Genomic DNA, 57671 nt, shown 5'->3' on the forward strand with positions numbered 1-57671 from the left:
ATAGTACTCAATAATTAAAGTCGAAATTTGACATAAAAAATAAGCCATATCAAGGCTTAAGAGTGCTTTTAAAGAAATGAAGTGTCAAACTCCCGAGGCTAGGCAAAAGACAACTGTTTTCTTGATTGAAAATGGTTGTCTTTTTTTGTACAATGATGATAGCTTTGTCATTAAATTTGCTGTTTTCTGAAAAATTGTCTAGACTAGAGAGGAGAACGCTAGATGTCTGATTATGAACAACCAGTTACATACGATACGAAAGCGATGCAAACACGTGTCGATCGTTTTATTAGTCAATTTGAAGAAGGTTATTTTAGTCCTGAAGTTATGATGTTGCGTTTTACAGAAGAACTCGGAGAGTTAGCTAGAGAGGTTAATCACCTCTATGGACCGAAAAAGAAAAAAGCATCAGAAGAGGCTAATACAGTGGAAGATGAACTGGGTGATGTGTTGTTTGTCTTATTATCCTTTGCTAATAGTCTTGATATTGATGCGGCAAAAGCATTTGATCGAGCCATGACTAAAATTGAAACACGTGATAAAGATCGATTTACAAAAAAGAAGGAGTGAGAGATGTGGAGAAAATTAATGTTGTTGTCGCCGGTGCGAGTGGGAAAATGGGTAGTGAAGCTTTACGCATGATCGAGAAACATCAAGACCTTGCCCTTGTTGGGTGTGTTGATTTACATCATACAGGTATGAAAGTAAAAGAAGTTGAAGGGTTACCAGCATTTGATGCGGTCTTTTATGATGATATTAATCAATGTTTAGAGGCCGTTGATGCGGATGTCTTAATTGATTTAACCTCACCTAAGGTTGGCTTTAAACATACAAAAGCGGCCTTGCTACATGATGTCCGCCCTGTTGTTGGGACGACAGGCTTTACTGTTGATGAACTAGAGGAACTCACACAACTAAGCAAAGAAAGACACATTGGAGCCGTTATTGCCCCTAACTTTGCGATGGGTGCGGTACTGATGATGCAGTTTGCAAAACAAGCGGCCAAATACTTTCCGGATGTTGAGATTATTGAAAAGCATCACGATCAAAAACTTGATGCGCCGTCTGGTACAGCAGTAAAAACGGCAGAACTCATTCAAGAAACACGGAAACAAAAATCACAAGGTCATCCCGATGAGCATGAGACGATTGACGGCGCGCGTGGTGCTGACTTTGATGGCATGCGCATTCATAGCGTGCGGTTGCCTGGACTTGTTGCTCACCAAGAAGTCGTCTTCGGTGGGCCGGGTGAAAACTTTACTTTGAAACATGACTCTTTCCACCGAGAATCATTTATGTCAGGCATTAAATTTGCGATTGATCATGTTGTTAAGCTCGATAAGTTAGTGTACGGTCTTGAACATTTAATGATGGATTAAGCTAAGGGGGCGAAGACAAATGAAAATTGCTTTAATTGCACATGATGAGAAAAAAGATGAGATGATTAATTTTTCTGCCTCTTATAAACATATTCTTGAAAGTCATGAATTATTTGCGACAGGTACGACGGGAAAACGCATTGCTGAGGCAACAGGATTAGATGTTTACCGGTTCAACTCAGGTCCGCTTGGTGGCGATCAACAAATTGGGGCGAAAATTTCCGAGAATGAAATGGATTTAGTGATTTTCTTTAAAGACCCATTAACAGCTCAACCACACGAACCAGACATTAGTGCGCTGATGCGCTTATGCGATGTGTATCAAATTCCACTCGTCACTAATCTTGCGGGTGCGGAAGTAATGATACGTGCGCTTGAAGCGGGTTTTTTCCATTGGCGTGATATCATTGACGCTTAAAAGTGACAAGTGATCAGGGAGATAAAATACGAGACATCTGAAACACTCACCGAACGCGGTGAGTGTTTTTATCGTTAACAGGAGAATTATCTTTGTTAACATTCAAAAACCTTAAGGAATATGTTAAAATTATTGTAATGATCAAAAGAGAAGAGGTAAACAAATGGATGTGTTTAAACCGGCTGAACCGATTCTAAGGTGTTTAATTGAAGCAGGTTATCAGGCTTATATTGTCGGCGGTTCTGTTAGAGATTACTTACTGAACACTCCGATTAATGATATAGATATTGCGACAAGTGCAAAACCAGAACAAGTCATGGCCTTATTTCCACAAGTAATTCCGGTGGGCCTTGAACATGGTACTGTGATTGTTCGTGATCACCATACATCATTTGAAGTAACAACGCTTCGCGAAGAAACAACCTACAGTGACCGTCGTCATCCTGATGCGGTACATTTTGTCACGGATGTTGTAAAAGACCTAGCGCGGCGTGACTTTACGATGAATGCGATGACCTTAACCGAATCAAAAGAGCTGATTGACCCATTTGATGGCCAATCTGACATTATCAATAAACAAATTCAAGCGGTTGGAAAGGCAAACAAACGTTTTAACGAAGACCCACTAAGAATGCTAAGAGCCATTCGATTCTGCAGCCAGCTCGGCTTTATGATTGAAGATCAGACCAAGTGCGCGCTTCTTGCGAATCTGCCGTTAATTAGTGAAGTTTCAATTGAACGCATTCAAGTTGAGTTGGAAAAATTTTTTAAAGGGAGCTATTTACCAGAGGCACTCATATTACCCGAAACAAAAAAATTGCTCTCACACTTACCTTTCTTTAACAAAAAGACAGCTATCATAGCTGACTTAATAAATGTGACACTACCTTTTCATCGATTAATCGATGTCTTTGTCTACCTTAGTTTTACTCATGACGACATCATACTTACAGGTTTTTATAAAAGCTACCGGTTATCGAATGTTCAAAAGCGAGAAGGGTTGATGTTATTAGCTGCACTTGAACGGTATCAACAAAAGGAATCTTTGTCATTGATTGTCTATCATTTACCCTCGCATTTGTATGAACGATTTAGTGATTTAGTTGCACGCTCAAGTTTAGATTCACTTGACTTAGTGATGCTAAAACAAGCAAATCAAGCGTTACCAATCCATTCAAAACAAGACATGGCCCTTACTGGTAACGATCTGATTCAGCTTTTCCCAGAACGAAAGCGTGGGGAGTGGATTGGCGAGATGCTTGACCGACTGGAAACAAATGTTATTTCTGGTAAATTACCAAATCAACGAGAATATTTAAAGGAGTGGGTCACATGGTCCTATCCAATCGAGAAAAAATCATTCAACTATTAGCACAAAACATGCACACGTATGTGTCAGGTCAATGGCTCTCTGACCAACTTGGTATATCAAGAACGGCTGTTTGGAAACAGATGAAACATTTAAAGGAAGATGGTTATCATTTTAAAGCCGTCCCGAATAAAGGGTATCGTCTGATTGATATGCCAGATAAAGTGAGTGAAAACACATTATTTTGGGGCCTTGATACAGATGTCCTTGGACAGATGTTAGAGTACCATGATCAATTAACATCAACGCAGGACTTAGCTCATACGCGGGCAAGAGAAAATAAACCGGATGGCTATTTAATTGTCGCTAATTCACAAACAAATGGGCGAGGCAGATTACACCGGGCTTTTCGTTCTGAAAACAAAAACGGGGCCTGGTTTAGTTTTATTTTACGTCCAGAACTTTCTCCTGTTGAAGCACAGAAAATCACTTTGCTTACAGCGGTAAGCTTAGTGCGAACGATTAAACAGAAAACAACGCTTGAACCGAAAATTAAGTGGCCCAATGATATATTAATTGGTGACAAAAAACTTGCTGGTATTCTAACCGAAATGCAAGCAGAACAAGACCAAATTCATTATATGGTCATTGGTGTTGGCGTGAATATTAATCAGCGTCTTGAGGAGTTCCCAGAAGAGTTACGCCAGACGGTCACATCGTTACTGGTTGAAACGGATGAACGGTTTAAGCGGCGGTATTTTATTCAAGACTTTTTAAAGCATTTTGAAGCGTTATATCGGACATTACTCACCGATGGCTTTAAGTCGATCAAACAAGAATGGGAAAAACATGCATTCAAGCTTGGTGAGACATTAGATTATCGCTTAGGTAAGGAAGAAAAAACAGGGGTGTTTGTCGATATTCATGATTCTGGTGCGCTACTTATTGAACATGAAGGTAAAACTGAGCGGTTGTACTCGGCTGATATTCACTGGTTCAAAGGGGATAAAAGCGGTTGTTGACTTGTTGATAGAGAACTTGAACTTTCCTACGGTCTTAAGACCGATTCCAACCGTAAGAGAACCGGAGGATTTAGCGAAAAGCAGTCGTAATGTTAACCTTAGTGAACAGGAGCGACAAGAAGCGCCACTGATTTACCGTGCGCTAACAGAAGCAAAAGCCATGATGGAACAGGGCAAACGTGACCAGCAAGCAATACTCGCTCACGTACAATCTGTTATTCATCAAAGTCAACATGCCGAGATTGATTATATCGAGCTGTTGAGTTATCCTCAACTAGAGGCCTTACCAACGCTTAAAGGACAAGTGATTCTCGCGTGTGCAGTGAAATTTGAGCGCGTCAGATTGATTGATAACGTGTTAGTAGACCTTTAAATTGAACCATTAATAAGTGAAGCTCAACAAAACCAATGAAAAAATATAAAAGTATAAGTGGGCGATAGCTACGTTTCGAACACTAATGAAAGGAAAGTTGCACCGGGTCCGGGTAACGGAAGCGATTGATGTGTTGCCACATGAAAAAGTACAAATTGTTAATAACAATAATGGCGTCCGGCTTGAAACGTATGTTATCCCCGGAGAAAGAGGGAGAGGGGTTATCTGTTTGAACGGAGCTGTGAGCCGGTTAGTCCAACCGGGTGATATCGTGATTATTGTCAGTTACGCACTTGTCTCAGAAGAAAGATTGCCAACATTCACACCGAAGGTTGCACTATTGAACGAAGACAATTCAATTAAAGAAATGATTGACCAAGAACCCCCGCTAACAGCACAAGAGTAGACAAGTAATACGCAGTGAAAAATATGATTGAAGGTGAGCGAGATGACGACATTTGCGGTTGTCGATTTAGAAACAACAGGAAATCAAAAACAAGATCGAATCATTGAAATCGGGATTGTCATCTATCGCGATCAACAGATTGTTACGACCTATCAAACTTTAATTAATCCACATAAACATATCTCGCGATTTATTGAACATCTTACGGGAATTAATAATGCGATGGTGATGGACCAACCCACATTTGAAGATGTCGCAACAACGATTCATCGGTTATTAGATGATGCTTATTTTGTTGCGCATAACGTACCGTTTGATTTAGGGTTTTTAAACCAAGAATTTGAGCGGGTGGGGCTTAAAAAACTTCAAACAAAGACATTAGATACTGTCGAACTTAGTCGAATGTTGTTACCGGGGGCACCAGGCTTTAAGTTAAATCAGTTGGCTCAGTTTTTATCGATCACCCACGATGATCCTCACCGTGCCCTGTCAGATGCGTATGTGACGACCGATTTGTTGAATGTCTTATTAGAAGAGCTTACACGCTTACCAAAAACGACTTTAAAAAAATTAGTGCCACTCGCAGAAAAACTAAAAAGTGATCTTGTACCTATTATTCACGCCTTATTAGATCAACCCCAAACACGTGATATTGCTAAAAAAGACGCGTCATATGATTATCATTATGGCTTAGCGATTAAGCGAGTACCTGAAATCGAGCCGATCATGTCTTCAGAGGAAATGCCAGCCTTTGGCGACTGGCTTGATGCGTTTGAAGTAAGCTTTAATAAGCCGCTTCGCTTAGGACAACGTGAGATGAGTGAAGCGATTTATCATACCTTTGTGACAGAATCATCCGCATTGATAGAAGCGGGTACGGGTATTGGCAAAACACTCAGTTACCTTTTGGCGGCCGTTTATATGGCGAAGACAACGCGAGAAAAAGTGGTCATCAGTACGTATTTAAAACAGCTTCAAAAACAACTGCTTCATGAAGAAGTACCAAAAATTTTAACTCACCTTAACGAAGCTTGTCGGATTGAAGTATTAAAAGGTAAAAATCAGTATATCAGTGTTAAACGGTTTAGTGAGTGGATTGTGAAACATGACAATGATCACTATGATTTTACGTTAACGAAAGCGATTATCTTGATTTGGCTGACAAAAACAGAAACAGGGGATGTAGATGAGATTCAATTGCCACGAAGTGGCTATCAACTGTTCCATCAATTCTCTCACCGATTTGATACAGATGAAAAGCAAGCCTTTAGTTATTATGAACATAAGCTCGCTCGAATTGAGATGGCGGATGTTGTGATTGTGAACCATGCGCTGATGCATCAGCTCGTATTACAAGAACAGTTGCCGTTAAAACGGATCATTATTGATGAAGCCCATCACTTACCAGAAGTGATTGAACAAGAACAGGGACTTATGTTTCAGTCTGAAGCGATTCATGCCTTTTTAAATCAAGTCGTTCACCGTTTAAAAACGTTTGATGTATTAGATGCAGACATTAAAGCAACCGTTGAAGATATTAAGTATGATTATCAGTGTTTGATCGATTATACGCGGCAGTTTATCTCGCGCCAGCATTCGGCAAAAGGGTCTAAAAAAATTGTGACGATTGAACCACAAGAAGCCGTTTTTTCAACGATGCAAGTCATGTACGAGCGATTTAAGGTATTACTTGATACGTTACTTAAAAGCGTCCACCTAACACCACATCCACTGATTCATGATGAACTGATCTCGATTGTTTCAGCCTTTTTGGAACCGTATAATCGTTTCTTTTTTGATGACGCGACGGATGCGGTGTACTGGTTAGAAATGGATTTGACCCATCAACAACAACCGATCAGTTTTTATAAAAAGCCAGTAGATATTCGCGAGACGGTGATGCGTTATTATTTCAGTCCTCATCGCTCCGTCATATTAACGAGTGCAACGTTAACAGTGAATCAACGCTTTGATTATATCCAGCATCAATTGGGGATGACCAAACAAGTGGAAACGTATCGATTTCCTGCACTCTACCCAACAGAAAGTCACGTCCAGTTACTCGTACCAAATGACTTTCCGCGTCTCGACCAACGAGAAACGACCGCTTATGTTGAAGCCTTGAGTGAACTCGTCTTTTCGTTAGCTGACCTTACAAAGGGGCGCATGTTGATTTTGTTTAATTCTTATCAAATGTTAAAAGATACCCATACATTATTAGATGAATTGTTCCAAGCTGATTATGTTCTCATTGCCCAAGGCATCTCAAGTGGAAGTCATGAGAAACTAAAGAAGCATTTCCAACAGACCGATCAGGCTATTTTACTTGGGACCCATGCTTTTTGGGAAGGATTAGACATTCCAGGAGATGATCTGAAGTGTGTTGTGATTGCACGTTTGCCGTTTCAATCCCCGAGTCAACCCGTTGTTGAAGCAAAGCTAAAGCGCATGGAAAGTAGGGGACAATCAGGATTTTATGGTTATTCTTTACCCGATGCGGTGATTCGATTCAAACAAGGTTTCGGTAGACTGATTCGTAATGAGACGGATTCAGGCATTGTTGTTGTGACCGATGACCGAATTGTTACCAAAAATTATGGTCGGACATTTATTGAGTCACTGCCGTCAGTCCCTGTTTATCATCGCCGGACGACAGAACTGTTAGATTTAGCTGAAACATTTTTAACAGACAAGTAAGACAAAAAGTTATAAAACAGGCAGAAATCTTAAAAAAGCCAGGTTAGGCATTATTTTTCTTTTAAAAACCTGCTATAATATAACAAGGTTTATCAATCCGTGTCATAAACTTAAAAAATTAAAGGTTGGGATACAATGCGTAATGAAAAAATAGAAACATTATCAACGGTTAGGCTTCAGAATAACCCGGAACTCTACAAAATTGTTGATAGCTTAAATCGGACGTTAAAAGATGATGACGTAATGTTTGGTTTAGCTTTAGATGAGGATGACGATGAAACAGCAATCTTCACAATTTATCGAACTTAATTATCCTAAAATTATTGTTGGTATTCTCCTCTTGATTGGCATAGTTGGTGCGGGATATAGCGTGCATTTGTATAGTGTGATACGCGAGGCTGAGGATGATGACTTTGACTCATCTATTGCGCGTGTCAAAGCAGCTTATGACATAGGTGAAATTGATGAGGTGACTCGGTTTCACGGCGATGTTTTTTATCACGTGATTCATACCAGCGATGAAGATAGTGTCACGTATTATTATGTCGACCAAAGCGATCAATCAGCTGATATTACTGTGTACACAGCCCAGTCAAGCGATCCAATTCAGCCGATTTTAGCCACCTTTCTTTCAGAACGACCGAATAACGATATCAGTCGTGTGAATGTTGGTCTAAGACAACAAGTACCAATCGTTGAAATTATTTCAACGACAACCACTGAATCAGTCCGTTATGATTATTACAGATTAACCGATGGTACATATGAAAGTGGCATAACCTTAAATAATGTGAACTAAGGAAAGGTGATTCTATGCAGTTAGCAAAACGTGTACAAACACTGACGCCTTCAACAACTTTAGCCATTACAGCTAAAGCAAAGGCACTTAAAGATAGTGGACATGATGTGATTGGTTTGGGCGCAGGTGAACCTGACTTTAATACACCTGAATTTATTATTGAAGCAGCAGAAGCGGCGATGCGGACAGGTTTAACGCGTTATACCCCATCAGGTGGTATCTTGCCACTTCGCGAAGCAATTGCACGTAAGCTGTTAAAAGATCAAGGTATTGATTATAGTGCTGATCAAATCGTTGTCACAACAGGAGCAAAGCATGCCTTATATACGTTATTTCAAGTCCTGTTAAATCCAGGTGACGAGGTGATTGTGCCAACCCCTTACTGGGTTAGCTATCCAGAACAAATTAAGCTTGCTGAAGGTGAGCCTGTGTTTGTGGCAGGAAAAGAAGACAATCAATTTAAATTATCCCCGGATCAACTTGAACAAGCCATCACCGAGAAGACGCGGGCGGTTATTATTAATTCACCAAGCAACCCGACGGGCATGATGTACACCAAAGCAGAACTTGCAGCGCTTGGCGAGGTCTGTGTTAAACATAACATCATCATCGTCTCAGATGAAATTTATGAAAAGCTCATTTATACCGATCAACCGCATGTATCCATTGCATCATTGTCGGAACAATTAAAAAAACAAACGGTGATCATCAATGGTGTGTCAAAATCACACGCAATGACGGGTTGGCGAATTGGTTATGCTGTCGGTCGCAAGACGATCATTAAAGCAATGACCAACCTTTGTAGTCACTCAACGTCGAACCCAACCACGATTAGTCAGTATGCTGCACTTGCCGCTTATACACATGATGAAACAGAGATTAAGCAGATGGTTCAATCTTTTAATGAACGTTTGACTTACACGTATGATTTATTAAGTCAAGTACCAGGTGTTACTTGTGTGAAGCCGCAAGGTGCATTTTATTTATTCCCAAATGTTGAGCAAGCAATGGACCTTTGTGGATTTGGCGATGTTGAAGAATTTTCAACGGCGTTACTTGAAGAAGAACAGGTAGCAGTTATCCCAGGTTCAGGGTTTGGAGCACCGAAAAATATACGGTTATCGTACGTGATTGAAATACAGCAATTAGAAGAAGCGATTACACGGCTGACGCGCTTTATTGAACGTCATGCAAAAATATAAGAGAGAATTTTTGGAGGGAAGTTTGTTGAAAACAACAATTAGTAAAGTACACGAACATTTAAATGAAGAAGTAACGATTGGGGCTTGGCTCAGTAATAAGCGTTCAAGCGGTAAGATTGCTTTCTTACAGCTACGTGACGGAACTGGTTTTATCCAAGGGGTTGTGGTTAAGGCAGCTGTATCTGAAGAGACATTTGACTTAGCTAAATCTCTTACACAAGAATCATCTGTTTATGTAACGGGAACAATCGTCGAAGATACGCGTTCACCTTTTGGTTATGAAATGCAAGTCACTGATTTAGAACTGATTCATGAATCGGTCGATTTTCCAATTACACCAAAAGAGCACGGAACTGAATTTTTAATGGATCATCGTCACCTTTGGTTACGGTCGAAACGTCAACACGCCGTTATGAAGATTCGTAATGAAATTATTCGGGCGACGTATGAATTTTACAATAAAGAAGGGTTCATTAAGATTGATCCACCTATTTTAACGGGTTCTGCCGCAGAGGGCACAACAGAATTATTCCATACACAGTACTTTGATGAGGAAGCTTATCTCTCTCAAAGTGGTCAACTTTATATGGAAGCAGGCGCAATGGCCTTTGGCAAAGTCTTTTCATTTGGCCCTACATTCCGTGCCGAAAAATCAAAAACACGTCGTCACTTAATTGAGTTTTGGATGATTGAACCGGAAATGGCCTTTATGGAGCATGAGGAAAGCTTACAAGTCCAAGAACAATACGTCAGTTACTTAGCACAATCAGTCGTAGAAAACTGTCAATTAGAACTTGATGTATTAGAGCGCGATGTAGAAAAGCTTAAACAAATACAAGCGCCGTTCCCACGGATTACGTATGATGAAGCTCTCGCGTTACTCAAAGAAAAAGGCTTTGACGATATTGAGTGGGGCGAGGACTTTGGTTCGCCGCATGAAACAGCAATTGCGGAGAGTTTTGATAAACCTGTCTTCATTACCCATTATCCAAAAGACATTAAAGCTTTCTACATGAAGCCAGATCCTGAGAACGAGAATGTTGTTCTCTGTGCTGATTTAATCGCACCTGAAGGTTATGGTGAAATCATTGGTGGCTCCCAGCGAATTGATGATTTAGACTTGATGAAAGAGCGCTATGAGGAACATAACTTATCAGGGGATGCATACCAGTGGTATTTAGAGTTACGTCAATACGGCTCTGTTCCTCACTCTGGCTTTGGTTTAGGGTTAGAGCGAACGGTCGCTTGGTTTAGTGGTGTTGAGCACGTACGTGAGACCATTCCATTCCCACGTTTACTAAACCGTTTGTATCCATAAGAGTATAGCTAATTATAAATAAAAACCCTCGGATCTTGTCCGGGGGTTTTCACCATCACATGAATGGGGGGATAATGTTGAAACAAGACTATGAAGGTTTTATGCACGATCAACTCACGTTCTCAAAAAAACTTTTAGCTGATTACCTTCAGATTGGTATGGATGAAACAGAATTAATTGTCGTCTTACAGCTGATTCGTTATCAGAAAGAGAGTAATCTATTTCCAACACCATCTGATATCGCTGCCTTTACGAATTATGATGATCAAGTTGTTAGTCGCAGTTTGCGTCAGCTGATGCAGAAGCATTTGATGTCGATTGAAGAGAGTGAAAATGGTGATGGCATTGTCGATGAATTTTATTCATTAGAACCACTTTGGCAAGCTTTATACACAAAGCGTGAGGCCGATAAAACGAAGCCGACTGACCAAAGTGTAGAAATATTTAAACAGTTTGAACGTGAATTTGGCAGGGTGTTATCACCAATTGAAATTGAAACAATCAATATATGGCTTGATGAAGATCAGTACGATGTGTCACTGATTCAACAAGCGCTAAGAGAGGCTGTCTTACTGAGTAAACTCAACTTTAAATACGTAGACCGTATTTTACAAGAGTGGCAGAAAAAAGGAATTAAAACAGTGGATGCGGCAAAACAAGCAGGAAAGAAATTTCACCAACAATCGAGCCAGCGTTCAGAACCGGTAAGAAAACGTACCGATCCTTCGGTCTATTATAACTGGCTAGATGAACCAGATGATTAAATGGGGGTGAACAATCGTGTTAACCAATAAACAAATTAGGTTTGTACTTGATACGATGGCGGAGATGTATCCTGATGCTTGGTGCGAACTAAAACATGAGAATCCATTTGAACTTGTTATTGCGGTTGCCCTGTCGGCTCAGTGTACCGACCAACTTGTCAATAAAGTGACCGATTCACTGTTTAAAAAATATAAAACACCAGCTGATTATTTAGCAGTGCCATTAGAAGAATTAGAACAAGATGTAAAATCGATTGGATTATATCGCAACAAAGCAAAAAACATTCAAAAATTATCTCAAAGAATTATTGAGGAATTTAACGGTCAAGTTCCAGAGACACACGAGGAACTTGAATCATTGGCAGGGGTCGGCCGAAAAACAGCAAATGTTGTGATGTCTGTGGCTTTTGATGAACCGGCGATTGCGGTAGATACGCATGTTGAACGTGTGTCTAAGCGGTTAGGGATTGCCCGCTGGAAAGACTCTACTTTAGAAGTTGAGAAGACATTAATGAAAAAAGTACCGAAAGATGAGTGGAGTGATACACATCACCGGATGATTTTTTTTGGGCGCTACCATTGTAAAGCTAAAAATCCACAATGTGATACGTGTCCGTTACTTGAAATTTGCCGAGAAGGACAGAAACGAAAACGTAAAAAGGAGCGAGCACATGCCAACAAGTCGTCATGAATTATTGACTAGGTTTGATCAACAAAAACCTGAGATCCAACAATTATTTGATACGCGTAAATTTAAAGAAGCGATTGAACCGATGACAGAAGCGGTTCAGTCATTTAAAGTGTTGTTGTATGAGTTGAATCAAACAAATGATCTCACAACAGATATGGATGGCTTGCTAATTAAGCCGATCAACATTAAAGAACGGTTTGACTACGTTGAAGATAATTTAAAGCAATACCATGCGTATTTACAACTTATCACTCTCTATGAAGAGGTAGAAAAGTTATATGCCAAAGAAGCCATTAAACAAGCAATGAAAAACCCATCGCCGTAAGATAAAAACATCCCCAGATATAAAATATCTGGGGATGTTTTTGATTAACTGAAACATTAAGCGGCATCATCTTGTTGACTAGTATCCGTTTCTTCATCAGTTTGATCGGTGTCTTCATTCGATGACTCATCATCCACCGTCTCATCAGATGAATCACTTTCATCTGAGTCATTGTTGTCATTATCATCGCCGTTGTTCGTGTTTTCGTCTTGATTTTCATCACCAGGCAACTCAGCATCTGGAAGGTCCGGTTCTTCTTGTGCTTTTGGTGTCATGATTTCAACAGTTTTTGTTTCACTTGTTAAGGTGACTTTTTCTGGGTTAAAGGCTGTCACATTAATGGTATACATGGTGTCGGGTTCGACGTCACTAACAGTGAAGCTTGTCTCTTCGGTATTAATGGGTTGACCGGATTGAGTGCTAACTTCAAAGGCAATATTGACATCGGTCTCCATTGTATGCTCCCACGTGACAGTAATACTGTTTGTTTCTTCATCATAAGCAGCTGTTAAGTTTTCAACTGGATTCAATTGTTCATAGGCATCAGACACTGCTGATGGTTCAGTACCAGATTTAAATAACTCGGTAATAATTTGATCATTTGGTGTAAATTCACTTGGCAGTTGCGCTGGATTTGTACCTGCTTCAACTTTGACGGGAACAACACTATCAGGACGCGTGAAATCTGTTACTTCAACGCTTTTAGATAGTTCCTCCATCGTATACTTAAATAGAAGCTGTGAATTGTATACGTCTGGGACGGCTTTTGTTGTACTATCAGGATAACCTGTCCATGCGCCAATTGCGTAGTGCGTACTTAAGCCAACAAACCATTTATCGACGTTATTATCGGTTGTCCCGGTTTTACCGGCGACAGGAACACCAGATACATTTGCTCTTGTACCTGTACCTGAACGGACAACATTTTTCATCATATCTGTGACCATGTAAGCTGTTGCTTCTGACATCGCCACCGTTGTTTCGGGTTCTGCTTCAATGCGACGACCATCGGGGTATTCAATCGCTACGACACTATAAGGCTCGGTATATAATCCACCATTACCGAAGGCCGCGTATGCAGCTGCCATCTCAAGCGTCGAAGCTTCAAAGGTAGACCCACCAATCGCATCACGCACGTTTAACCCACCCTCTGGTATCGTTAAACCAAGTTTTTGTCCGAAGTCACTTACTTGACTTCTACCAACTTCATCAAATAAATGAGCAGCGACAACGTTAGAGGAATGTTCTAACGCTGTGCGTAAGGTCACTTCTCCTCGGTAACGTCCAACATTATTAATTGGCTTTGAACCCGTTACTTCATAAGGGCCGTTATCTGGCATTTGTTCATAGGTTGAATAATTTAAATACTCAATGGCTGCACCGTATGAAAAAATCGGTTTAATCGATGAGCCAGGCTGACGTTTTGCTTGAATCGCCATATTAAAGCCACCAGCGGCACGATTTCTACCACCACCGAGCGCACGAATGGCACCCGTCGATGTTTCAACAACGGAGAGTCCAGATTGTAGTTCACTATCTGAATAACTCACAGGACTCTCATCAGACAGTAAGTACTCCACATAACTTTGAGCATCTTGGTCCATTGTCGTATAGACTTTCACGCCATCATTGTATAAATCAATCTCATATTTCTCTTCTAATTCACGCTGGACTTGATCTAAAAAGTCGGTATGACTCGTGCGTGAACCGCTTGAGACGTCTAACATGTCGTCAATCGCCACTTGTTTTGCTTCCTCTGCTTCCGCTTCAGAAATTTTTTCGTGTCGGACCATTAAGTTTAGTACCGTTTCCATCCGCTCTTTGGCGAGGTCTGGATTGACGGTCGGGTCATACGCTGACGGCCGTTGTGGTAACCCGGCTAAAAGAGCGGCCTCGGCTAAACTTAGTTCATTAAGGTCAGTTATACCAAAATAGTTTTCAGCGGCCGTTGCGACCCCGTAGCCCGCTGAACCGTAGTAAATCCTGTTCAAGTACATTTCTAAAATGGCTTCTTTAGAATAGGACAAATCCAGTTGAATTGCCAGCCACTGTTCTTGGACTTTCCGTTCTAACGTCTTATCTGGGTATAAAAATGCCCCCTTAATGACTTGTTGGGTGATGGTTGACCCACCTTCAGCGCCGAATCCATCGGTTAAGTTGGCAATGATAGCCCCGCCAATTCGGCGAAGGTCAATCCCAAAGTGATCGAAGAACCGCACGTCCTCGGTTGCCAGGACAGCATCGACTAATACAGGTGGAAGATCATCATAGTTAACCTTTACGCGTTGTTCTTCACCAATATCGGCAAACAGTTCGCCGTCCTTGTCATAGACTTTACTTGATGAGGGAATACTTAATTTTTCTGGATCAAGTTCGGGTGACTTCGAAATGTAATAAGCGAATAAGCCACCTACACCAACCGCAACTATTAACCCGAGTACAAGAATCGTCAAGAATATTTTCTTAAAAGAAAACTTTTTTTTCGGCTGTTTTTTATTTTTTTTCTGTTTCGTTTGTTTCATCTGTTCTTGTCGACGCTTTTCACTACGTGACTTGTATTGATCAGACATGGTTTGTTCCTCCATTCGTTCTTAAAAAAAGATCTCATCCACGATAGTTAAATAATCTACGAGGGCAGGATAACCTGCTGGAATGAGTGTCCCTTCATCTTTAACGGCAGAATAAGGTATCGACTTTCTACCGTCTTTAAATTGACGGTGCCAATACGGAAAAAGTTTCACTGCCGGAAAGATATATGATTCATTATAAACTTGAAAACGTATAATAACAAAACATATCCCTTCGTGCCGGACGATATCTTCCATATGTTCAATCTGGTGTTGATGGAAGTTACTGAGTGGAAATGACGTTTTATTTTTCGTTTCTTTTGCTTCAAAATCAATGTAGCGTCCTTTATAGAGGCCGTTATAATCCGTTGTTGAAGCCTGTTTAAAGTAGGCTTCTTTTATTACCGCAGCACTTCGCTTTGGGTAATCCACTTTTACGATTTGGACCGGGGTGGGTTTTTTATGAATCACACATAACCCCCGGCTAAGGTAATACTTATTGGTTTCATTAATATCTTTTTCTAAAGTCATCCCACGATTGCTAAAGCGATCTTGTGGTGAGTTTTTATTTGTTGCATGTTGAGTTTTTACTTTTTTTCCATTAGGGTAGTTCAAGCAACATCCCTCCTGTTTCAAATATCATATCAAATTTTTTAAAAAAGGCGAGTGAAAATGACAATTTTAAGGCTTTGGACGGATATAAAACGAATGATGATTGGCTTATCATAGTCTCGTTATATGGGTGATTCTTCCTTACATAGTATAGCATATAAAACGTATGTTTGTATAATGAGAATATGATGAAAAAAAGGTGAGAAAATGATAGAGGTCGCCATTTAATCATGTTTGTCAATGGTCTGTATCCGTGCTAAAGTATGTATGAAGAGGTGAAAAGTTATGACAATTCTATCACAAACAGAAACCATTGATCGGATTAAACAAACCTGTTTTATCCGCTATCAGAAGAAAACGCCACCGGCTCAATTAAATGACCGGGAAGCTTTTAACGTTATTAAACAAGAAGTCACCCCGCAGTTTCAGTTGCTGGAACAATGGGAGGATACTTTATTAACAGATATTCAAACACACACCTTATCGATCCATCCGACACTCGTTCAGTCGACGCGAGAAAATATGGAATTAATTATTATGCATAGTTTTTATCATGACGCCGATATAAAACGGTTCAATGAATTGGTGAAATCGGTTGATGTTGTGCTTGATATGGTGAGAAAGGTGTATCCGAAATGACGAAAGTTTTAGCGGTCACCGGATATAAATCATTTGAATTAGGGATTCAATCTGAGAAAGACTCACGGGTTGTGATTATCAAAAAAGCATTAGAAAAAAGACTAATCGGGTTAATTGAGGAAGGTTTAGAGTGGGTAATTGTCTCAGGACAGCTCGGTGTTGAGTTATGGTGCGTGGAGGTGTGTCTTGACCTACAAGCGCAATATGATTTTCAAATCGGAATCATTGCTCCATTTGAAGACCAAGACAGTCGCTGGAAAGAAGCGGACCAAGAGAAGTATCAGCTCCTAACGATGACGGTTGATTATTTTAATACGCTCTATCAAGGTGGCTATAAAAATTCCGGTCAATTTAAAATGAAAAATCAATTTTTCTTATCAAAAGCAGACGCTAGTCTCGTCTTGATTGACGAAGACCATCCAGGCAGTGTGAAGTTTTATGTTGAAGCAATGGAAAAAGAAACTAATCACCCCGTTTTCACCATCACGCCGCTTGATTTAGAAGATATTAGCCGAGAACTGCAAGAATTAGCTGAATTTGATGCGTAATAAAGACCGATGATACGTTCGTCACTACAATTCTTCTGAAAGTTTGATATAATAGAACAGATAAGAAAAGACAGTACAACCTTATATATTTAACGAGGTGAAAAAATGGAAACGAAGTTAACACAATTATCAACCAAAGATATTTTAGACAAAGATTTTAAAACGTCGATGCGTGGCTATAATCAAGAAGAAGTAGATGCGTATCTTGATATCGTTATTCAAGATTATGAAGCGCTTGAAAGTAAGATCAAACAACTTGAAGAAGCACAGTCACGTGTGTCAAGAAAGCCGGAAGAACCGGTAAGACCACGCGTCCAGGCGACAAATCATCAAGCAAACTATGATATCTTAAAGCGCGTATCTAACTTAGAAAAAGCAGTCTTTGGCAAGAAGTACGCCGATGATTAAGTATTTCTAAACATTTCCACGTGTCAATTTACGTGAGTTATGTTATACTGTTAAAGGAAAAAATAAAGGGAAATGAATGTTTTGGTAATCGCTACAAGCGTTTAACGTTTGTAGAGGAAAGTCCATGCTCGCACAAGCTGTGATGCTTGTAGTGTTCGTGCTTGATGAATAAATAAATCAAGGCAGTCACATTTGTGATTGACGGCAGGGAATGATGCTAAGTCTTCGGATATGTGTCTAGTACCTTGAAAGTGCCACAGTGACGAAGTCAAGCGGGAAACCGACTTGAGTGGAACGAGGTAAACCCCACGAGTGAGCAACCCAAATTTTGGTAGGGGCATCTTGGATTAGGGAATCAAACCGAAACAAGGACATAGTTAACTATGTAGATAGATGGTTACCGCTAGAGTACGAGGCTGACCACCGTTTGCAGTGCTTTAGAACAGAACATGGCTTATAAAACATTCATTGGTCATTTATTTTGAAACGATGAACCTTCCTCTGACTTTTTGGTCGTTGGGAGGTTTTTTTAATAATAATGAGGTGAATAATATGAAAACAGTACGGTTACTAGCAACAGCTGCGATGGGTCTTGAATCCCTTGTCGCAAGAGAAGTGAAAGACTTAGGCTATACCGATGTGACAGTGGAGAACGGGAAAGTCATGTTTGATGCAGATGTGAGTGCGATTCCACGCTTAAATCTTTGGCTTAGAACAGCAGACCGGGTTAAAGTGATTGTCGGGGAATTTGAGGCGAAAACGTTTGATGATCTGTTCGAACAAACGAAAGCGTTAAACTGGGAAGATTATATTCCTGAAGACGGGGCTTTTCCAGTCATCGGTAAATCGGTGAAATCAAAGCTTTATAGTGTGCCTGATTGTCAGCGGTTAGTGAAAAAAGCGGTCGCTGAGAAATTAAAACAAAAACATGGCGTCGCCATCAACATGCCGGAAACTGGTGCGATGTATAAAATTGAAGTGGCCCTACTAAAAGATAAAGTCACGCTTACCTTGGATTCATCGGGCAGCGGATTGCACAAACGGGGTTACCGGCTTAGACAAGGGGAGGCACCGCTTAAGGAAACACTTGCTGCGGCACTTGTGATGCTAACCAACTGGAAACCTGATTACCCTCTCGTTGATTTATTTTGTGGGTCAGGGACGATTATGATAGAAGCCGCCCTAATTGGACAAAATATTGCGCCCGGTTTTAACCGAGAGTTTGCGAGTGAATCATGGGATTTTATTCCCCAGACTTTATGGGATCAAGCTTTTGATGAGGCGGAAAAATTGGCGAATTATGACCAACCGCTCGACATTACCGGTTCTGATTTAGATCCGAAAATGATTGAAATCGCCAAAGATAATGCGATTGAGGCGGGGCTTAATGATTTGATTACCTTTAAACAAATGCAAGCGCGCGATTTTCATCCGAAAAAAGACAATGGTTATTTGATTACGAACCCACCCTATGGTGAGCGCTTAAATGAGGAAGAGGAAGTTAAACAAATGTATCGTGATTTAGGTAAATCAATGGTACTAAACGCAACGTGGAGCAGTTACGTGTTAACGTCACACGAACAGTTTGAAAAATTATTTGGCATGAAAGCAACGAAAAAACGTAAATTATTTAATGGCTTTATTAAAGTCGATTACTATCAATACTTCGGTAGACACAACAAGTAGGAGGGATGAGAATGACTGTGACTGTTGCGGCATTTAAAGACTATTTAAAGAAAATTAAAAGTTACGAAGAAGCACTAAATTTAATGGCCTGGGACTTGCGGACAATGATTCCTAAAAAAGGCATGGATCAACGTTCGGACGTGATTGGTCAATTATCTGAGACGATTCATACATTAAAAACATCCGATGAGATGAAACAGTTTCTAGAAGAACTGCCTAAGAAAGTCACTGATGATCCGGTCATGAAAAAAATGTTGGACGTATGTCAAAGAGATTATGACCGTGATTCGAAAATTCCAACAGCTGAATATACGGCCTTTGTGACCCTTCGTTCAAAAGCGGAAACGGTCTGGCAAGAAGCACGCGAAAACAATGACTTTTCTTTACTTATGCCATATTTAGAACAACTCGTTGAATATAATCAGCGATTCAGTGACTACTGGGGATATAAAGATAACCGGTATAACGGTTTATTAGACCAGTATGAACCAGGGTTAACGACAGACGTTTTAGATCCTGTATTTGATGAGTTAAAACTAGCACTAGCGACGCTTGTTAAAAAAATTCAACAATCAGAAGTGGAGGTTGATGCGAGTCAGTTGCTTCATTATTTCCCGAAAGACAAGCAACAAGCATTTAGTTTAAGTGTGCTTGATAAGATGGGGTATGATTTTGATGCCGGACGACTAGATGAAACAATTCATCCATTTGCGATTGGTATTAATCAAGGTGACGTACGGGTGACCACGCGTTACGATGAACAAGACTTTAGAACGGCCATATTCGGGACCATTCATGAAGGCGGTCATGCCTTGTATGAACAAAATATTGATGCTGCATTTGCTTTAACACCACTTGCTGAAGGAACATCAATGGGGATTCATGAATCGCAGTCTTTGTTTTGGGAGAATTTCATTGGACGAAGTGAAGCGTTTTGGAAAAGTCAATATAAATCGTTCTTATCGTTTGCACCAGAAGCGTTTCAAACCATTGAACAATCAGACTTTTACCGGGCTATTAATGAAGTAAAGCCGAGTTACATTCGGATTGAAGCGGATGAACTTACTTATAGCTTGCATATTATTATTCGCTACGAGCTAGAAAAGGCACTGATCGACGGGTCGCTTAAAGTCAAAGATTTACCTGAAGCATGGAATGATAAGATGGAGAGTTATTTAGGTATTCGCCCAACAACAGACCGTGAAGGGGTGTTACAAGATATTCACTGGGCAGGGGGAGACTTTGGCTACTTCCCAACATATGCCTTAGGTTATATGTATGCGGCGCAGTTGCATGAAGCCATGGGTAAGGATATTAATATCCCAATGATGATTCAAACGAATGATTTTGAACCGATGAAAGAATGGTTAACCGAACACGTTCATCGTCATGGACGAATGAAACAACCGTTAGAGATTATTACTGACGTCACCGGTGAAGGATTAAATCCTGATTATTTAGTTAACTACTTAACGGATAAATATCAAGCCATTTATCAATTTGATTAACTAATGAAGCCCCTCACCTTAACAGATGCGTGTTGAGGGGAGGGGCTTCAAAATAGAAAGAAAACAATAAAAAGAACATTTGTTCTTGTAACCTCGTGCGGGCTATTCTATAATAAAAGCAAGACGAATCCGCAAGATAAAGGTGGTAGAGTAGATGGTAGGGCAATTAGAATCGTATTTGGATCATTTGTATGCCAAAGGCTTTAAGTTGTCAGCATCAGATATTAAATTTATTTATTTTGGTAAACAAATCACAGCGGCGAGTGATTATACTGTTCGCTTAGCCATTGAATACACGTTAAAACTAACATTTGGCTTTGATGGGTCTTTTTTTGTAAATTTACTAGAACATCTCGATGAACAACAGCTTACCAAAAGACATGAAGTCGAAGCTTACTTGAAAGTTAAGAACATGATTGAATAACGGTTGACTCTGTTTGTAAACCGGTGCGTGCTAACGTATCCGCTCGTTTATTGTCTTTATCAGAAATCCACTTGATGAACACGTGCGGAAAATGGGTGATCAGTTCCGCGATTTTGTTATAATAACTTAAAAAAGCAGGGTTTTTTGTATAGGCTTTTTCAATCGTATCCACGACAATTTTTGAATCGGAACGAATGGAGAGAATCTCGTCTGAATAGTCATGCTTTAATGTAACAAGTGCAAAGTAAAGGGCGTGAAACTCCGCTTCATGATTGGTTTTCTCACCAATAAAGGTATAGCCCTCAAGACAAACCTGCTTATTTTTTGCGACAAAACTTGCCGCACTCTTACCGTTTTCACCAAGGGTGGCCCCGTCAATATATACTTCTAACATGCTGATCCCTCTTTATCTAATGGCATTTTTAATCTATGTTAAAGGTGCAAATAATGTGTCATCTATCAGACGAAAAAGCGATGAGCAACAGTCACCGCTTTAAAGAAGAGGTTTAGTTTTTTGTGACGTTAACCGCCTGAGGACCACGGTCAGCTTCAATGATATCAAAAGCAACAGATTGGCCTTCCGCTAACGTTTTGAAACCTTCTTCTTGAATGGCAGAATAGTGGACGAAAATATCATCGCCTTCTTCAAGCTGGATGAAACCGTAGCCTTTTTCTGCGTTAAACCACTTGACAATACCGTTTTGCATGGCGTATGCGCCTCCTCAATCTTATAAAATTAAGCTTTAAAAAAATCATTAAACATAGAAAAAGCCAATACCTGTGTCAGATATACGACACGTGCATTGACATACATAAATCTGACTTTTTCTTTAAGCTTTGCAAAAATGATAGCGCATTTATTGGAAAAAGTCAAGCGTAATACAATGGAGCATAGGAGGAAAATATGAATAAACAATCCGTAATATCAACCCTTAAAAAACATATGCATGACCGCTTTTCTAATGACACATCCGGTCACAATTATGACCATATGATCCGGGTCAGTAACATGAGTACGTACATCGCAAGGCAAGAAGGGCTCGATCCATTTTTGCCAGAAGTGATTGCTCTTTGTCATGATTATTATGATGACAAGTTAGTCCAAGACCCAGCAAAAAGTAAACAAGAACTTATAACATTTTTAAAACAAATCGGTTTTGATAATGATACGATTGACGTCATTATTACCGCAATTGGTGTCATCTCCTTCAGGCACAACAAACAAGCCACAACGTTGCTGCAACAAGTTGTAAAAGATAGTGACCGACTTGATGCGATTGGGGCGATTGGCATTATTCGGACGATTCAATACGGCACAACGCACAACCGGCCGGTCGATGAGACGATGCAGCACTTTGATGATAAGTTGTTTCGCTTAAAAGACTTGCTTCATACGAAAACAGCACAACGTATTGCTAGCGAGCGGCACCAATTAATGCGAGATTTTTATGATGCTTATTATTATGAGCGGGATCTTTTAAAGTGATTGACCGAACGTGGCTTTTAAATGAACTTATTATCAATGCTACTATTAAGAGGAGCTTTCATGTATAATAGTGTCTAGCAAATTCTTAAATAAGGGGTTTTAACATGTCCGTCAATGAACAACAATACTTAGATTTATGTCGCCATGTGCTAGCAGATGGCGAAAAAAAGTCCGACCGAACCAATACCGGTACATATTCTGTTTTTGGTGCGCAAATGCGCTTTGATTTAGCGGAAGGGTTTCCGCTCTTAACGACGAAGAAAGTAAATATTAGATTGATTGTCTCAGAATTATTATGGTTTATTCATGGTGATACGAATATTCGTTACTTACTACAGCACAACAACAACATCTGGAATGAATGGGCGTTTAAGCGCTGGGTTGAAAGCAACGATTATACTGGCCCTGATATGACGGATTTCGGTAACCGTTCCCTTGTAGATGCTGGCTTTAACACCCTGTATAAAGAACAAATGGCGATTTTTAAACAACGGATTTTAGAAGATGATGCATTTATGGCCCAATACGGTGACTTAGGACCGGTATACGGCAAGCAATGGCGTCACTGGCAAACGTCCCGTGGGGAGACGATTGATCAGTTAAAAGATGTGATCGAGAGCTTAAAAACAAACCCTGATTCACGCCGTCATATTGTCACGGCCTGGAACCCAGAAGATGTCCCGAGTAATATGGCGTTACCACCGTGCCATGCACTGTTTCAGTTTTACGTGGCAAATGGCAAGTTAAGCTGTCAGCTTTACCAGCGCAGTGCGGATATCTTTTTAGGGGTTCCCTTTAATATTGCTAGCTACAGCCTGCTTGTCCACTTGATCGCTAATGAAGTAGGGCTTGAGGTTGGGGAGTTTATTCATACGTTGGGCGATGCCCATATTTATCAGAATCACTTAACGCAAGTGGAAGAACAACTCTCACGAGAGATGTATAACTTGCCTGAGATTCATATAACAGAAGGTAAATCTTTATTCGATTTAACGGTTGATGACATTACGCTCGTTGGTTATGAGTCACATCCACCGATTAAAGCACCGATTGCTGTTTAGGAGGACTTATCATGATTAGTTTAATTGCTGCACACGCAAAAGACTTTGTGATTGGAAAAGATAACTGGATGCCGTGGGACCTTCCACGCGACCTACAATTTTTTAAAGAAAAAACGATAGGAAAAACGATTGTGATGGGACGAAAAACCTTTGAAAGTTTTAAAAAGCCGTTAAAAGACCGTCACCATATTGTGTTAACGAGACAAGAAGACTTTAGCTATCCAGGTGTTGAGGTCTATCGCGATATTGAACGTTTAAAACAAGACTTAAAAGCGCGTAAAGATGAAGTGATGGTCATCGGTGGTGGTGAGATTTATAAACAATGCCTTCCGGTGGCGGACCGGTTATATATCACTTACATCGATGCTGCATTTGAAGGTGATACCTACTTTCCTGATTACACCGAATTAGGGTTTGTGGAAACGTCAAAAACACAAGGTGTGAAAGATGGCGATAACCCTTATGATTACTATTTTATTCAATTTGATCGAGATAAGCCGACTAAAACGTTGAAGGGGTGAAACAAATGGGTAAAAGTTTTTATGAATACATGATGCGTTACCGCGGAATGAAACAGATGACAAATGAAAAGCGATTGGCTGATTGGATGTTTGAAGATCATGATTTTCCAAAGCAATCAGAGAAATATGATGAAGTGAGTCGCTATTTAGAATGGAATCTACCGTTTACCGAAGTGATGAGTGTGTTTGATGCGCTCTGGTATGATTATTTAGAGACGCGTCGCTAATATAAAAAAAGAGCTGGATGGATTCTTTCAGCTCTTTTTTTCAATTTAACTATAGAGGTGAAAAGATGAAAATTCTCCATACCGCCGATTGGCATTTAGGTAAGATTGTGAACGCTGTCCATATGACCGATGACCAAGCGTATGTGCTTGATCAATTATTTGAGATCATTGATAGTGAACAACCGGACTGCGTCGTCATTTCTGGTGATATTTATGACCGATCCATTCCACCAAAAGACGCGGTTGGTTTATTTGACCGTACGATTACGAAACTGAGTAGAGATTATAATTTCCCTGTCCTTGTCACATCAGGTAATCATGACAGTCCGGACCGCCTACAATTTGGCCGGGCATTATTTCGGGATAATCAGTTATATTTTGAGACGAAATTAACCGCTATCATTGAACAGGTGACGCTTCAAGATGATTATGGTCCCGTGACGTTTCATTTGATTCCATTTTTTGAACCAAATGAAGTTCGCTATCACTTTCAGATCGATGCGATGTTAACGCACCATGAGGCGATGGAAGTTGTCGTTCAATCGATTCGAGACCGCGTTGATTTATCTGAGCGCCATGTTATTTTAGCCCATGCGTTTATCGCAGGTGGCATGGAAACTGACTCAGAGGAGCGCCTATCAATGATTGGCGGGAGCCCGTATGTCGATCAGTCTGTCTTTGACGGGTTTGATTATGTTGCCTTAGGTCACTTACACCAACCCCAACAAGTCAAACGACTCAATGTACAGTATAGCGGATCACTATTAAAATATTCCTTCTCGGAAGCTCGGCATAAAAAGTCGGTCACGGTCGTTAACTTAGCTGAAAAAAATAATGTTACACTTGAGCGGCGTTTACTTAAACCTAAGCGCGACTTGCGTATCGTAGAAGGTAAATTTCATGACCTTTTAACCAAAACAGAGGCCAGTGATGATTATCTCCTCGTCCGTTTAGATGACACGGAAGAAGTGATTGATCCAATGTCGGAGTTGCGCAAAAAGTTTCCAAATATTTTACGTCTCGAGTATAAACGGACACATCGTGACGTAGCCTTGGATGAGCTTGATCAAACACCGGTGACAGAACGGATGAGTGATGATGCCTTATTCGAACATTTCTATCAAGAGATGACGGGTGAGACAATGACGGATACTGAGCGGACCTTATTGGCAGAGGGACTTGCTCATATCAAAAAACACGAGAGGGGGCGCTAAGTTTGCGGACACTTGAATTAGAATTCCAAGCTTTTGGACCTTATAAACAGAAGCAAACATTAGATTTTACTGAGCTCGGGGCGGAGTCGCTGTTTCTTATTACCGGGCCGACAGGTGCAGGAAAAACAACAATTTTTGATGCCATTTGTTTTAGTTTATACGGAAAAGCCAGCGGGACGGACCGTGATCATGATACGTTAAGAAGTGATTTTAGTGGTCATGACACCGAAACGTTTGTGCGGTTTACTTTTTCGGTTAAAGATGCGACGTACCGTGTGTTAAGAAAACCGAAACAATGGGTGCCAAAACGTCGTGGTGAAGGATTAAAAGAAGAACCCGCCACCGCCACATTAGAAACATTTACTGATGGGGCATTTGTTGTGACGGACTCGAAAATTAATGAAGTCAATGATCATATTAAAACCATTCTTGGTCTTGATTACGATCAATTCTTAAAAATGATCATGATCCCACAAGGTGAATTCCGCCGGTTAATCAGTGAAAACTCACAAGAACGGGAACAAATCTTACAAAAGCTATTTCAAACCGGGAAGTATGCTGCTTTACAAGACTACTTTAAAGACAAAGTGAAAGACCAAGCGCAGCAGTTAACCAATTTACAACAAAGTCTACAATTCGAGTGGCAACGTATTCCTTGGGAAACTGAGGTTGAGATTGATCAATTAACGACGACAGAATTATTAGAACGACTAGAAACAAAAATAACGGAGACAAAACAACAGATCGAAGATAATGAGATGAAACAAACCGAGCTTAAACAAACGCTCAATCAAAAAAACACCACCCTTCAGCATCAATCACAATTACTTGAAGCGTTTCATGCGTATGAAACAAAACAACAAGAACGCACGCGTTTGTTAGAAAAAGAACCAGCGATCACCAAAAAGCGACAGACACTCGAAGCAGCGGAAAAAGCGGTGACGCTTGACTATTATTATCAAGATTATCAAAGTCGTAAAAAAGAAGTTGATGATAAAGCAGCTGAACGCGAGTCAACCCTTAAAGAACAAACACGTGTAGCGGAGGCATTCGGTGAGCAACAAGCCGAGTTTGATCGCTTACACCAACAAGTTGATAACTTTGCATCGGTAAAGGATGAATTAAAACAAGCCGAACAACAGCTACAAGACTGGCAAACCTATGAAAAAAAGATGGCTAACTTAAAAAAACAAGGCAATCACTTGCGTGAACTGACCGCAACGTATGAAGAGAAAAAGGCAAGCTTAGCTACCTTACAGACGTCGATAAAAGAAAAAGAAACGGTGCTAAATACCCGCCATGAAATAGAGGCGAGCTACTTAAAAGCGGTGAGAGAGCAAGAAAAACAAGAGGCGGCTCTTAAAAAGTTAGCGGAGGCAAAAACAGCGGCCGAAACACTCACGACCTTAAGGGCAGCCTATAAGGATGAACAGACCAAGCTTAAGTCATTTGAAGTAGCTGTTGAAATGGCAAAGCAACAAGAAATAGAAACTGATAGACGCTTTCGCGATGGGTACGCTTACCGGCTTAAAGAAGCGCTAGCTAGCGGTGAACCTTGCCCTGTTTGTGGTTCGACTAATCATCCAGGCACAGAACACACACCAGTAGCGCTTGTGTCTGATGCAGTATTAGAAGCGGTTAAGGCTGACCGTGAACAAAAAGAACGCACGTTAAGACAAAAACAAGCGGATGTCGCGGAATTAAAATTAAAAGGCACGTACCAACGAGAAAAAGTTGACACCTTACTAAAAGATCTCTCAGTGGACCTTACGTCGACGCCTGAGGTGTCAACACTACAAGCGTGGATTAAGGAACGTGACGCTGAGCTGTCGGACATAAACCAAGCAGTTAAACGTTATGAGGAAAAAAAGCGCTATCTCAATGAACTCGCACTCACGCTGGATAAAGAAACAAAGCAATACCGTCACCTAGAAACGGAATTACTCGCACGCTCAGAGACAATCACAACAGAAAAAGCCACCTATCAGAAGCTTGAAACCGAGTCTGAGTTGTTACAACAACGCTTACCCACAGACAAGCTGACGTTCAATCAATTTGAAGCCGAGTTTAAAGACAAACAAACACAAGTCAAAATATTTGAGGCGGCATACGAACAAGCTGATAAGGATAGACGCAAGCTTGAAACTAAAAAACAGACGTTAGACACAGAACTAAGTAGTCTTGACCGTTACTTAACGGAACTACGTAACAAAGAAACCGAACGACAGACAGCGTTTCAACAACAATTAATGGACTCAGCCTTTGACAGTGAGGCAGCTTTTTTAACGGCACGTCAACCAAGTGATGTCAGAGAAAAATTAAAACGTGAGATCCAAACCTTTGACGAGGCCAAACAAACGCTAACGGTCCACCTTAACACTTTAACTGAGCGCATCGCTGATCAAGAAAAACCAGAAATTGCCCCGCTTAAAGCGGAACTTTTAGCACTTGATGAGCGTTATAACACCCGCGTTAAAGAAACAACGCGTCTGGAAGAATCACTTACGTTAATGAAAGGTGTCAAAAATAAGGTAAACCAACAGTTAGATACGATTAAAAGAGCTGAACAACAGTATCAGACAATCAAAAAGATTGCTGACTTAAGTCGCGGGGATAACCATCTGAAGTTGTCATTTGAACGATTTGTCTTATCAAGCTTCTTAGATGATATTTTAGTGAAAGCAAATCAGCGGTTGGTTGAATTAACCGATTACCGTTATCAGCTTAGACGTAGTCATGAAATCGCTAAACGCGGGGCCCAAAGTGGCTTAGACCTAGAGGTGATTGATCACCATACGTCAAAAGTACGATCAGTAAAAACATTATCTGGCGGGGAAGGATTTAAAGCTTCGCTTAGTTTAGCACTTGGTATGGCTGATGTGGTCCAAGCTTATAGCGGTGGCATTCAGCTGGATACGTTATTTATTGATGAAGGGTTTGGCACGTTAGACGATGTATCGTTAGAACAAGCCATTAACACCTTAAAAGGACTGAGTCAGAAAAATCGCATTTTAGGAATAATTTCGCACGTCCCACAACTAAAAGAAGAAATTTATGCTAAACTAGAAATAACCACATCACCCAACGGGTCTGATGCGGCCTTTAGCTTTTAAATGATTGATTCAATAGAAATGAGGGATTTATATGAGTATGCCATTATCGTTAGAATGGACATTAGTAACGGAAGGAAAAGAGCGTCGACAAGAAGATGAAGATAATCACTTTACGTTAACGCTTGAAGGGTATCGTTTATATCCGCTGCATGAACGGATTGAAATTAGACGACACCAAACATCTGACCAAATCGGTTTTGGGGAAATTAAATCATTAACCTTTACAGAAAATAAAACCGAGATCCTTTATCAATTAGTCTCACTTTATAGTGTGAATTAAGTCACGTACAACCCGTCATGTCAACAAAGGTTATTCCCTATCTTTTTCTAGGGAGTAACCTTTGTTTAGTAATGATCCCGTTGTTTGTTGCCATATTGATAAACACGAAGCATAAGAGTTGATTGGCAGCACCTTTCACCGTACACTGTAATTAAAAGGTGGGATGAAGATGACAAATCAAATCGCAACATTCGCAGGGGGTTGTTTCTGGTGTATGGTAGAGCCATTCGATGAACAGCCCGGTATTGAAAAAATTATCTCTGGCTATACGGGGGGACATACCGAAAATCCAACGTATGAGGAAGTCTGTTCTGACACAACCGGTCACGTTGAAGCGGTTCAAATTACGTATGACCCAGAGGTATTTCCGTATGAGAAACTGTTAGACTTGTTCTGGCGTCAAATTGATCCAACCGATGATGGGGGACAATTCCATGACCGCGGGGAGTCCTATCGAACCGCTATTTTTTATCATAATGATGAACAAAAAAAATTAGCGGAACAGTCTAAGCAACAACTGAATGATACGGGAATCTTTAAACAACCGGTGGTGACGGAGATCAGAAGAGCGTTTACCTTTTATCCGGCAGAAGACAAACATCAAGATTATTATAAAAATCATCGCTTCCATTATCGTCTATATAAAAAAGGTTCAGGGCGTGCGGACTTCATGAATAAAACGTGGCATCAACAACCGAATAAAACGGAACTAAAACAACGGTTGAGCGATATGGCGTATCACGTTACCCAAGAGAACGGGACAGAACCCCCATTTAAAAATGCCTATCACGATAACAAGGAAGACGGTATTTATGTTGATATCGTTAGTGGCGAACCACTGTTTTCAACAACCGATCAATACGATGCCGGTTGTGGGTGGCCAAGCTTTACTCGTCCTGTTAGTCGTGAACGACTTGAAGAGAAGATGGACACAAGTCACGGTATGCGCCGAATTGAAATACGGTCTAAACAAGCCGATTCGCACTTAGGGCACGTATTTGATGATGGACCAAAAGACCAAGGGGGCAGTCGCTATTGCATTAATTCAGCGGCCTTGCGGTTTATAAAGAAAGAAGATTTAGAGACAGAAGGTTACGGCGAATACGTGCGTCTTTTTGAGTAAGCACGCTTAAGCTAAATAGTTAACCAATATCACCGACTCAAGTCGCATGTGTGACTTGAGTCGGTGATATTTTCTTACATAGAGTAAAAGGACGAACGCCAGGTAAAGGTCCAGACTTTTTTTAAAAAACAGCTGTTTTAAAGATGGAGGTACTCAATATGACAAAGATTAGACAAGCGAATGAAGCAGATATTCCAGCGATTCAACAAATTGCAACGGAGAGTTGGCATCATACATATCAAGACCTAATGCCACTTAAAATTATCAACCAATGTGTCGAGACGTTTTATCAAGAAGACGTGCTGATAAAACGGATAGCCGACCGTTGTGTCCTCGTTGCTAGTGAGGATCAGGTGATTAAAGGCTTTTTAGATGCGTCAGAAAATCTCCAAGATGCCCACCTTTATGCTTTATACATTAAACCAGGTGCTACCCGTCAAGGGATTGGATCGCGTCTTTTTTATGACTATATCAATCGCGAACACCCTCAGTCATTGACTGTAGACGTTGAAAAAGGAAACGAAAAGGCTGGGCGTTTTTATCAAAAACATAACTTTAAGTATGAGGCAACGTTTGTTGATGAGGTCTTTAATTATCCACTACAAACCGAGCGCTACATTTTAATGTTTAGGGTAAGTGGTGATTAACGGCTATTTGAATTAAAAAACGGCGAGAATTAACTTATCTTTTTTCTCTAAACGTGATAAACTAGAACAGAAGTTTATTGAGACAAAGGAGAGACGGCTTGTGATTCATAAAGATTGGGAACAGCGAGAGACGATTAAAAAGATTCGTTGTGTTCATGCAGATGCAAAGAAGTTTGTCGTTGACACGATGTTAACACCTGGAAAAGAATATGAAGTGAAAAATGAAACGGATGAATTTTATTTCATCATTGATAACTCCAATCGCATTGGTGGATTTAGAAAAGAATATTTTTCTGAAAAAAATGACTAAAGGTGGTTTTCTAGGTTCAATTTAAGGTAATAGTTTAGGTAAGAACGTTTTTAATGATACTAGCCTCAGGGGGAGATGGTCACATGAAACAACTGATACTTATTCGACATTGCCACGCAGAAGGTAAGCATAAAGATTCACCGCTGACGAATTTAGGTGTGAATCAAGCGCGTCGCTTGGCGGAATACTTAGAAACAGAAGGACTTAAACCAGAAAAGTTGGTATCAAGTCCGTATATGCGTGCGGTAGAAACGGTACGTCCTTATGCGAGACAACATCATCTTGAGGTGATAAAAGATACACGCCTCCAAGAACAAGTATTAAGTGATCAACCCGTTGATGATTATATCGGCGTCGTACAAGCATCTTTTAATGATCCGGATTATAAGCTCCCGGGCGGAGAATCCGCAAAAGATGCCCTTTGTCGGTTTAAGCAGGTCATTGATGAGTATAGTGAAGAAAACGCGCCACTTTTAGTGGTGACGCATGGTCATTTACTCGCCCTTTACCTAAATGAAATTAACCCGGATTTTGACTTTAAAGATTGGCAAGTACTAAAGAATCCTGACGTGTTTATTATCCATATTGATGGCGATCATCAAGAATTAAAACACGTGTGGTAATATATTGCGTACACATTAAGAGGAGGAAAATAAATGGCTTTTGTAATTACATCGGCATGTATTGATGAAAAAGCAGGCGAATGTCAAGAAGTGTGTCCTGTTGATTGTATCGAAGAAGGAAAAGATATGTACTACATCGACCCGGATATTTGTATAGATTGCGGGGCGTGTGAAGCGGTCTGTCCTGTAGATGCGATTTTCATGGAAGATGAAGTACCAGAATCAGAACATGACTATATCGCACTTAACCGCCGTTTCTTTGAAGAAAATGAAGGATAACATAAAAGGATCGTAAGCTATGTGCTTACGACCCTTTTTTAATAGAAAAATTTAGTTTATTGATTGAGCCTGATTTTTCGTTAATACGCCGTCCTAAACCGGTTGTAACCGACTAGTTCTTCACTCACTTCAATATCGACATCGGTTACTTTCGCAGAAGGACTGATGCCACTTTTTAATTCATCAATAAGTTGGTAGACTTTACTCGCTTCCCCTTCAATTTCTGTTTCAACTGTGCCATCAGATAAGTTTTTCACATAACCAAACACACCAATCTCATTTGCTTTTATTTCAGCCATGTAGCGGAAACCAACGCCTTGAACGCGGCCATGAACAATGACGTGTGCATGTAGCTTTCCCATAAAAACACTCCTTTCCTTACCGGCGTCACTTAAATATTTGTTTTCTGCAGTTATATAAATGTAATACCCGCTCAACATAGCGATAAAACGATGAGAATCGTTGCAACCGCTTAAATATAGTATTCATAATAAAAAGTACGTTTAAGTGTGATAAAAGTCACATCATTTTTATGTGAAACCTTTATAATTATCCTTAGACTGTATTTTTAGAGGTGACAAACATGACAAACTATCAACCAGAATTACAAGCGACCGCTAAAGACATGGATGAATTAAAACGTGTTTTAACAGCAGGTGCTGACGCCGTCTTTGTTGGGCATCAACAATTCGGTAACCGCGTCGCGGGTGATTTTACATTAGAAGAAATCGAAGCGGCCACAAACTTTGCCAAGCCGCTCAATAAGAAGGTTTATGTGATGGTCAATGCCATCTATCATAATGATCATTTACGTGATTTGCCTGAGTACTTAACCGCGTTACAAACGATGGGTGTCGACGGCATTGTCGCAGGTGACCAAGCGATTTTTCAAATCATTCAGGATTTAGCGTTTGACTTACCACTGATTTGGAACCCAGCTACACTTTCAACGAACTATCAAACACTTAACTTTTGGCATAGACGCGGCGCAACGCGGGCAGCATTATCGAATGAATTACGCTTAGATGCCTCGATCGAAATTAAAGCGAAAGTCGACTGTTTGATTGATATTCAAGTCCACGGGATGAGCTGTATTTTCCAGTCTAAACGTAAACTCGTGAAGAACTATTATGACCATATTGAACGCGACTATGAACCAGAAGTTAAGCGTTTCATTAAAGAAGACCGTAAATCAGAAACACATTATCCAATCTTTGAAGATATGAACGGGACGCATATTATGAGTACATCTGACTTAATGATGATTGATCATTTAGATGAGATTTTAGCTGGTCAAATTGATGGGCTAAAAATTGAAGGTATTTTAAAATCTACCGATTATAATGAACAGATTGTCGCGATTTACCGTGAAGCGATTGACACATGTCTAGAAGACAAAGCAGCTTATCAAATGAAAAAAGCGCGCTTCAAACAAGCCATCTTTAATATTCAACCGAAAGACCGACAACTTGACACCGGTTTTTATTTCAAAGAACAGATTTATTAAAAAGGGGTAAAGGCGATGGAAAACACAAGACGAAAACCAGAACTACTTGCACCAGCAGGTAACTTAGAAAAGTTAAAATTTGCGATTCATTACGGTGCCGATGCCGTTTATATCGGCGGGAAACAATTTGGCCTCCGTTCAAACGCGGGTAACTTTACCTTTGATGAAATGCGTGAAGGGGTTGAATTCGCGGAAAAATACGGTTCAAAAGTCTATGTAGCAACAAATATTATTGCACATGATGAGAACTTAGAAGGCGCACATGAATACTTTAAGACACTTTATGAGGTCGGGGTTCATGCGGTCATCGTCGCAGACCCAGCACTTATTCAGGCTTGTCGTGAAGCGGCACCGGACTTAGAAGTGCATATTTCAACCCAAGCGTCGATTGCGAACTGGAAAACAGCTGAATTTTGGAAAAATGAAGGCGTTCCACGGGTCGTACTTGCACGTGAAGTATCAGTTGATGAGATTCGCGAAATGAAAGAAAAAGTCGATATTGAAATCGAAGCGTTCATTCACGGGGCCATGTGTATTTCATACTCAGGCCGTTGCGTGTTATCTAATCATATGACCGCACGTGATGCCAACCGCGGTGGCTGTGCCCAGTCTTGTCGCTGGAAATATGATTTATTTGAAGATGGTACAAATAATACGACAGAAGTGTCGGATGAAGCAGATGAAATGTATACGATGAGTTCACAAGATTTAAGTATGGTTGAACATTTACCCGACTTAATTGAAGCGGGTGTGGATTCACTAAAAATTGAAGGACGAATGAAGTCGATTCACTACGTTGCGACAGTCGTAAACGTCTATCGTAAAATCATTGATACCTATTTCGAAGACCCAGAAAATTATGAACTAGACCCAGCTTGGGTGGATGAGATTTGGAAGGCCGCACAGCGCAATCTAACGACCGCCTTTTATTATCATGAACCAACGCATAAAGATCAGTTATATGGTAAGCCAGAGCGCTTACCAAAATATGATTTTGCGGGACTTGTGTTAGATTACGATCAAGACACACAAATCGCCACGATTCAACAACGTAATAACTTTGGTGTTGGTGATGAAGTTGAATTCTTTGGACCGAACTTCACTCACTTTAAACAGACAATCACTGAAGTGTACGATGATAAAGGTGAAGCGATTGACCGGGCGAAGCATGCGATGATGATCACTAAAGTCAAAGTTGACCAGCCGGTAGAGTATCTTAATATGATGCGCAAACAAAAATAAAAATACTTTTTAAGCATACGATGACATCACTGTTGTCGTGTGCTTTTTCATTTTGAGGAAAGAAAAATCATTAAAGGTATTGTGAGAACAAACTAAATACTTTTTTGTATCTCAATGATTAGACATTTAAATCGCTTAGTTTGGAATGTTTTCTAATAATTTGAAAAAAGTGTTGATAATCGTCATGTAAATTGATACGTTAGTATATAATGTTAAACATTATATTAGGTGAGTTTCGTTTGAAAAATCATCAGACTGATGTGAAAGAATGAAGGATAATAGAGAGAAGCTTATTGTGTTGTTATTCATTGTTGGTCTCGTTGTGGTCATGACCTTTGGCTTTAGCATCATCAATAGTGTCAATCAGACACATCAACAGTTAAATAACGAGGTTCAATTTTTACACCAACTCGTTAGAGACATGGAATATAATATCTCAGAGACAATCAATCGTGACTTAGAAGAAGCAGGTAGTGATATTCATTCAGTGGACGTTCAATACTTATCGGCTGAACCTGACAGTCAAGAGGTCACCGCCGATATCTTTGTGACGTTAAAAGAAACGAATCCTGATGCGACGTATGCGCTAAAGACAATTGATATACAGTCGCAAGAGCACAAGCATCACCTATTAACTTATGTAAGTGGCACAACCTATAAAGTCGCGTTATCACTTCCGGTAACGAACAATTATACATTCAATGTCACTGAAGAAAAAGCAGATGGGGCAAAAAGACTAATGTCGACGGATGAAAGTGATTTGCCGATACGTGATGAACTGTCGTATGATCGCATTAACCTGATGCAGCATCATATCGGTTTAGATAGCGGAGAGTTTATGGCTGGATTTGATCTGAATATAACAGATTATCAGTTAGATGCGTTTGGCCTCCAACATGTCACTATTGAAGTCTGGCACGACGGTAATCAAGTCGTTAATCAAGACATTACGGACCAGTTAACGAGAGAACCTTCACACGAGATGGAAGAATATTATACTGGAGCATCTATGAGTGATGACGCCTACTATTATGATGATGGCACTATAGAGAGCAAAATGTATCGGATTACTTCTATAACGGGAGTTTTCGCGTGGATGGTTTAAGAGACGTTAGTTTAGATCACATTGTTGTACACGTTAAGGTGGAAACGCATGACGGTGTAATCGAGCACTTTGCGCTTACGTATTAATGAGCGTCTTTACTGAAACATTAATGAATATATTTGTCTACACGTCATAAAATAAGCGGCTGGGGAAATCAATTATTCTCCGTCGCTTATTTTTCATGACGGATTTGTACGTCATGAGTACCACTCGCTCTTAACGGACAAAAGGGAGGGATTAAAAGGCACTATAAAAGGGTATAGAAGCATGTAACTTAGACGTTTTTATACATAATAGGGAGTGGAAGCATATGAAAAGAAAACCCATACTCTTACCTGTTTTTTTAGTGTGGTATACGATTGGTGTTATTCTGCAAGTCTTTTTTACCGTACCTGATGCGCTCGCTTTTTCGAAGCCATTATTTCTCATCTTTTACTCGGTCAGTCTCATCGAGTTGATTTGGATATTTGAACAAAAAGGCAAGGCGTTACTGGTTGGGAGTGCTATTGTAGGTGTCGTAACATTTTTTATTGAAGTGCTTAGTGTCGAGACGGGTTTTCCGTTCGGGGAATATGATTATACTTCCGTACTCGGTCCGCTCGTGTTAGGTGTACCGTTTACGATTGCCCTAGCTTGGGTGGGGGTGTTATTAAATAGCTTGTTGATGGCGAGTCAAACAAGCAAATGGCGGCGGGCGATTGAGACGGGTATATGGGTTGTGATAATTGATTTGATTTTAGATCCGGTCGCGATCTTCGAATCATTTTGGACGTGGTATAACCCAGGGACCGTTCATTACTTCAATATTCCCATTACGAATTTTGTTAGTTGGTTTGTGATTGGGGCAGGACTTAGTCTACTATTCCCACTGTACGAGCGTCCAAGACCATTAGCCCGAACGAATACGTTGATTTTTGAGCTGATGTTGTTGATGTTTGGTTTGTTGTCGTTGAAGCATGACGAGATTGTCGTCTTTGGCTTAAGTGTTCTTTTTATCCTATTAGCTGAAGGGAAATACCGTTATGATTACCGCTAAACATGTTTCCCTGTTTAAGTCGGTGTTCTATCGCTATCTTAAGTATTATTTATTGAAGAAGCAGTTCGGGAAAATTGTTGTACATGGTCAGTTAACGCCAGTAGAAAAGCCAGTGTTGTATTTGATTAATCACAGTTCTTGGTGGGATGGTTTGATTTTATTTTATTTAGTTGAAACGTTAACGAAACAAAATCATTATGTGATGATGGATGAAACCGGACTGAAACGTTACCCGTTTTTCCGTAAATGCGGGGCGTTTAGTCTGAATAAATCAAAGCCCCGGTCATTAGTCGAGACGTTTCAGTATATGGATCAACTCATGACGCAGCAACAGCCTATTTGGGTGTTCCCTCAAGGAAAGGTCGAACACCAAGAAGCGGTACCATTTGTTTTTGAACCAGGACTTGGTCGCATCATGACATTAAAAGAACACGTCCATGTCGTACCCGTCACATTACAATATGTCTTCTTAGAAGAACAAAAACCAGTGGTATCGGTTATGATTGGTGAAGCTCTCATCACTAATAAAAAGGACAAATCGAAGCGAGAATATCTAAAACAAGCTGAGGCATTGATGACGAAGCAATACAGGATTCAAAAACAGATGATGATTGATGATCCTCACTTTTATAAAGCTCCCACATGGCAGTCAATCCTGAAGTCTTCGCGCTCAACGAGTGATTGGTTAGATGCCTTTAAGAGGACAAAGCGATGACAACGGCTATTGGTCTCATTATCATCATTCAAGTCATTCAATTATGGTTTGTTGTGGTCAATCTGCGTTATTTTTTACCACCTGAAAAAATCGTGAGTGCGAACGTACCTTTAGATGACTTACCGACGATCAGTGTCCTTATCCCTGCGCGGGATGAGGAAGATAATATTAAAGCGTGTATAGAATCCGTCTATAATCAATCAATCCTTCCACTTGACGTACTCGTATTAAATGATCACTCAGTGGATAGGACTAGTAAAATCTTAACGGACTTACAATCCGTCTATCCTACTCTTAAGGTCTATGAAGGTAGAGAACTACCAGAAGGCTGGCTAGGAAAGAGTTTTGCCTGTCATCAATTAGCAGAACGAGTACAAGGCGATTGGTTCTTACTATTAGATGCGGATGTGCGACTCATGCCGATGGCGATTGAAAGCATTTTACCGGTGTTAAAGGCACAGAAAACAGGCATGATTTCAGGTTTTCCGAAACAACATGTGGTCACTTTAGCTGAAAAGTTGATGGTGCCGATGATGTTGTTTACCGTGCTCATGCACTTGCCACTTAAGTACGTGACGCAATCGCATAAGCCGAGATTGGCGGCAGCACATGGTGGCTTTATCGCGATTGAAAAAAATAGTTATCAAAAAGCTGGGGCCCATGAAGCGATTAGAACGTCGTTATTAGATGATATGTCACTGATGAAAAAACAAAAAGCACTGAATCAACCGGTTCGCCTACTAAAAGTAGACCCATTCGTTCAGATGCGTATGTATCATTCTTTTCAATCCGTCTGGCTGGGGTTTCAAAAGAATATGTTTAGCCTTTTCAATAAGAAAGTAGGCTATATGTTAGGGTTGATGAGCTATTATACGGTGCTGTTTCTTTTACCGTTTTGTTTCCTTCCATGGGTAGATGTTAGATATGTTTTATTCAGTTACGGTTTGATGGTTTTAACGAAGCTAGTCATTGACTGGAGAAACGCAGTGCCTAAATGGCTGAGTTTCTTTATACCCATTAGCATTCTATTTATGATCGGTATCGGTGTCGATTCAATGTATAAAAGCCTCACGCACCGAGGTTACATCTGGAAAGGAAGGCGATATCAATGAAAGACTGTTTAGTCATTGGCGCAGGGTTAGGCGGTTTATCAGCTGCCATAAGGTTAGCACATGCAGGTTACAACGTGACGATTCTAGAAAAAAACGAGGAAGCAGGAGGGAAACTACGTCCTATTACCTTAGGGCCTTATCAGTTTGATTTAGGTCCAAGTACCATTACGTTAAAACACGTATTTGACATGGTCTTTCAATCTGTTGGACGAAAGCCTGAAGATTATCTTGATTTTTATCCGATTGACAGCGGAACGAGAAACTTTTTCTCACCGGATGTTCACTTAGATTTTTCTCGTGATGAAGCGGCAGTGAAAAAACAAATCGCTGAATTTAGTAGACACGATGCCGATAACTATGAGGCATTTTTAGAAGAGGCAAAGCGCCTCTATGACATCAGTCATCGGCAGTTTTTTAGTCAACTGATGTATCCACTTACGACGCAATTATCACCGTCATTGATCAAAGATTTTATTAAAATCAAGCCGTTTAAAACGTTAGCATCATTACTAGATGACTACTTTGAGCATCCTTATACGAAGAAGATGTTTTTACGCTATGCGACCTACGTTGGCTCAAGCCCTTACCAATCACCGATGATATTCGCCATGATGGCACATTTAGAAGGCTCACAAGGTATTTGGGGTGTAAGAGGGGGCACATACGCCATTGTCGATGCGTTTGTCCGTCTAGGAGAAGAACTTGGCGTTGTCATTAAATACAATCAAAACGTGACGAAGATTCGAAAGAAACATGACCGTGTCATAGGTGTTGAGGTAGGAGATATCTTCTATGATAGTGATGTTGTCATTGTGAACGCCGATGCGTTAACGGTCTATCAGACGTTTATGTCACACCATCCACTGAGTTATGCATTACGTAAAAAAGACGTGTCATTGTCAGGATTTGTTTGGCTTGTTGGGATCAATCAGACATACGATGTCTTAAAACATCATAATGTCTATTTCCCAGTAGACTATACACAAGAGTTTGAAGCCATCTTTGACGATTTAGATGTGCCTGAAACACCGACGATTTATATTTGTCAGTCGAGTGTGTCAGAACCTGAGCGCGCGACACCTGGTGGAGGCAATCTTTTCATCTTAATCAATGCGCCCCATCTTTCAGACAAGTTAGTCTGGAATGAGGCAACCATACGTGAGATGAAGCGGCGCATCATCCAGCAACTTGAACATTTTGGTCTTACACAGTTAGAAGAGCGGATAGAAGAAGAGTTTTTCTATACACCGAAGGATTTGATGGAGCGGACAGCGGCCTATAAGGGCGCCATTTACGGTATGAGTTCAAATAGTGTTTCACAAGCATTTTTCAAAGTAGAGAACCGTGATCCTATCTATCGTAATCTTTACTTTACCGGTGGTTCAACTCATCCAGGTGGAGGCACACCGATGGTCACCTTATCAGGGCAGTTAGTGGCAGCGGATATTATTAAAAAGATGTAGCAACGAACCATTTTATGTATCTAGTGGGATTAGTTGTATATCCCATCTTGTTTTTAACCTATCTAAACATGAAAAAGGTGAACCAATGAAGTCATTCATGGTTTACTTTTTTCATGTTTTCGTTATATGATGAGATAAGGTTAAATACTGAAGGGGTTTTTTTCATGACACGCCATAAACTATTAAAGGTTAGTTATATCATCATCGGATCTTTTTCACTGGCTTTAGGGACGATTGGGATCTTTCTCCCGGTCTTACCGACGACGCCATTTTTACTGCTCACGGCTTATTTCTATTTAAGAAGTTCAGAGCGACTGTATCACTGGCTCCTTCATCATAAAGTCTTCGGTAAGTACATTCACGACTATATCAAATACCGCAGCATTCCGTTAAAGACGAAAATATTAGCACTTGTGCTTCTTTGGCCGTCCATTATTGTGACACTTTTTTTCATTCCACTCTTTCCAGTGAAAGTGATGCTTGTCTTAATCGCCTCAATAGTCACCGTGTATATCGTAAGGCTGAAGACGAGAGTAGAGGGACAGAGTATCGAAGAGTCGGTGTGCGTAAATGAATAAAAATTACTGATTATAACTAAGACAAAAAGCCTTTCCGACACTGTAACGTGCAGGAAAGGCTTTTTGCATATTGATTTTATTTATGTTAAAAGATTGTGTTATAATTGTAAAAAACGAACCTCGAAAATTACATATTCAGCCACAAATCATTAATTCTGAAGCTTTGCCATGGGTGAATAGCGCGATTACGAAGCCTTAATTTTTATTACTACGAGGTTTTAGAGCTATGTTGAATTGAATGATTCCAAAACTTAATGATTTTAATTTAGCGAGTGACATTAGTTTTAGAGCTATGCTGAATTGAATGATTCCAAAACGTTTTAGAGCTGTGTTGAATTGAGTGGTTTATAATAAAAAAGAATTAAACAGGGAAGGGGAGCAGTATGCGAATAATTATCTCACCAGCAAAGAAAATGAAAGTAGATACCGATGCCTTTACACATGAACAATACCCACAGTTTTTAGATCAAACAAAAGAGCTGTTAACGTATTTACAAACACTTAGTTATGAAAAGTTAAAAAAGATTTGGAAAGCTAGTGACAAAATATCGACAGAAAATTATGAACGTATTCAACATATGGATCTAGCATCAAATTTAACACCGGCAATTTTATCGTATGAAGGCATTCAATATCAACATATGGGGCCAGATGTGTTTGAACAGCAACAATTTGATTACTTACAAGAGCATTTGAGGATTCTTTCGGGTTTTTATGGCATCTTAAGACCATTTGATGGTGTGACGCCATATCGGCTTGAAATGCAAGCGAAACTGCATGACGATACCTATAAATCTGTGTATCATTTTTGGTCAGATCAATTAGCAAAACAGTTATTTAGTGAGACGGATACCATTATTAATTTAGCTTCTAAAGAATACAGTCAAACAATTACGAAATATAACGAATCAGCGCGAATTATTACGTGTGTATTTGGTGAATTAAAAGATGATAAAGTTAAAGAAAAAGGCACATTAGTAAAGATGTCGCGTGGTGAAATGGTTAGATTTTTAGCTGAGAATCAGATAACGGATGTTGAAAAGATTAAAGCATTTGATCGCTTAAACTTTAGCTTCAGCAAAGAACATTCATCAGCTGACACGTTTGTATTTATTAAACAAGACTGATCAATACGCGTATATGATTTAGTTAAAAGTTCATGAAACTAACGGATTTTGCTGTGGGTCTAAAAAACTTAAAAATTTCAATTTCGTCTCACTATCTTGAGTATACTTTACTTATGAGATGTGAGATGGTTCTTTTAGTTCAACTTCCTATAATATATATTATGTTAACTAGATTGTTTGCGAATATTTTAAGTAACGTTTTGATTTGAATATATCTCCTTTTGCGTTTACGGACCTGCTTATACATAATCTCACTGAATTTTTTAACAAGCACATTCTATTTCTGTTAAGTACTGCTTATGAAATGTACTACTAGTGAATGTTTTTATCTACCTAGATACCTTTAGGAAACTAACGTGTCTTTGCATCTTGATCTGCTGCGGCTAGAGAAACAGCTGACTACAAGCTGGCTCTGCTGAACAAGACTACCATGCTCGCCGCTCGATATAAAGCCTAGCCTCACTCAAGTAATGGTAAATAGCTTGGCAAACAGTGGTACAATTGTTGGCAATCACTGGCAATAAACTTGTCAAGCTTGGTAAATATCATTGGCAGTATTCACATATGTTGTCGAAACCTTTAATTTTACCAAAAAACGCGCTTGCTTTATAAATTCAGACAGAAAAATAGGTGCTAGTGAGTATTTAAAGTGAGCAACCTCTTCCCTCTTCAAAATCCCTTCACCAACACCAAATATTATATAACCATTTTCTTAGCAGAAAATCAAATCCAATTTTCACTTATTCGATATTTGTACCAGATTCCAGATATTAATAGCACGCTATTATATGGTTATTATCACACAATATCCTTTATTTTTTTCTGGGTTGTATAAATATAATTTTTTTGTTCCATCTAAATCAACGTAACTATAACGCGTATTTGTATCCTTTTCAAGTTTATATATATTTTGAATAATCATATCCCATTTATCATCTGATGAGTTATCATAGAAATAGGATCTTATTGAATAATAGGATTTATCGATTTTTTCCCAATGAGAATATTCAAGAGGTTCCTCTAAAGAAAATGAATAGACATCCCATCGGTCATTGCCAAATCCTCGTTCACTCTTGAATTCAATGTCATATCCTTTAATATTGTCTTTTATTTCAGTTAGGTCATTAAGGTCAATATTTTTTTGTATGGCTTTAGGAGATAAGAATATAAGACCAATCATACATAAAGTAGCGACGGATATAATGATTATTTTTTTCATAGTCTACACATCGATACCTAAATGAACATCGACTGGATGTAACATCCACATAATTTGACTCAAATACGCCCAATTATTAACAACCGATGTGAATATATTTTTATAACTTGTATCTGCTTCAAAATCATAAACGTCACGAATCCATATTCTCATCCCTTGACTACTTGATGCAGAAGAATAGCTTACCTTATGAAGTGAATAAAAAAGATCGCTACTATCACTTTTCTGAAAAGCGATGGTTCCTTTTCTATTCTTCTTCATTTGATTATATTTATTTGTTCGCCTTATGGCTTTTGCGAAAGGTCCATTTGTTTCAGAATAACTTTTATTCCATACAGAATGTTCAACTAATGTAGCAGATAATGGATAGCCGTTACGACGAGCAATCTCAGCTGCTGCTAACCATGCTGCTTTAAGTGCTGCTATATTACCGATAACTCTACTTGATTCTATTTGACTTTGTGCTATCATTCCTTGTAATTCATCATTAGACTTATCTTTTAGTTCCTGAGAAAAGCTTCTTAAATATGAGCCATCTTCCAATCGATGCAACTCTCTCGGCTTATTCGATGTCTCGTGTGAATCTCTCGCAAAAACTATCGGATATTCAAAAAACATCAAAAATGTGATAAAGATTAATAACAGAGTGATAAATTTTTTTATTCGATATTTCATAAGTTATCCTCCCTATAATTTATTTATCAAATTGTAATTTATATGTAATATATTCAATATAACGTAAAAAAAAGATCTATGTCAAATTGTTTTTGATAAGATTGTTAAATAACAAAGGAATCGTCCGTACTTCGGGTCTTCGAATAATAAAATTGTATTACGTTCATCTAATAATCTGTCAAATTTAAAAAGATCTCAAATCCACCTATTAGGAATTGAGACCTTTGTAATAAATGATGTAACATTTTTTTAAACTCTAATCAGCTAATAATTGCTTTTAGACTTTAATTATTCCATATGTTGTAGAAACTTCTGTAAGCGCTCAGAAGCCATTCGATAAGCTTTTTCTTTATCTCTTGGACCGATTGCAATAACCTCCATTTTAATTGGATTTCCTTCGACGGGACGATAGATTATTCTAACATTAAGTGATTTCGATTTTATTTTAGCAAAACCATGTAAATCACCGTGTAAGGATTCTGCAACGCCATCTGTTTTAAATAACGGTCCTTGTTTAGCTCTACTTAATATTTCTAGTAAAACCTTCTGTCTATGCCCTTTATTTATAGCCTTAATGTCCTGTTTTACATCTTCGATAAATTTTAAATCTACATTATATTTTTCCAATGTTATTGCGGTTAAATCTTCGAGCGTTTTCAATTTAGTCTTCCTCTAATAGTTTTATTAATTCAGTAACATTTATATCTTCTTCATCAAAGACATCAGATAATGATTGATTTACTGGCTTTCCTATACGACCATAAGCTTCTTCCATAGCAACTTGATCAAGAGAAGCCTCAATAATTTCTTTAAATTGTAAAAGTTGCTCGAAATAATCCATATCTAACATAACTGCTTGAGCATTTTTTTTCTTTCCATTTTGAATGACAAATACTTCTTCTGATACTCCAGTAGAAAATCGGTCAAGTATTTCTGATAATTTATTACTTCTAGTAAGATCTGTAACGGTTAATACATTCTGCTTTAAGAAATCAAGTGTATTGGTATTTAAAATCGGATGGTGTTCTTTTGACATAACAAATGCACCCACTTTCCATCATTCCTTTCTGATATTATATGCATTAATGTATGCTTTATACCTCTATTATACACATCAAACAACACATAAAACAACTCATAACGGATGAATCAACAATTATTTAATTTGAGTGTGTTGAGTCATGAATATTATGATATTATCAATATTGTACATATATTATTTTTTTCAATGTGTTATTACGATAAATTATATAACAATCGTATTTGGAGGTTCTTTATGACGCAACAAAAAAACTTGAAATCAACAATCAATGCTGATGGATTTGAACAGATAAATTATACCTTTTATCACCTTCCCCTTCAGTTATCATCTCGTGACATGTCAATCGTTAAAGATTTATTTCAACCGTGTTATTTTCATCAAGAAGTTGAATTTATCTACATATTGGATGGCACGATGTCTATCTATATAAACGGTGCTGTGTGTCACTTAAATAAAGGTGAGGGTTTATTTATCAATGCTGGACGACTGCATGTCGCATTGTCTACTGAAGATTCAAGTTGCTCATATGTGAAGATGATCTTTGATCCTGAATTAGTACGTCCCTCCTTCCCTTTTACATATGACGTCATTGAACAAGTAACAAATGAATTTGCGCCTGATTATGTTCATCTAAGGCCAGGACAAGTTAAAGAATCACAACTGCTGCAACTCATTATGCGGGCTTATCGTTTAAAAGATAAAACATCTGTGACCGTCGAACTTGATATGATGCGGATCGTGTTATCAATGTGGTCTATCCTTATTGACTTAGTTGAACCGCTTCAAGCAGCGTCAGATAGACCGAATAAAGCCATCAATCAATTAAAAATGATGCTGACTTACATCCACTTGAATTATCAAGATAAACTAAACCTTGATCTGATCGCAAAAAGTGCAGCTATTTCAAGAAGCCATAGCTGTGACATCTTTCGAGAAGAATGTCACAGCTCACCCATTCAATACCTGCAGCATTACCGACTATCTAAGAGTCTTGATCTGTTGCTGACAAGTGATAGATCTATTACAGAAGTTGCTCATAGTGTAGGTTTTAATTCCCCGAGCTACTATACTGAAACATTTCGTAAGGTGTATGATGTGACACCGTCACAGTACCGAAAAGATCATCGATAATCGTGGAATAATTATGTTATAATCCAGTTGGATTATAAATTTAACAACTTACATAATGGAGGTAATAATATGACGTCCCCTTTAGATAAATTTTATAAAAAATCGATTAATGAACGTATTGAGAGCTTAATGAGTGCTGGATTTATTGAACATGAGCATATCAGCAACTTTAAACAGTCTTTCTCTCTTTCTGAGGGTGTGAGTGACCATATGGTCGAAAACGTCGTTGGTACCTATCAATTACCGTTAGGATTAGGGATGAACTTTTTAATTAACGGCAAAGACTATTTAGTACCGATGGCAACAGAAGAACCGTCCGTTATCGCGGCCGCAAGTTTTGGGGCAAAAACGGTGCGTGCGGGTGGTGGATTTACGACAACACAAGAAAAGCGTTGGATGATCGGTCAGGTTATTTTAAAGAATGTCGAAGACCCGGAAGCTATGAAAGAAAAAGTCTTAGAACATTATGATGATTTAGTAGAGCGTGCTCATGCCGCTCATCCTTCGATTGTGAAGCGTGGTGGTGGTGTGAAAGATATTGAGGTACGAATCATTGAAAGTAATCCAGAAGAACATACACCAGAATTTTTTGTGGTGCATTTATATGTCGATACAAAAGAAGCAATGGGCGCAAATATCGTTAATACGATGGTGGAAGCGATTAAAGATATGCTTGAGGTTATTACCGGTGGAACTGCTTTAATGGGGATTTTATCAAACTATGCGACTGAAGCCCTTGTGACCGCTTCGTTTCGGTTAGACCCCTCCCTCTTGTCACGTAGCGGATTAGAAGGCACCGAAGTACGTGACCGGATTGTGGAAGCCTCACAAATTGCAAGTGTCGACCCTTACCGGGCTGTCACCCACAACAAAGGTATTATGAACGGGGTTGAAGCTGCGGTGCTTGCGACGGGTAACGATACCCGGGCAACATCGGCCGGGATCCATGCCTATGCGAGTCAGTCGGGTCAATACCGGTCGTTATCCAAGTACTATGTTGATGAACACGGCTATCTCGTAGGAATCCTTACGATTCCACTTGCGATTGGGACCGTTGGCGGCTCGATTTCGATTCATCCAGGGGCACAGTTCACCCAACATATTTTAAATGACCCTGATGCGAAGACATTAGCGGGTATCGTCTCGGCAGTTGGTCTCGCGCAAAACTTCTCTGCCCTACGTGCGCTTGTGACAGACGGGATACAGCGTGGACATATGGCGCTCCAAGCAAAATCTCTGGCGATGACAGCTGGCGCGGTTGGGGTTGAGATTGATGTGATTAGTCGTAAGTTAAGACGATCGCAACCAATGAACTTAACACAAGCGGAAGCGTTACTTGAAGAATATCGGAGTCAGTCATGAAGAAAGAGCAACCTTGGAGAAAAAGGACGTTTATAGCTGTACTCTTTAACTTGCTTTTGCTACTGGCTTTTTTTATGTAATTCAAGACCCATTAAAAAAGAGTGACTATGACGTCGAAGTTACGGATGAACATGTGATTATCGATGTTGACTTTACGGCGACGAACCATCATTTTAAAGAGCGATATGCGATCGTTAACTATGAACCAGTTATCCATGAACATGCGATTGACTTTGCTTACATTGACTCAGAGTTATTAGCCCCCTTTTCATCTTTACATGGGTCATATACGATTTACCTGATTAAAGAAGACATGAATAAGTCAACGATTGAAAAGTTGGAAGCTAAAGAGCTAGACATCATTCGATCGGTCTCATTAACGAAGCAACGTCCATAACGAACAAAAGCGCACCGCCACTCAGTCAATGAGTAGTTGTGCGCTTTATGGTTGTTACGGGATTAAGATGACTTTACCGAACTCGCTTCTTTCCTTAAAGTAGATTGGAAATTTGTTCGAGTTCTACTTCCTTCCTCACTAGTGATAGACGATCTTTATCCCTAGGATGGGTACCTTACTTGAAATATATAAGCATAGAAGCACCAGAAAAGTAACACCTCGAAATTGCCAGCACGGTATCATAAGTTGTTCACTCAGTCTTAATAAAGCTAGTCGTATGAATCAACATATGTGTAGATTAATATTCTCTTATTTCAGTGACAACTTAGATAGTAGCCGAGACGTTAAGTAATAAATCACGCTAAAAACAAGAACGTACAAACCAAAATCAAACAAAAGCTTAATATCAAGACCATCACGAATTGGCGTGTAATCAAAGTTTAATGCCACTTTAATGACGGTTGACACGATGTAACTTAAGATAATTGTGATCACGATAACGATTGCTTGTTTCGTTTTTGATTGCATTTGTTTCACCTCATTTTCATCATTTAGTCCTTCAATAACCAAGCGTTGTTTCAACGTTTCTCTCTTATTTTTTATGTAAGTACGCATGATGTTACCTCTATTATACATGAGTCTCCTTCCTTTTATAACATAAAATGTCTATTCATCCGATTTTTCAAAACAAGAAAGACAAAAGTCCAGAGGACTCACCTCTGGACTTTAACTATTATGCTTGACGTTTATATTGACGCATGTGTTCGGTCACACCCGTAAAGACAAAAGGTGCGGGGTCTTTCGTTGTATCAACTGTATAATCTTTCTCACCGACTGGGAGCTTTTCTTCAAATATTTGTTCATATTCTTCAACAGAAAGAGCCGTTCGTTTTTTTAACATCGCTGTATGATAATCGGTATTTAAGTGCTTCTCATAACCAGGTACTAAGACACCAGTAAAGAACTCCCCGACTGAACCTGACCCGTAGCTAAAGAGACCAATCCGGTCACCCGCTTTTAGTGTTTGACTATTTTCTAATAGTGACACAAGTGATAAGTACAATGAGCCGGTGTAAATATTTCCGACAATCGCGTTGTAATATTTACTAATATCAAAACCACTGAGTAACCGCTCTTGGTCTTCTGTGTCTGCCGCTTCAACCGACTTTCTTAGTGCTTTTAAGCCCATTTTCGTGTACGGTAAGTGGAACAGTAACGCATCAAAGTCTTTTAATGAGCGGTTTGTTTTCTCGTTATAACGATCTAATAAATCTAAGAAAAAGTTAATATATTGATCGACGGAGAATTTTCCTTGGACAAACGCGGTCTCAGAATATAGCGGACGCCAAAAGTCCATTGCTTCTTCAGTTTTATAAACACTCGTTGGTTCGATTGAAAGGATTTTCGGATCTTTTGCGACAACAAAGGCAACAGCTCCGGCACCTTGGGTGATTTCTCCAGCGGTGTTTAAGCCGTAACGAGAAATGTCACTCGCAACAACAAGTACCTTACTGTCTGGGTTTAGTGCAATATGTCCTCGTGCAGCTTGAAGACCTGCCGTTGCGCTATAGCAAGCTTGTTTCATTTCTACTGCGCGTGTGTATGGTGGTAACCCTAATAAGTCATGAATGTATGTTGAGGCCGCTTTTGAGTGATCGACACCTGTTTCTGTCGCGAAAATAACATAATCAATCGCTTGTTTATCTTCCTCAGTTAAGATTGATGCGGCTGCATTTGCTGCCAGTGTCACCGCATCTTGAGAGGCTGGTGCGACGGCCATTTTTTCTTGGCCAATCCCAATCGTGAACTTTTCTGGTTCTACCCCGCGTTTAATCGCTAAGTCCTCTGTTTCCACATAGAGATGTGGAGCAAAGAAACCAATTTTATCAATCCCAATATTCATATGTTTCACACCTTCTTTTCTTCTCTATTCGTTGTGTTTATCTTGTGGTGTCTTGTTTAACACCAATCCCCAACACCTACTATAACATTTTTTGATCAAAATCATGTAGATTAATTTCACAATTTGTTATACTAATGTAGTCCTACTATAGCAAATTATTCTTTCGTTTGTCATTTAGTATGACTAATTTATTAATAAGGAAGTGATGATTGATGAATGACGTCGTCATTGTCAGTGCCGTTAGAACCCCAATTGGTAAGTTCGGTGGCAGCTTTAAAGATACATCAGCACGTACACTGGGTACGACTGCTGTGAAAGCAGCGTTAACTCGCGCAAATATAACACCTCAAGACGTTGATACCGTGATTTTTGGTAACGTCTTACAGGCAGGAACTGGACAAAACGTTGCCCGTCAAATTGCGATTGATTCAGGTATGCCTTACGAAGTCCCCGCGATGACAATTAACGAAGTGTGTGGGTCTGGCTTAAAATCAGTTATTTTAGGTAAACAACAAATCCAACTTGGTGAAGCGGACGTTGTCGTTGTCGGTGGAACGGAAAATATGAGTATGGCACCTCACCTGATTCATCAGTATCGCTGGGATAAAACAACCGAAGGCAAAAAGCCGGTTGATGTGATGATTCAGGATGGTTTAATCGATGCTTTCAGCTCGGTTCATATGGGCATGACCGCTGAAAATGTTGCCGAGAAATATCAAGTTTCCCGTGAAGAACAAGATGCGTTTGCCCTTCGTTCACAGCTGAAAACAAAACAAGCACAAACAAGCGGCCGCTTTGATGATGAAATTGTTCCTGTTCCTGTCAAAAATGATGTAGGTGATGTGATGCACGTCACTCAAGATGAGTACCCGCGTCCAAATGTCACACATGACGATTTAACAAAACTAAAAACTCCGTTTAAAGAAAACGGAACCGTGACAGCTGGTAATGCCTCTGGTATTAATGACGGTGCCGCAAGCTTGGTCTTAATGAGTAAACAAAAAGCAAAAGATTTGGGCATTCCTTACTTAGCTGAAATTAAAGCAGATGCGGAAATTGGAATGGATCCACAATTCATGGGCTATACCCCGTATTATTCAACGAAAAAGTTAGCGGATAAAGCCAATATTGATTTAAAAACGGTGGATTTATTTGAATTAAACGAAGCGTTCGCCGCGCAAAGTATTCCAGTTGTTAGAGACTTAGGGATTGATCCTGAGCGCGTGAACGTCAACGGTGGGGCCATTGCTTTAGGTCATCCAATTGGGGCTAGTGGTGCCCGTATTTTAGTGACCTTGCTGCATGAATTAACTAAACGTGATGCAAAGACCGGTATTGCCGCTCTATGTGTTGGTGGTGGTATTGGGATTTCTATGCTTGTTGAACGTGACTAACGATCATTAAGTTTAAAGATAAAACTATAAGCGGCGAAGCAAGCTAAATGTGTCGCTTTTATTCTTCTATGTCAAAATGGTTCATAAACATAAAAGATAAACGAAAGGAATGGTTCTGTAATGTTTACCTTAGGAAGAAAAGTGAGTCTCACTTATCGAACGAATCAAATCATTTTAGGTTTAGCAGTTATCTCTGGTATCTTGTGGTACATAGTGACGACAGACCTAGCAGAAAGTGCTATGTTAGCTGGAAGTCTGTTTCTCTCCTGGGCATTAGTCAGAGAAATTGATTGTCGGCGTGAGTATGCTGCTTTTGTGGCGGTAGGGATTTATATCGTGCTACAACTTTTTTTCTCCTTTCAGATTAGTTTAGGGCTAATTTTTCTGATGATTCTACTGATGCGAGCGATTAATCAAATTACTGGAAAATCTTTGACGGCGATTGACCTCTTGAGCGTGATTGGCCTTACGGGCTACTTGATTTATACGACAGAGAATGGTGTCTATTTACTGCTTGTTATTTTGATGTTGGTGGTTAACGCGTACTTAAATAACAATGGTCAGAGAAATAGTTATCTGGCCTTGATCGTTACAGCTATGACTATCGTCATCAGTCTATTCACACCAATCAGTCTCAACATTAATTCATTAGCCACTGAACCACTTGCTCTCGTTCATTACGCTAGTTTACTCGTCTATTTCATCTATATTCTAATAGATAAAGACAAGGCAAGTGTTACTGACCTTGGTGAGCCGGCTTCTATTCGGCGTTTACTTTATGCGCAACTGTTTTATGGTTTAGCGCAGGTCGTTTTGATTATATTCGGAGATATGTTAATGAGTAATAGGCTTATGTTTATCTCAAGTGCGTTAGGTGTTGTGATTTATGGTCTGATTGATCAATATAAAAAGAAACAAGAGAATGAATAAGTTGGATATGATTGTACGAAAGTGTAAAGGGCTCTTTCTTCTCACACTAAAATAAGTCGATGCTAAAAAAACGTTTCTCCTAAATGGGAGGAACGTTTTTAGTAAGTGATAATGTATCGGTATTTATCGCTTATCTACTTTAAAAGGAAACAGCTTGTCTTGTTAGCTTTTAAAAAAAGCTTAGAATCAGGTTAACCATAAGACTGAAACAAAGAAAGAGAATGAAAAAATATAGTCCCCTTCTAACCTTGTAAGGGAGTAAAGTCGTTATAATTGTCTCTTTTGTTATCTTAAAGGATAGATAAAATAGAGGGATTGATAAAATCATCGTGCTGATGTTAATGATTAAAATTAAAACCGGGTAGTCATGATACCAAGGGTGGCTTTCTGGTATGAAAATCTTTCTAGAGAATAAGATCATGTAACCTGAGACGAAGTAAAACCAGGCCTTACTTGTGAGTTTGTTCATAAATTAAATCCTTTCTGCATCTCGTCGTAAATGTGAAGATGATTACTTAAATCTTTAAAGGTTCCTAAGCTACTTCTACACTTGAACAGATCTTAGAGAATTGATAAAGATGAACACACTTATAATATAATACATCATCGCGGTCAATAGATGAGGAACAAAGTCAAAGGCGAGAAAAGTCACGCAATAAAGACCAAGCATAACAAACGAAGGCCATTGTATTTTGATATTCTTCCAATCAATTTTATGATCTGTCAGCTTTTCTTCCTTACCTTCACGATTATAGATAGGTACTGGGGTTTGGTATATACCATAAAGCAGATTTTCTGCCCCTAACACCATTAAACAATAAACTAAGATGTGGTCATAGTTTTGAAAGTTGAAACTGGCGTTATGAAGGTAACGTGTCATTTGAATGACAAACATAAAGACAGTAAAAACGAAGACAACGGTACAGATATTTTTACTGAATACATAGTCAACCACATTTTCATAAGTTAACTTCGGTTGATCATTATGAAAAAAACGCTCATTAGCAATGATATATCGGAATAATATGGAAGATAACAACATGAAGGCAATCGATGTGAGCGATGACCCATAATGTAGTTGCGTATTTGCAAGATAAAACTGGATAATTAAACTGGAAGTGAAAATGACCAATTCTAAACGTCTACCTTTTGTGGCTACTTTAATTGTTTCATTTATAAACATCATCATTCCACCTATCGTTTGTCATTCTTTATTATTCTTGTCACTCTTTAATATGTAATAGATAACATCTCATCCTTGTTCTAGCTAGTTGTTAAGCAAGACATTTATTTTTTTAGTTTTTTTAGTTGATGATCAATGACCAATCTATGTGCGAGTCTGTTTCAACTTCTTTTTTTATAGCAAGTACATTTTCTTCTTGAATTTCACCAATTTCAGCAGGGGTTAAATAGGTGGCTGTTTCATTTGAAGACTGGTTTAAGTATGCGTTGTCGATTGTTGATGTCGTCATAGATGAAACATGCTTTCAATCTCTTTAAGTTTAAATTACAATCCATTCACGTTTAACTAGGCCCATCTTTAAAGAAAACAAGTATTAGTTTTAGTATTTAATACTAAAATATCCCTTTTTATCATTATAATTGACATTGATGTTGATTACAATGATTGACAAGAAAAAAAGAGGTTTTGCTTATAAAAGCATCCCCTCTTTTTATAATGTTTACCTTAAATCATGAATCATGCCACACAAGTGAATCCACTATGAGTGGTAAGCGAGCACTAAACCCATCACCAAACGCTGATGGGTAGTAATAACCAATGGTATACTCATCGCCTTCATGTGTAAAGCTACCAATCCGACCACTGAACCCCTCTTTTACAAGCGTTTGTTCGGTATCGGTAAAGTCAAAAGCCATCGTCTCTGCCGCGTCTGTTGTAAAGCCTTTACTTTCAAGTGTAGCTAGCACATCTGCTTCTATTTCTTCGTAAATAAACAACCTAGCATCTTCATTTAAAGTACCATCAAAGTTCGTGTAGACATCTAAGTCACCATCGTTAAAGGCTCCTTGCATGTCATCAGGAATGTAGACAGAAAAATCAGCCTCTTCCCCCTGAAGGAGATTAAGTATCATCTCCTCTTCCATGCCTTCAATCATCATCGTTTCTGTTTTTGTTACGGGTAAATCTGGCAACGCAGTTGTGTCACTATCCATTGAGTCATCATCTGTATCGTCATCTGGTGCATCACCATCTTCTGGGGTTTCTACTGGTGGGTCTTCCATTCCCTCTGCATCACCATCTGTTGTATTATCGGCATTACAAGCAAACAACATGAATAGACTTGCGAGTAATATAAAAAACAACCGCTTCATCATCAAGGTTATCCTTTCTATTTAAAAATTTAGTATAGTATACTGTTCCCTAAAAAAGGAATGTTAAAAAGTGACTTTGGAATGATTTTTCACACAGGTTGACCCAAAAAATTCGGAAAGAAAAGCGCCCTTATTTTGGTTAAAAAATAAGGGCGCTTTTCGATCATATTAGAATGAAAATAGAATGCCGATGATGGCACTAAAGGCGATAAAGACGACCGGGTGTAAATGTTTAAATAAACGGTGCTGCATGATAACATATAACACCACACTAAAAATCAATGCTTTAATGTTGATAACAGCATGAAGTGATTGTAGCCCGTTATAAACGGATGTATTGATCAGGTCATGAAACATAAAATTAAAACCAGCAGCCGCAATGAGGGCGGTTGAAGCGGGTCTTAAGCCGTAAAATGCGCCTTGAATGAGTGTAGATTGCTTAAAGCGCTCAAGTATATGGGCTAAAATAATAATAATAATGATAGATGGACTTACAAGACCGAACGTTGCCATAATTGCACCTGGTAAACCGGCGGTAGAAAAGCCTGCATAGGTTGCCATATTAACGCCAATCGCGCCAGGTGTTGATTCAGAGACCGCAATCATATCAGCGAGCTGTTCATAACTAAACCAACCGTAGCGGTCAGATAAGTCATACAAAAACGGTAACGTCGCAAGCCCCCCACCTACCGCAAAGAGGCCGGTTTTAAAAAATTCAATGTATAAGGTCAATAACATTATTTCACCGCCTTATTTAAGAAGCGGAAACTAATCACACCAAGAACACCGGCAAAGACGACAAAATAGACGGGTGAATAAGACGTGATCACCGCTAGTAAGAAGACAATCGTAAAGATGATCAGGCCTACTCTATCAATCACGGCCTTTTTCCATAATTTTAATACAGCTTGTAAAATCAAAATATACACACTCACTCTGATCCCGCTAAAAGCTGAACTCAACAGCGCAGAATCGCTGACCGCATTTAAGAAATAAGCGATGATACTAATGATAATCAGCGACGGAAAGACAACGCCGAGTGTTGCCGCAATACCACCAAAGGTGCCTTTTGTTTTCTGGCCAATAAATGTTGCCGTATTGATGGCAATAATACCGGGAGTCGTTTGTCCAATTGCGTAGTAATCCATTACATCTTCATTTGTCACCCACTGTTTCTTTTCAACCACTTCGCGCTGTAAAATTGGTAACATCGCATAGCCACCACCAAAAGTGATCGCGCCAATTTTCGCAAAGGTTATAAATAAATCTAAAAGTACCTGCATGTCTATGTATTCTCCCTTTAATTTATCTGTTTGTCTTTATGTTCGTTCGAGTCGTACAATCTCAATGCCTTCTTCTACATAAAATTGTGTGGTTTGTCTAAAGCCAAGCTTTTCATAGAGATTAATTGCTGGGGTATTCTTTTGTGCTGTTTCGACTAGAATCGACGAGTCCCTTTTTTGTTTAATTAAGGATTGAAGTAAGTCGCGCCCGATGCCTTGTCTAAAATAATCTGGACGGACGACTAATTTATTAATCACTAGTTGGTTATCTGTTACAACATATTGTAAAAAACCGAGTATGTTTTCTACGTCACATCGGATGAGGCATGCTTCATCCGATGCAGCTAAGCCCTGTTTTGTTTCTAACAATGGTGGAAATGGGTCGATACCAAGTAATTGTTGTTCGACTAAGTAGCTTTGTTGTTGGAGCTGATGCATGTTATCAATTCTTTCTTGTGATAACGACTGAATGGAGGTAATCGACTGTATCACGCGCATCCCCTACTTTCATCTATTCTAAGTAGCCATCAAAGTTAAAGCGTGAGTCATCTGTTAACTTTTTGTAAGCCGCTTTTAATTTTGGCTTTTTCGCGATGACGCGGCGAGTTTGTTCGGCTAAGTTTATGAGATCTGTGTTTTGTTCATGTTTCGGCAGTGATTTCTGGTGTATAACGGTATCATTTAACGTATGATTAAGTAAATTAAGAATGCTGTGTTGGGTTTTGATGATTTGAATTAGAACCTCATCGTCAACGTGTTTTTCCATGGTGTCTCTCTCCTTTTGTTTCTTTTCTCTCTACTATACGACGTGCTTGAAAGTCATGCAAGTCATTCGTTCATGATGGCACATTGTCCAATCGCCTGAATACATGTATAATGACGTTATAATAATAGATAGGTGGGGTATTTATGCACGAATGTCCAAGTTGTGGTAGTGAATATGGTTATGATGATGGTGTGGCTTATAATTGTCCAGAATGTGGTCACGTCTGGACCGAGGAGTCTCTAAAAGAAGCAGAAATTAAAGATGCTGTCGGTAATGTCCTTTCAACCGGAGATGATGTTACGCTTATTACCGATGTAAAGTTAGGTAAAGATACAATTAAACGTGGCACAAAAGCGAAAGGAATCCGAATCTTAGATGAGCCACACAATGGTCATGATATTGACGGGAAAGTGGATAAATTCGGTAGTATTTATTTAAAGTCTTCGATTGTGAAGAAATTATAAGTCATTAAAAACCAGTAGGGATATCTCGTTGAGTTACTCCTACTGGTTTTTAACTTTAGATAAGGGGTGTTAATATGTCAGTCAAACGTAAGGTTGTGTTATTTATCGCGTCCAGTCTGGATGGTTATATTGCCACCGAAGAGGAATCACTCGACTGGCTTATGCGTGTTGAGGGTGAAGGTGATAATGGTTTTTCCGAGTTTTATGACACAATCGATACCGTATTGATGGGAAAGAAAACGTACGATTGGGTGATGCGCCAAGATTTAGAGGTGTTTCCTTATAAGGGAAATGCGACGTTTGTCTTTACCAGGTCCGCAGTTAAAGATACGGACGACGTTAGCTTTGTGAATAAGGACATAGAGTCGTTCCTGCATTATCTAAAAAATATAGACGGTAAAAACATTTGGCTTGTCGGTGGTGGTGACTTAGTTCAATCCTTTTTACAAGCGGCACTTATAGATGAGATCATTATGATTGTTGCCCCGACGTTATTGGGCGAGGGTATTCCTCTGTTTAAAAAGCAAAAGGCACCGGTTGATCTTAAATTAAAGGGAGTTAGAAACTTTAACCAGTTCGTCGAATTACATTATGAGGTTAAAAATGAGTAAGTAAGTGGAAGCTAAAAGCCCGGACCTATTGCTTGGGTCTGGGCTCTTGATTTAAAAATAAATGTTAACGAGTCATGTGACCAGACTGTCATCTTGATGAATCGATCATTTTAGCATGCCGCATGCTAAAAAATCCAGTTAGACAAAAAGGTAAACATAAGGAATATGGCAGCTGCCCATACACAGATTTTCGCAGAAACGGCACGCTCTATGTCTTGTTTCTCGTCCGCTTCATTCACGATCATGTTAGCTTGTTTAAAGGTAAAGGTGAAAAAAACAATAAGGATACCATAAAA

Annotated in this window: 68 protein-coding genes and 1 other RNA gene (1 of these 69 running past the window's edge); 50 read left to right on the forward strand and 19 right to left on the reverse strand. The window is 39.4% G+C overall.

Annotated features, from left to right (window positions below):
* Positions 1-222 precede the first annotated feature (222 nt).
* The 15 genes from BM098_RS05400 to BM098_RS05470 all read left to right on the forward strand — a co-directional run bounded on the left by BM098_RS05400 (position 223) and on the right by BM098_RS05470 (position 12703).
* Complete coding sequence (locus BM098_RS05400) at positions 223-570, forward strand: nucleotide pyrophosphohydrolase (protein ID WP_089831205.1); 348 nt, start codon at positions 223-225, stop codon at positions 568-570.
* 5 nt (positions 571-575) lie between these two features.
* Positions 576-1379, forward strand: coding sequence for a 4-hydroxy-tetrahydrodipicolinate reductase (gene dapB, locus BM098_RS05405; protein WP_089831207.1), 804 nt, complete (start codon positions 576-578; stop codon positions 1377-1379).
* Between the two features lie 19 nt (positions 1380-1398).
* Positions 1399-1797: a methylglyoxal synthase gene (gene mgsA, locus BM098_RS05410; RefSeq protein ID WP_089831209.1), complete on the forward strand. Its 399-nt coding sequence runs from the start codon at positions 1399-1401 to the stop codon at positions 1795-1797.
* Positions 1798-1960: 163 nt separating this feature from the next.
* The gene (locus tag BM098_RS05415) at positions 1961-3169 is read left to right on the forward strand and encodes a CCA tRNA nucleotidyltransferase (protein ID WP_089831211.1); all 1209 of its coding nucleotides are present in this window, start codon (positions 1961-1963) and stop codon (positions 3167-3169) included.
* The gene (locus BM098_RS05420) at positions 3130-4128 is read left to right on the forward strand and encodes a biotin--[acetyl-CoA-carboxylase] ligase (protein ID WP_089831213.1); all 999 of its coding nucleotides are present in this window, start codon (positions 3130-3132) and stop codon (positions 4126-4128) included. Before BM098_RS05415 ends, BM098_RS05420 begins: the two co-directional genes overlap by 40 nt.
* A gap of 16 nt (positions 4129-4144) precedes the next feature.
* Positions 4145-4501, forward strand: a complete 357-nt coding sequence (locus BM098_RS05425; protein WP_234987421.1) for a pantoate--beta-alanine ligase — start codon at positions 4145-4147, stop codon at positions 4499-4501.
* A gap of 85 nt (positions 4502-4586) precedes the next feature.
* Complete coding sequence (panD, locus tag BM098_RS05430) at positions 4587-4907, forward strand: aspartate 1-decarboxylase (RefSeq protein ID WP_089831216.1); 321 nt, start codon at positions 4587-4589, stop codon at positions 4905-4907.
* Positions 4908-4949: 42 nt separating this feature from the next.
* A complete protein-coding gene (gene dinG / locus BM098_RS05435) occupies positions 4950-7604 on the forward strand; it encodes an ATP-dependent DNA helicase DinG (protein ID WP_089831218.1) in 2655 nt (884 codons plus the stop codon).
* 135 nt (positions 7605-7739) lie between these two features.
* Positions 7740-7913 (forward strand): YpmA family protein, encoded by a 174-nt coding sequence (locus BM098_RS05440; protein WP_089831220.1) that lies wholly within the window; start codon positions 7740-7742, stop codon positions 7911-7913.
* Positions 7873-8403 (forward strand): hypothetical protein, encoded by a 531-nt coding sequence (locus BM098_RS05445; RefSeq protein ID WP_234987422.1) that lies wholly within the window; start codon positions 7873-7875, stop codon positions 8401-8403. Before BM098_RS05440 ends, BM098_RS05445 begins: the two co-directional genes overlap by 41 nt.
* Before the next feature lie 14 nt (positions 8404-8417).
* The gene (locus BM098_RS05450; protein ID WP_089831224.1) at positions 8418-9605 is read left to right on the forward strand and encodes a pyridoxal phosphate-dependent aminotransferase; all 1188 of its coding nucleotides are present in this window, start codon (positions 8418-8420) and stop codon (positions 9603-9605) included.
* Positions 9606-9630: 25 nt separating this feature from the next.
* Positions 9631-10923, forward strand: coding sequence for an asparagine--tRNA ligase (gene asnS, locus BM098_RS05455; RefSeq protein ID WP_089831226.1), 1293 nt, complete (start codon positions 9631-9633; stop codon positions 10921-10923).
* Positions 10924-10997: 74 nt separating this feature from the next.
* Positions 10998-11687 carry a DnaD domain-containing protein gene (locus tag BM098_RS05460; protein WP_089831228.1) on the forward strand — a complete coding sequence of 230 codons (690 nt, stop codon included), beginning with the start codon at positions 10998-11000 and terminating at the stop codon, positions 11685-11687.
* A 16-nt stretch (positions 11688-11703) separates the two neighbouring features.
* Positions 11704-12378 carry an endonuclease III gene (nth, locus tag BM098_RS05465; protein ID WP_089831230.1) on the forward strand — a complete coding sequence of 225 codons (675 nt, stop codon included), beginning with the start codon at positions 11704-11706 and terminating at the stop codon, positions 12376-12378.
* Positions 12359-12703: a YpoC family protein gene (locus BM098_RS05470; protein ID WP_089831232.1), complete on the forward strand. Its 345-nt coding sequence runs from the start codon at positions 12359-12361 to the stop codon at positions 12701-12703. The genes nth and BM098_RS05470 overlap by 20 nt, the downstream gene beginning before the upstream one ends.
* A gap of 56 nt (positions 12704-12759) precedes the next feature.
* Here BM098_RS05470 and BM098_RS05475 read toward each other — a convergent pair whose 3' ends face one another.
* Positions 12760-15273: a penicillin-binding protein 1A gene (locus BM098_RS05475; RefSeq protein ID WP_089831234.1), complete on the reverse strand. Its 2514-nt coding sequence runs from the start codon at positions 15271-15273 to the stop codon at positions 12760-12762.
* 21 nt (positions 15274-15294) lie between these two features.
* Positions 15295-15885 carry a Holliday junction resolvase RecU gene (recU, locus tag BM098_RS05480; RefSeq protein WP_089831236.1) on the reverse strand — a complete coding sequence of 197 codons (591 nt, stop codon included), beginning with the start codon at positions 15883-15885 and terminating at the stop codon, positions 15295-15297.
* 282 nt (positions 15886-16167) lie between these two features.
* On the opposite strand from recU, the gene BM098_RS05485 reads away from it, so the two are divergent.
* The 7 genes from BM098_RS05485 (at position 16168) to BM098_RS05515 (ending at position 21095) form a co-directional block, all read left to right on the forward strand.
* Positions 16168-16521 (forward strand): DUF1798 family protein, encoded by a 354-nt coding sequence (locus tag BM098_RS05485; RefSeq protein ID WP_089831238.1) that lies wholly within the window; start codon positions 16168-16170, stop codon positions 16519-16521.
* Positions 16518-17069 (forward strand): SLOG family protein, encoded by a 552-nt coding sequence (locus tag BM098_RS05490; RefSeq protein ID WP_089831240.1) that lies wholly within the window; start codon positions 16518-16520, stop codon positions 17067-17069. The genes BM098_RS05485 and BM098_RS05490 overlap by 4 nt, the downstream gene beginning before the upstream one ends.
* Positions 17070-17174: 105 nt before the next feature.
* Positions 17175-17477 (forward strand): cell division regulator GpsB, encoded by a 303-nt coding sequence (gene gpsB / locus BM098_RS05495; protein WP_089831242.1) that lies wholly within the window; start codon positions 17175-17177, stop codon positions 17475-17477.
* A 76-nt stretch (positions 17478-17553) separates the two neighbouring features.
* Positions 17554-17939, forward strand: an RNA gene (gene rnpB, locus BM098_RS05500) — RNase P RNA component class B.
* A 90-nt stretch (positions 17940-18029) separates the two neighbouring features.
* Complete coding sequence (locus BM098_RS05505; protein WP_089831244.1) at positions 18030-19163, forward strand: THUMP domain-containing class I SAM-dependent RNA methyltransferase; 1134 nt, start codon at positions 18030-18032, stop codon at positions 19161-19163.
* A gap of 11 nt (positions 19164-19174) precedes the next feature.
* Positions 19175-20671, forward strand: coding sequence for a carboxypeptidase M32 (locus BM098_RS05510; protein ID WP_089831246.1), 1497 nt, complete (start codon positions 19175-19177; stop codon positions 20669-20671).
* Between the two features lie 154 nt (positions 20672-20825).
* On the forward strand, positions 20826-21095 hold the full coding sequence (locus BM098_RS05515; protein ID WP_089831248.1) for a DUF6123 family protein: 270 nt from the start codon (positions 20826-20828) through the stop codon (positions 21093-21095).
* Here the strand turns inward: BM098_RS05515 and BM098_RS05520 are convergent.
* Positions 21076-21489, reverse strand: a complete 414-nt coding sequence (locus tag BM098_RS05520) for a ribonuclease HI family protein (RefSeq protein ID WP_089831250.1) — start codon at positions 21487-21489, stop codon at positions 21076-21078. The two genes, BM098_RS05515 and BM098_RS05520, sit on opposite strands and share 20 nt — an antisense overlap.
* Before the next feature lie 112 nt (positions 21490-21601).
* On the reverse strand, positions 21602-21802 hold the full coding sequence (locus tag BM098_RS05525) for a cold-shock protein (RefSeq protein WP_089831252.1): 201 nt from the start codon (positions 21800-21802) through the stop codon (positions 21602-21604).
* Between the two features lie 197 nt (positions 21803-21999).
* Here BM098_RS05525 and BM098_RS05530 point away from each other — a divergent pair, with 197 nt between their 5' ends.
* The 12 genes from BM098_RS05530 to BM098_RS05585 all read left to right on the forward strand — a co-directional run bounded on the left by BM098_RS05530 (position 22000) and on the right by BM098_RS05585 (position 31979).
* Positions 22000-22581 (forward strand): HD domain-containing protein, encoded by a 582-nt coding sequence (locus tag BM098_RS05530; RefSeq protein WP_089831254.1) that lies wholly within the window; start codon positions 22000-22002, stop codon positions 22579-22581.
* 104 nt (positions 22582-22685) lie between these two features.
* Positions 22686-23642 (forward strand): thymidylate synthase, encoded by a 957-nt coding sequence (locus tag BM098_RS05535; protein ID WP_089831256.1) that lies wholly within the window; start codon positions 22686-22688, stop codon positions 23640-23642.
* Positions 23643-23653: 11 nt separating this feature from the next.
* Positions 23654-24163 carry a dihydrofolate reductase gene (locus BM098_RS05540; RefSeq protein ID WP_089831258.1) on the forward strand — a complete coding sequence of 170 codons (510 nt, stop codon included), beginning with the start codon at positions 23654-23656 and terminating at the stop codon, positions 24161-24163.
* Positions 24164-24168: 5 nt separating this feature from the next.
* Positions 24169-24390, forward strand: coding sequence for a YozE family protein (locus BM098_RS05545; RefSeq protein WP_089831259.1), 222 nt, complete (start codon positions 24169-24171; stop codon positions 24388-24390).
* Positions 24391-24455: 65 nt separating this feature from the next.
* The gene (locus tag BM098_RS05550; RefSeq protein WP_089831261.1) at positions 24456-25604 is read left to right on the forward strand and encodes an exonuclease SbcCD subunit D; all 1149 of its coding nucleotides are present in this window, start codon (positions 24456-24458) and stop codon (positions 25602-25604) included.
* Positions 25605-25606: 2 nt separating this feature from the next.
* On the forward strand, positions 25607-28717 hold the full coding sequence (locus BM098_RS05555; protein WP_089831263.1) for an AAA family ATPase: 3111 nt from the start codon (positions 25607-25609) through the stop codon (positions 28715-28717).
* A 31-nt stretch (positions 28718-28748) separates the two neighbouring features.
* The gene (locus tag BM098_RS05560; protein ID WP_089831265.1) at positions 28749-28997 is read left to right on the forward strand and encodes a DUF2584 family protein; all 249 of its coding nucleotides are present in this window, start codon (positions 28749-28751) and stop codon (positions 28995-28997) included.
* 163 nt (positions 28998-29160) lie between these two features.
* Positions 29161-30120 (forward strand): peptide-methionine (S)-S-oxide reductase MsrA, encoded by a 960-nt coding sequence (gene msrA / locus BM098_RS05565; RefSeq protein ID WP_373863175.1) that lies wholly within the window; start codon positions 29161-29163, stop codon positions 30118-30120.
* Between the two features lie 158 nt (positions 30121-30278).
* Positions 30279-30767, forward strand: coding sequence for a GNAT family N-acetyltransferase (locus tag BM098_RS05570; protein WP_159430121.1), 489 nt, complete (start codon positions 30279-30281; stop codon positions 30765-30767).
* Between the two features lie 100 nt (positions 30768-30867).
* Entirely contained in the window at positions 30868-31077 is a 210-nt protein-coding gene (locus BM098_RS05575; RefSeq protein WP_089831271.1) for a DUF6501 family protein, read from the forward strand.
* Between the two features lie 83 nt (positions 31078-31160).
* On the forward strand, positions 31161-31700 hold the full coding sequence (locus tag BM098_RS05580) for a histidine phosphatase family protein (protein ID WP_089831273.1): 540 nt from the start codon (positions 31161-31163) through the stop codon (positions 31698-31700).
* A 33-nt stretch (positions 31701-31733) separates the two neighbouring features.
* Positions 31734-31979 (forward strand): indolepyruvate ferredoxin oxidoreductase subunit alpha, encoded by a 246-nt coding sequence (locus BM098_RS05585; protein ID WP_089831275.1) that lies wholly within the window; start codon positions 31734-31736, stop codon positions 31977-31979.
* An 80-nt stretch (positions 31980-32059) separates the two neighbouring features.
* Here the strand turns inward: BM098_RS05585 and BM098_RS05590 are convergent, their stop codons facing one another.
* Positions 32060-32341, reverse strand: a complete 282-nt coding sequence (locus BM098_RS05590; protein ID WP_089831277.1) for an acylphosphatase — start codon at positions 32339-32341, stop codon at positions 32060-32062.
* Between the two features lie 221 nt (positions 32342-32562).
* Here BM098_RS05590 and BM098_RS05595 point away from each other — a divergent pair, with 221 nt between their 5' ends.
* The 9 genes from BM098_RS05595 (at position 32563) to yaaA (ending at position 41864) form a co-directional block, all read left to right on the forward strand.
* Complete coding sequence (locus tag BM098_RS05595; protein WP_089831279.1) at positions 32563-33486, forward strand: peptidase U32 family protein; 924 nt, start codon at positions 32563-32565, stop codon at positions 33484-33486.
* Between the two features lie 15 nt (positions 33487-33501).
* Positions 33502-34728, forward strand: a complete 1227-nt coding sequence (locus BM098_RS05600) for a peptidase U32 family protein (RefSeq protein WP_089831281.1) — start codon at positions 33502-33504, stop codon at positions 34726-34728.
* 268 nt (positions 34729-34996) lie between these two features.
* Positions 34997-35833: a hypothetical protein gene (locus tag BM098_RS05605; RefSeq protein ID WP_143423377.1), complete on the forward strand. Its 837-nt coding sequence runs from the start codon at positions 34997-34999 to the stop codon at positions 35831-35833.
* A 310-nt stretch (positions 35834-36143) separates the two neighbouring features.
* A complete protein-coding gene (locus BM098_RS05610; RefSeq protein ID WP_089831285.1) occupies positions 36144-36869 on the forward strand; it encodes a carotenoid biosynthesis protein in 726 nt (241 codons plus the stop codon).
* On the forward strand, positions 36856-37584 hold the full coding sequence (locus tag BM098_RS05615; protein WP_089831287.1) for a lysophospholipid acyltransferase family protein: 729 nt from the start codon (positions 36856-36858) through the stop codon (positions 37582-37584). The genes BM098_RS05610 and BM098_RS05615 overlap by 14 nt, the downstream gene beginning before the upstream one ends.
* On the forward strand, positions 37581-38696 hold the full coding sequence (locus BM098_RS05620; protein ID WP_089831289.1) for a glycosyltransferase family 2 protein: 1116 nt from the start codon (positions 37581-37583) through the stop codon (positions 38694-38696). Before BM098_RS05615 ends, BM098_RS05620 begins: the two co-directional genes overlap by 4 nt.
* Positions 38693-40159: a phytoene desaturase family protein gene (locus BM098_RS05625; RefSeq protein ID WP_089831291.1), complete on the forward strand. Its 1467-nt coding sequence runs from the start codon at positions 38693-38695 to the stop codon at positions 40157-40159. The genes BM098_RS05620 and BM098_RS05625 overlap by 4 nt, the downstream gene beginning before the upstream one ends.
* 164 nt (positions 40160-40323) lie before the next feature.
* Positions 40324-40737, forward strand: a complete 414-nt coding sequence (locus tag BM098_RS05630; RefSeq protein WP_089831293.1) for a YbaN family protein — start codon at positions 40324-40326, stop codon at positions 40735-40737.
* A 383-nt stretch (positions 40738-41120) separates the two neighbouring features.
* Complete coding sequence (yaaA, locus tag BM098_RS05635; protein WP_089831295.1) at positions 41121-41864, forward strand: peroxide stress protein YaaA; 744 nt, start codon at positions 41121-41123, stop codon at positions 41862-41864.
* A 784-nt stretch (positions 41865-42648) separates the two neighbouring features.
* On the opposite strand, the gene BM098_RS05640 is transcribed toward yaaA, so the two are convergent.
* The 4 genes from BM098_RS05640 to BM098_RS05655 all read right to left on the reverse strand — a co-directional run bounded on the left by BM098_RS05640 (position 42649) and on the right by BM098_RS05655 (position 44794).
* Entirely contained in the window at positions 42649-43083 is a 435-nt protein-coding gene (locus BM098_RS05640; RefSeq protein WP_089831297.1) for a hypothetical protein, read from the reverse strand.
* A 3-nt stretch (positions 43084-43086) separates the two neighbouring features.
* Complete coding sequence (locus tag BM098_RS05645) at positions 43087-43758, reverse strand: hypothetical protein (protein WP_089831299.1); 672 nt, start codon at positions 43756-43758, stop codon at positions 43087-43089.
* 288 nt (positions 43759-44046) lie between these two features.
* Complete coding sequence (locus BM098_RS05650) at positions 44047-44418, reverse strand: hypothetical protein (RefSeq protein ID WP_089831301.1); 372 nt, start codon at positions 44416-44418, stop codon at positions 44047-44049.
* 1 nt (position 44419) lies between these two features.
* Positions 44420-44794, reverse strand: a complete 375-nt coding sequence (locus BM098_RS05655) for a hypothetical protein (protein ID WP_234987423.1) — start codon at positions 44792-44794, stop codon at positions 44420-44422.
* Positions 44795-45034: 240 nt separating this feature from the next.
* Between BM098_RS05655 and BM098_RS05660 the strand changes: the two genes are divergently transcribed.
* From BM098_RS05660 to BM098_RS05670, 3 genes are all read left to right on the forward strand, one after another.
* Positions 45035-45931, forward strand: a complete 897-nt coding sequence (locus BM098_RS05660) for an AraC family transcriptional regulator (RefSeq protein ID WP_159430122.1) — start codon at positions 45035-45037, stop codon at positions 45929-45931.
* Between the two features lie 27 nt (positions 45932-45958).
* Complete coding sequence (locus BM098_RS05665; protein ID WP_089831307.1) at positions 45959-47293, forward strand: hydroxymethylglutaryl-CoA reductase, degradative; 1335 nt, start codon at positions 45959-45961, stop codon at positions 47291-47293.
* Between the two features lie 133 nt (positions 47294-47426).
* Positions 47427-47690, forward strand: a complete 264-nt coding sequence (locus BM098_RS05670) for a hypothetical protein (protein ID WP_089831310.1) — start codon at positions 47427-47429, stop codon at positions 47688-47690.
* Positions 47691-47999: 309 nt separating this feature from the next.
* Here the strand turns inward: BM098_RS05670 and BM098_RS05675 are convergent, their stop codons facing one another.
* Positions 48000-48305 carry a hypothetical protein gene (locus BM098_RS05675; RefSeq protein WP_143423378.1) on the reverse strand — a complete coding sequence of 102 codons (306 nt, stop codon included), beginning with the start codon at positions 48303-48305 and terminating at the stop codon, positions 48000-48002.
* Positions 48306-48423: 118 nt separating this feature from the next.
* Positions 48424-49593, reverse strand: a complete 1170-nt coding sequence (locus BM098_RS05680) for a hydroxymethylglutaryl-CoA synthase (RefSeq protein ID WP_089831313.1) — start codon at positions 49591-49593, stop codon at positions 48424-48426.
* A gap of 212 nt (positions 49594-49805) precedes the next feature.
* Between BM098_RS05680 and BM098_RS05685 the strand changes: the two genes are divergently transcribed.
* Positions 49806-50987: an acetyl-CoA C-acetyltransferase gene (locus tag BM098_RS05685; RefSeq protein WP_089831316.1), complete on the forward strand. Its 1182-nt coding sequence runs from the start codon at positions 49806-49808 to the stop codon at positions 50985-50987.
* 120 nt (positions 50988-51107) lie between these two features.
* A complete protein-coding gene (locus BM098_RS05690) occupies positions 51108-51917 on the forward strand; it encodes a hypothetical protein (RefSeq protein ID WP_089831318.1) in 810 nt (269 codons plus the stop codon).
* 544 nt (positions 51918-52461) lie between these two features.
* On the opposite strand, the gene BM098_RS05695 is transcribed toward BM098_RS05690, so the two are convergent.
* The 7 genes from BM098_RS05695 to BM098_RS05720 all read right to left on the reverse strand — a co-directional run bounded on the left by BM098_RS05695 (position 52462) and on the right by BM098_RS05720 (position 56300).
* Positions 52462-53100: a hypothetical protein gene (locus BM098_RS05695; protein WP_089831320.1), complete on the reverse strand. Its 639-nt coding sequence runs from the start codon at positions 53098-53100 to the stop codon at positions 52462-52464.
* Positions 53101-53221: 121 nt separating this feature from the next.
* Positions 53222-53389: a hypothetical protein gene (locus BM098_RS13420; RefSeq protein WP_159430123.1), complete on the reverse strand. Its 168-nt coding sequence runs from the start codon at positions 53387-53389 to the stop codon at positions 53222-53224.
* 220 nt (positions 53390-53609) lie between these two features.
* Positions 53610-54251 (reverse strand): hypothetical protein, encoded by a 642-nt coding sequence (locus tag BM098_RS05700; RefSeq protein WP_234987425.1) that lies wholly within the window; start codon positions 54249-54251, stop codon positions 53610-53612.
* 168 nt (positions 54252-54419) lie between these two features.
* Positions 54420-54989 (reverse strand): chromate transporter, encoded by a 570-nt coding sequence (locus BM098_RS05705; protein WP_234987426.1) that lies wholly within the window; start codon positions 54987-54989, stop codon positions 54420-54422.
* Positions 54989-55534, reverse strand: a complete 546-nt coding sequence (locus tag BM098_RS05710; RefSeq protein ID WP_089831326.1) for a chromate transporter — start codon at positions 55532-55534, stop codon at positions 54989-54991. Before BM098_RS05710 ends, BM098_RS05705 begins: the two co-directional genes overlap by 1 nt.
* 36 nt (positions 55535-55570) lie before the next feature.
* Positions 55571-56032 (reverse strand): GNAT family N-acetyltransferase, encoded by a 462-nt coding sequence (locus tag BM098_RS05715; protein WP_089831328.1) that lies wholly within the window; start codon positions 56030-56032, stop codon positions 55571-55573.
* 13 nt (positions 56033-56045) lie between these two features.
* Complete coding sequence (locus BM098_RS05720) at positions 56046-56300, reverse strand: hypothetical protein (RefSeq protein WP_089831330.1); 255 nt, start codon at positions 56298-56300, stop codon at positions 56046-56048.
* A 143-nt stretch (positions 56301-56443) separates the two neighbouring features.
* Here BM098_RS05720 and BM098_RS05725 point away from each other — a divergent pair, with 143 nt between their 5' ends.
* Both BM098_RS05725 and BM098_RS05730 read left to right on the forward strand, forming a co-directional pair.
* Positions 56444-56764, forward strand: a complete 321-nt coding sequence (locus BM098_RS05725; RefSeq protein WP_089831332.1) for a zinc ribbon domain-containing protein YjdM — start codon at positions 56444-56446, stop codon at positions 56762-56764.
* A 74-nt stretch (positions 56765-56838) separates the two neighbouring features.
* Entirely contained in the window at positions 56839-57375 is a 537-nt protein-coding gene (locus tag BM098_RS05730; protein ID WP_089831334.1) for a dihydrofolate reductase family protein, read from the forward strand.
* A 125-nt stretch (positions 57376-57500) separates the two neighbouring features.
* Here the strand turns inward: BM098_RS05730 and BM098_RS05735 are convergent, their stop codons facing one another.
* Positions 57501-57671: the 3' portion of a hypothetical protein gene (locus BM098_RS05735; RefSeq protein WP_089831336.1), read on the reverse strand. 108 nt of this gene lie beyond the right edge of the window; only the last 171 of its 279 coding nucleotides appear in the window; the start codon falls outside the window, past its right edge; its stop codon occupies positions 57501-57503.

The sequence above is a fragment of the Halolactibacillus halophilus genome (assembly GCF_900115605.1).
GTDB lineage: Bacteria > Bacillota > Bacilli > Bacillales > Amphibacillaceae > Halolactibacillus > Halolactibacillus halophilus.

Bases quoted from the DNA above. Each gene is read 5' to 3' on its own strand.
- BM098_RS05705 (WP_234987426.1), bottom strand. From the start codon at position 54,989: ATGTTATTGACCTTATACATTGAATTTTTTAAAACCGGCCTCTTTGCG.
- BM098_RS05645 (WP_089831299.1), bottom strand. From the start codon at position 43,758: ATGAAATATCGAATAAAAAAATTTATCACTCTGTTATTAATCTTTATC.
- BM098_RS05515 (WP_089831248.1), top strand. From the start codon at position 20,826: ATGGTAGGGCAATTAGAATCGTATTTGGATCATTTGTATGCCAAAGGC.
- BM098_RS05625 (WP_089831291.1), top strand. From the start codon at position 38,693: ATGAAAGACTGTTTAGTCATTGGCGCAGGGTTAGGCGGTTTATCAGCT.
- BM098_RS05710 (WP_089831326.1), bottom strand. From the start codon at position 55,534: ATGCAGGTACTTTTAGATTTATTTATAACCTTTGCGAAAATTGGCGCG.
- BM098_RS05725 (WP_089831332.1), top strand. From the start codon at position 56,444: ATGCACGAATGTCCAAGTTGTGGTAGTGAATATGGTTATGATGATGGT.
- BM098_RS05475 (WP_089831234.1), bottom strand. From the start codon at position 15,273: ATGTCTGATCAATACAAGTCACGTAGTGAAAAGCGTCGACAAGAACAG.
- BM098_RS05490 (WP_089831240.1), top strand. From the start codon at position 16,518: ATGACGAAAGTTTTAGCGGTCACCGGATATAAATCATTTGAATTAGGG.
- yaaA (WP_089831295.1), top strand. From the start codon at position 41,121: ATGCGAATAATTATCTCACCAGCAAAGAAAATGAAAGTAGATACCGAT.
- BM098_RS05700 (WP_234987425.1), bottom strand. From the start codon at position 54,251: ATGAAGCGGTTGTTTTTTATATTACTCGCAAGTCTATTCATGTTGTTT.
- BM098_RS05540 (WP_089831258.1), top strand. From the start codon at position 23,654: ATGATTAGTTTAATTGCTGCACACGCAAAAGACTTTGTGATTGGAAAA.
- BM098_RS05640 (WP_089831297.1), bottom strand. From the start codon at position 43,083: ATGAAAAAAATAATCATTATATCCGTCGCTACTTTATGTATGATTGGT.
- BM098_RS13420 (WP_159430123.1), bottom strand. From the start codon at position 53,389: ATGACGACATCAACAATCGACAACGCATACTTAAACCAGTCTTCAAAT.
- BM098_RS05600 (WP_089831281.1), top strand. From the start codon at position 33,502: ATGGAAAACACAAGACGAAAACCAGAACTACTTGCACCAGCAGGTAAC.
- BM098_RS05545 (WP_089831259.1), top strand. From the start codon at position 24,169: ATGGGTAAAAGTTTTTATGAATACATGATGCGTTACCGCGGAATGAAA.
- BM098_RS05615 (WP_089831287.1), top strand. From the start codon at position 36,856: ATGATTACCGCTAAACATGTTTCCCTGTTTAAGTCGGTGTTCTATCGC.
- BM098_RS05560 (WP_089831265.1), top strand. From the start codon at position 28,749: ATGAGTATGCCATTATCGTTAGAATGGACATTAGTAACGGAAGGAAAA.
- BM098_RS05530 (WP_089831254.1), top strand. From the start codon at position 22,000: ATGAATAAACAATCCGTAATATCAACCCTTAAAAAACATATGCATGAC.
- BM098_RS05570 (WP_159430121.1), top strand. From the start codon at position 30,279: ATGACAAAGATTAGACAAGCGAATGAAGCAGATATTCCAGCGATTCAA.
- BM098_RS05460 (WP_089831228.1), top strand. From the start codon at position 10,998: ATGTTGAAACAAGACTATGAAGGTTTTATGCACGATCAACTCACGTTC.
- BM098_RS05685 (WP_089831316.1), top strand. From the start codon at position 49,806: ATGAATGACGTCGTCATTGTCAGTGCCGTTAGAACCCCAATTGGTAAG.
- BM098_RS05550 (WP_089831261.1), top strand. From the start codon at position 24,456: ATGAAAATTCTCCATACCGCCGATTGGCATTTAGGTAAGATTGTGAAC.
- BM098_RS05580 (WP_089831273.1), top strand. From the start codon at position 31,161: ATGAAACAACTGATACTTATTCGACATTGCCACGCAGAAGGTAAGCAT.
- dinG (WP_089831218.1), top strand. From the start codon at position 4,950: ATGACGACATTTGCGGTTGTCGATTTAGAAACAACAGGAAATCAAAAA.
- BM098_RS05605 (WP_143423377.1), top strand. From the start codon at position 34,997: ATGAAGGATAATAGAGAGAAGCTTATTGTGTTGTTATTCATTGTTGGT.
- BM098_RS05440 (WP_089831220.1), top strand. From the start codon at position 7,740: ATGCGTAATGAAAAAATAGAAACATTATCAACGGTTAGGCTTCAGAAT.
- BM098_RS05510 (WP_089831246.1), top strand. From the start codon at position 19,175: ATGACTGTGACTGTTGCGGCATTTAAAGACTATTTAAAGAAAATTAAA.
- BM098_RS05520 (WP_089831250.1), bottom strand. From the start codon at position 21,489: ATGTTAGAAGTATATATTGACGGGGCCACCCTTGGTGAAAACGGTAAG.
- BM098_RS05535 (WP_089831256.1), top strand. From the start codon at position 22,686: ATGTCCGTCAATGAACAACAATACTTAGATTTATGTCGCCATGTGCTA.
- BM098_RS05720 (WP_089831330.1), bottom strand. From the start codon at position 56,300: ATGGAAAAACACGTTGACGATGAGGTTCTAATTCAAATCATCAAAACC.
- BM098_RS05505 (WP_089831244.1), top strand. From the start codon at position 18,030: ATGAAAACAGTACGGTTACTAGCAACAGCTGCGATGGGTCTTGAATCC.
- BM098_RS05400 (WP_089831205.1), top strand. From the start codon at position 223: ATGTCTGATTATGAACAACCAGTTACATACGATACGAAAGCGATGCAA.
- mgsA (WP_089831209.1), top strand. From the start codon at position 1,399: ATGAAAATTGCTTTAATTGCACATGATGAGAAAAAAGATGAGATGATT.
- BM098_RS05610 (WP_089831285.1), top strand. From the start codon at position 36,144: ATGAAAAGAAAACCCATACTCTTACCTGTTTTTTTAGTGTGGTATACG.
- BM098_RS05445 (WP_234987422.1), top strand. From the start codon at position 7,873: ATGACGATGAAACAGCAATCTTCACAATTTATCGAACTTAATTATCCT.
- BM098_RS05655 (WP_234987423.1), bottom strand. From the start codon at position 44,794: ATGTCAAAAGAACACCATCCGATTTTAAATACCAATACACTTGATTTC.
- msrA (WP_373863175.1), top strand. From the start codon at position 29,161: ATGAAGATGACAAATCAAATCGCAACATTCGCAGGGGGTTGTTTCTGG.
- BM098_RS05675 (WP_143423378.1), bottom strand. From the start codon at position 48,305: ATGCGTACTTACATAAAAAATAAGAGAGAAACGTTGAAACAACGCTTG.
- gpsB (WP_089831242.1), top strand. From the start codon at position 17,175: ATGGAAACGAAGTTAACACAATTATCAACCAAAGATATTTTAGACAAA.
- BM098_RS05450 (WP_089831224.1), top strand. From the start codon at position 8,418: ATGCAGTTAGCAAAACGTGTACAAACACTGACGCCTTCAACAACTTTA.
- BM098_RS05630 (WP_089831293.1), top strand. From the start codon at position 40,324: ATGACACGCCATAAACTATTAAAGGTTAGTTATATCATCATCGGATCT.
- BM098_RS05590 (WP_089831277.1), bottom strand. From the start codon at position 32,341: ATGGGAAAGCTACATGCACACGTCATTGTTCATGGCCGCGTTCAAGGC.
- BM098_RS05525 (WP_089831252.1), bottom strand. From the start codon at position 21,802: ATGCAAAACGGTATTGTCAAGTGGTTTAACGCAGAAAAAGGCTACGGT.
- BM098_RS05620 (WP_089831289.1), top strand. From the start codon at position 37,581: ATGACAACGGCTATTGGTCTCATTATCATCATTCAAGTCATTCAATTA.
- BM098_RS05585 (WP_089831275.1), top strand. From the start codon at position 31,734: ATGGCTTTTGTAATTACATCGGCATGTATTGATGAAAAAGCAGGCGAA.
- BM098_RS05715 (WP_089831328.1), bottom strand. From the start codon at position 56,032: ATGCGCGTGATACAGTCGATTACCTCCATTCAGTCGTTATCACAAGAA.
- BM098_RS05660 (WP_159430122.1), top strand. From the start codon at position 45,035: ATGACGCAACAAAAAAACTTGAAATCAACAATCAATGCTGATGGATTT.
- BM098_RS05680 (WP_089831313.1), bottom strand. From the start codon at position 49,593: ATGAATATTGGGATTGATAAAATTGGTTTCTTTGCTCCACATCTCTAT.
- BM098_RS05595 (WP_089831279.1), top strand. From the start codon at position 32,563: ATGACAAACTATCAACCAGAATTACAAGCGACCGCTAAAGACATGGAT.
- BM098_RS05470 (WP_089831232.1), top strand. From the start codon at position 12,359: ATGCCAACAAGTCGTCATGAATTATTGACTAGGTTTGATCAACAAAAA.
- BM098_RS05730 (WP_089831334.1), top strand. From the start codon at position 56,839: ATGTCAGTCAAACGTAAGGTTGTGTTATTTATCGCGTCCAGTCTGGAT.
- BM098_RS05690 (WP_089831318.1), top strand. From the start codon at position 51,108: ATGTTTACCTTAGGAAGAAAAGTGAGTCTCACTTATCGAACGAATCAA.
- BM098_RS05420 (WP_089831213.1), top strand. From the start codon at position 3,130: ATGGTCCTATCCAATCGAGAAAAAATCATTCAACTATTAGCACAAAAC.
- BM098_RS05415 (WP_089831211.1), top strand. From the start codon at position 1,961: ATGGATGTGTTTAAACCGGCTGAACCGATTCTAAGGTGTTTAATTGAA.
- BM098_RS05695 (WP_089831320.1), bottom strand. From the start codon at position 53,100: ATGTTTATAAATGAAACAATTAAAGTAGCCACAAAAGGTAGACGTTTA.
- BM098_RS05485 (WP_089831238.1), top strand. From the start codon at position 16,168: ATGACAATTCTATCACAAACAGAAACCATTGATCGGATTAAACAAACC.
- panD (WP_089831216.1), top strand. From the start codon at position 4,587: ATGAAAGGAAAGTTGCACCGGGTCCGGGTAACGGAAGCGATTGATGTG.